Source organism: Exiguobacterium sibiricum 7-3, from assembly GCF_000620865.1.
In the GTDB taxonomy this organism is placed as follows: domain Bacteria; phylum Bacillota; class Bacilli; order Exiguobacteriales; family Exiguobacteriaceae; genus Exiguobacterium_A; species Exiguobacterium_A sibiricum_A.
Window position 1 is genome coordinate 2,699,772 of sequence record NZ_KK211190.1, and the last position, 56,516, is coordinate 2,756,287.

The following is a 56,516-nucleotide window of genomic DNA, read 5'->3' on the forward strand; positions in this document are numbered from 1 at the left end:
ATTTAAATCAATTGGCATTTCAAAATGAACAGTTCGATAAAGTATTTACGATACATACACTCTATTTTTGGGAAAACATCTCCGGTACCTTAGCAGCTCTTTATCATGCCTTAAAACCGGGTGGTCATTTCGTCATCACGTTCTGTGATGGCAAAAATGATGAAATCTGGACTGGCGTGAAGGATTTGGTACAAACCCAAGTCATTCCCGCTGCAAAAACACATGGTTTTACCGATATCATACTTGTCGAAGGTCCCGTCTCAAGGCAATTCCATACCGTTGCAGTGATGGGATATAAACCTTCCAATTAAAAAAAGAACGGTCGTCAGAAGACGATCGTTCCTTTTATCACGTGCTTCACTCCGGCTCAACATGGACATGAATATCGTAGACACCATATTCATCCGTCAGCGTATCTTCGACTTTCGTCGCGATATCATGTGCTTGATTGACGTTTAATTGCGAGTTGACGAGAATCACGACATCCACGACTTCATTATTCCCATAATTCCGTCCCTTGATCGACTTGATTCCTTTGACACCCTCTAAATCAAAAATCACATCTTCATACATCTTCAGCTTCTGTTCATCAAATCCATCCGACAATTCATGGGACGCTTCCGAGAAAATATCCCAAGCCGTTTTACAGATCAAGAATCCGACGACGATTGCCGTCGCGATATCAAGCCACGGCATCCCGAACTGGGACCCAACAATCCCGATCGTCGTTCCAATACTGACCCAGGCATCGGATAAGTTGTCTTTCGCAGCCGCCATGACGGCCTTGCTGTCAATTTTCCGTGATAGGTTCCGGTTGTAACGATAAACGAAATACATCACGATGGCGGAACCAATCCCGACGTAAGCCGCGACGATATCCGGCGACTCCTGCTTTCCTTCGAACAACGTCGAAACCGTATCGATCAAGACCTGTAGTCCAACTGCCATCATAATGAAGGAAGCGACCATCGAGGCAATCGTCTCACTTTTCCAGTGTCCGTATTTATGATTATCATCTGCCGGACGTCTTGAGATTCGTAATCCGATCAAAACCGCAATTGAGGCGATGATATCCGTCGTATTGTTTAAACCGTCTGCCCGTAACGCCGCTGAATCCGCCGTGTAGCCGACAATCAATTTGATGACCGATAAGACAATATAGGCAATGATGCTGATCATGGCACCACGCTCACCAAGCTTTAAATTATCATATTTTTGTTGATCCATTTTTGTCGCCCCCACTCGCTCTGTCGATTAGCAAACCTCATCGTAACAGGTCGAAATCAAGTGGGTCTATAGAAATCATTTTGCTTAAAACTAGTTAATTAACAAAAGACCAATAGTGTTTCCTCAAGGCAAATCATATTTTATTGTGGATTGATGCTTCTTGTGCAATTTGCGCATACTTTTGCTATTTTCTTCTACAACACTTTTGCAGAACATGGCTACCCTTCAATCATAATCCGTGCATCTTGCGCCTGGAATCAGTAGACTAAAGATATACACCAACAACAGGGGGACTAACACATGAGTAACTACATTAAGAGTGAAGATACATTCAAAGAATTAATCGCAAGCGACACACCGGTCATCATCAAGTTCGAAGCCGACTGGTGCCCAGACTGCAAACGGATGGACTATTTCATGCCGGATGTCGAATCACAATTCAGCGAACTGCCGATCTATACGATCGACAAAGATGAATTCCCGGAAATCGCATCAGACAACGTCGTCATGGGCATTCCAAGCTTACTCGTCTTCCAAAACAACGAGAAACTCGGTCACTTGCACAGTGCCAACGCAAAAACACCGGAAGAAGTAACGGACTTCCTCAAGAAAAACTTCAACTAAACGCGCGAAGACCCACTTTCCAAATTGGAAGTGGGTCTTTTTTTTAACGTTCGCAGGCGATGCCGTCTTTGTCACGGTCACTTTTTGTATTGAGGTTATACGTCGCTAAGCTGACGTGTGCAGCATACTGTGTCTTTTTATAAATGGCTTTTCCGTTTTTATCGTAACCGGTCCGGTTTTTAAGCCCCTTTTTCTTCGCGACGCCACCTTTGTATTTATCATGCATCTCTGTACAGTTTTTGAAGGCCTTCGCTTTAGTCGCGGCGTGGCTTTCTGCTGATGTCACACTGATCAACGAGAGACTCAGTACACCGGTCATGATGATTTTTACTGCCTTGTTCATGTCAATTCCTCCTCAATTTTAAAATTCCAAATTTTAGTGATAATTTGATTATAGAGGATTTTTTTAGAATGTGTTTTGACTTTTTGATTTTTACAGGGATGATTTGTCAGAAAGTTTTTATGAACTCAAAAAAAAGATCCATCGCTTCGCGACAGACCTCTCTTGAATATAAGATTGAATTATCGTGTTCCTGCCAAATACATGACGACAAACATCAAGATTAACGGGGATACCAAGAGGACCAAAAGCGTCAACCACAACCCTAATGCAAAAGCACCCGAGTCGCGTAATCGAATCGTCTTCCGGGACTTTGCTTTTCGTTCTCCGCTTTTTTCCTCACGTTCACTGACTGGACTAAACATCGCTTCTCTCCTTTTGAATCGGATGAATGAAATCATCTGCCCGGCAAAGAATTGTCACCGACCAGTTCGGGTGAATCCGAAATCCTTGGACAGGACGTGAAGAATCAAGAGAAGAAATAGATGTCGATTCAATCAAATTCAACGTAACAAACTGATCACGAATTCTCCGGATTATCTGACGCATATAGTTGTAAGAAATCCTTTGTCCCCCTAATTCAGACAAGGCATCCTGTAAAACCGGATACGGTTGAAATGATTTTTGATTCAGTAACACGAGGGTCAAGAACATATGTAGGTTTAATGATTCAGCTGGTTTTCCGAACACCTGCAATGTTTTCCCATCATCCGAACTTCGGAGTAACAGCTCTCCTTTATCCGGACGGATGTCGTAAAACTGTTCTTCATTGATAATCGTTTCATGGCCTGCCGTGATTTTCCGATAATACAAACGGTCTAACATATTTTCTTCCTGGACAAGCATTTCAGCCCGGTAGCGTTCAATGCGTTCCTGGTCTATCTCTCCTTCGATCCGAAGTTCCAAGTCCTCTAACTCACGCAAGGCCTCCCGTGTAATCGCCATTCCGCAATTAACGAGAAAGGTATTCGCTAAAATTAACTGTGTCTCACTCAAGACATCGGTCTCCGTTCCGTCAAGCGCCGTCTTAAAATGATAAACTGCCAGTTCGTACTGGTGCTCACGATAAAGAAGATATCCCAGTCGATAATTGGCGATTGGATGATTCTTTTCTATACGTAGTGCCTGTAACAACCACTTCTTTGCTTGAACAAAATCCGGTTTTTCCGACAGCTTAAAAAACTCGGCTTGCCGAATAAAATGGTTAAGTCTCATCTTACGTTGGAATTCCATCTCTTCAACTGTCCTTCTCGGAAATCTGTGTCCAGGCCGTTTTTCTTTGAGATGTTCGGATTGTTCCATGCTTTTCCTCCTATTTTTGACGTGTGACAGCCTGTCACAGCTCCCTTGCTAAACTGAAAACAACTTATCCAACAAGGAGCTGTTTTTATATGACAAACGCAACGATTCTGTTAGCACGACATGGTCTGAGCCGGGACGATCAATTCAATAAAACACACGTCGCTTGTTTGACTGACTCCATTTTACAATATCCGGTAGTAGACTGGAACGACCGTCAGCTGATCGAGTGGATTCAGCAGGTCCCTTTCGAGAACCTACCCGGTCGTGAAGCAATGATTGATCCCTCGACGAATGATTTACCGTATCAATCCTTTGATCCATACATTCGGGGAATCGTCCGTTGGCTGAACGCACTCGATATCCCGACGTTGTCTTGTTGTGACGGTCATGGCCGCGGTCGGGCATCAATCCTGTTAAAACGCGCTCCGTCGCTTGAGCAGTGGCAACTTCTTCAGCTTGCCCTTCCCTATCAGATGACGATGGGATTAACGCAACTGACGTTACATCTTGACTACCGGAAAAGCGGATTTTCTTCTTTATTATCGTTGGCCGAACGTCTTTACCGGCTGACTGAAGACCGGACTTATGTCGAAACATTACGACTTGAACAATTTAAGCACCGTTTGTTGACATGGCTCGATATCCCGGGCGTCAGCAAACGGGAGCGACTGGTCGCCATGCATCTCCGCAATCATTTAAGATCGAGCACAGATTTCCTGTATACCGATAAGCAGGGAAATGTACTGGCAACCATCCAGTATGGCGTCGGTCCGACCGTGCTGTTGTCCGCTCATATGGATACGGTCGAACTGATCGAGGAAGGTCGGGTCATTCTAGAGGACGGGACGAACCTCCGCAGTTCCAGCGGCATCCTTGGAGCTGACGATCGTGCCGGCATCACGGCAATACTTGAAGTACTCGATCGTGTCCAAAATACAAACTTTTCTGGCACCCTGAAACTCGCTTTTACCGTTCAGGAAGAAATCGGATGCCGCGGTGCGGAAGGAATTGATCCGGATTTCCTCCATGATGTGGATGCCACCATCGTTGTCGACCGCCGTGGAACACGCGATATTGTCACGGCCTGCCGAAATCAAATACCGTTTTGCACACAAGAGTTCGGTCAGCTGTTCGAGGAAGCCGGATGTCTCGCTGGAATGACCGACTGGCAAACGACAACGAACGGCGGATCAAGTGATGCCAAGGTGTTTGCCGGCTTCGGCATCCCTTCTGTTAATCTGTCTGTCGGATACATGCATGAGCATACCGAACACGAAACGGTTGATTACGCAGCAACCTTCGAGACGGTCACTTTGATTGAATCTGTCCTACACCATCAGCTCATTCCGGTTCTTTCTTAAACTTCCTGCACCTCTTCGACACGAAAAGCGCGCCAAGGCGCGCTGTCCGAGGAAAACGATGGATTAGAAAAATCAGCTTGTCAGTACCGCAATCGCTTCGCCTCTAGTCTTTTGTATCGGACACTTACGCCAATCGCCAGCACGATATAAGCAAACCCGGCAAACAGCGCAAACTGTCCATACAAGACGTCAAACCAGGCATTGAACCCAAACAGCGGGACCGCAAACAGATAATAAAACGGATATTGAATAGCTGATACGATATCAAACCAAAGTTCCCCTAACCAGTAGCGCTCAAAAAACGTGACTAAATAGACAATAATGCCGGCTAATAACCCGAGACGCAGGTAATTGAAGACAAACAAGATTGTCTTTTCTTCGCGGACCAGTATCACAGAACCGATTAAAAAGATCAGCCAAACGATGGATGCTGCGATTTGAAGCAGACCAATCGAACCGTCCGGATAAAGACTCGCCGGCCAGGCATTGATACTGATTATTGCGATCAAAAGCACGACAAACAACGCGACATACTGTTTCGTCGAACGAACCATGATGGTGTTCCTCCTCTAAAATTGCATGGTATATCCTTTCTCCGAATTGGATTTAAATTCCTTTTTTACATGAAAATAAAAACGTCTAGAAGTCTCTTCCCCTTCGACAAGCGAGGAAGTCATTCTGGACGTTTTGTATAAAACAATTTAATTCGTGTTATTTCACTTCCAGTTTCACATCATCAATCGTCACATCATGCGCGGCAAACGGAGAACCGGCTGCTTTCCCAAGCAGGAATTTCAGTCCGGCTGTATCGTCTTGACCGAGCGTAAAGTCAAACTGATACGTTTTCGCTTCCGTTCCGAGTTCAACGATTTGACTGAAGTAACGTGTGTACGCTGCATTTTCGACAGTGACTTCGAGTGGTCGTGCGACCGTCGACGATGCCTTAAACGTCAACTGATACGTCTGCCCTTTGACGAGCTGCAAGTTACCTTGCTCCAACAGAACGCTCCATGGTTCCTGTCCTTCTGATGCGATGGCGAGTTTCGCGGCGTCATTGACCGTTGAAACGACCGCTTGCGCGTCATAATGGACGTATGAACTCCAGAAGTTCAGTCCGTCCGTGAACGAACCATTTTTGAGCGGTGACCGATCGACTTCGATCGGTGTGACATCCATCAATTCGACGTCATCGAGTGTCACTTCACCTTTCGCCGTTCCGAAGTTGAACTGGAGTAAACTATTTAAATCTGTCGCTTTCGTCATCGTAAATGGTACTTCGACTGTCGTTGCGGATTTCGTCAACGGCACGTCACGCGTTGGCAGATACGAAACCGTTCCGTCCGCATTCGTCAACTTGACTTGCAGTTGTTTGATCCGTTCGGCTTTCGTTTTAAAACGTAAGATATACTGATGGTTTTCCTGCAGTTGGACACCACGTTGCGTCAGCGTCGCCGGTTGTCCCTTTTTCGTCTGTGCTTTTGTTTTGAATGTAAAGTCACGTGTCACCGGATCAACCGTTCCCGTACCTTTTGTCTGACCGGCATCAAACTGCCAGTATGTCAGGCGATCCATCGCGCCTTGATCAAACGTACCGTTATAGATGTGATTGCCGTCCGGTAAAGCTGGTTTTGTTGCGGTTTCATCAATTTCACCGCGTGGCACTTGTTCGACGCGGACGTTACCAATTTTGACCCCTGCTTTAGCCAGACCGAGGTTGAACTCAAGTCGTGCCGCAAGATCCGTTTCTGCTGCCATATCGAATGTGAACGTATGGCGTTTGACGGTTGGTGTCAAATCGATGACTTCTTCGTTCGAGTACTTCGTGTAGCCGCGTTCTGCCCCGCCACCGACTTTCGCGACGATTGTCCGTGCTTGTTCACTGCTGGCGTCAAAGCTGACTTCATACCGTCCGCCTTGGGCGAGCGAAATCTTTTGAATCAACTGGTGGGCATAGTTTTGAGCACCCGGTTGGTCGATCGTGACGCTGGCGAAGCGGGTTCCGTCCTGCTCCGTCACGTCGACCGATCCCTTGCCGCCAAAGTCCGGCAACGTCACATAGTTCCAGTACGTCGGGTCAAGGACTTGCGCGCCGTCAGTAATCGTCTTGATCACTTTTTCATACGCTTGATCATACACGAGATTGCCGTCTTCTAAAGGTTGTTTTGCCCCATCCGGTAACGTCACGTCTTCATAGACCGGCTCGACCGGTTCACGGTAATCGCGGTTCTTCAGATCATAGACCCGGACATAATCGACTTCCATCTCGGCCGGGAACCTCGTCGTTTCGTCGACTTCACCGTCAAACCAGCCGCCGACCGCGAGGTTCATCACGAGATAAAAGTTCTGGTCGAAGGGTGCCGGATAACTGTAGTTGGTGGCCGTGTTTTTGCCTTTGCTGTACCAGTCGTTTTGTGTTTGATAGAGGTTGCCGTCCACATACCAGCGGAGTTCGCCCGGCTCCCACTCGACGGCATACGTATGCCATTGGTCGATCCGTCCGCCGTCCGGGAAGTGGTAGTCCTTACCGGTGTATTTATTGTTCGGCCAGTTCTCGCCGTAGTGAATCGTCCCGGCGACCTTTTCCGGCTGACTGCCCCACGCTTCCATGACATCGATTTCACCGGACGAGGCCCATGCCCCGTATTTGTCCTGCTCCGGCAACATCCAGAACGCCGGCCATAACCCTTTGCCGGTCGGCAGTTTCGCTTTGATTTCATAACGTCCGTATGTCTTGCTGAATAAGCCTTTGGTTTTCAGTTTGGCTGATGTATAGTCGTACGAACCGAGCGAGTCGGTCGTTTTTTCTTCTTTTGCCCGGATGACGAGTTTGCCGTCGCGGATAAAGGAATTGTCTTTTTTGGTCGTATAATATTGTTTTTCATTATTGCCCCAACCCGGTGAAATCGCATTCCCTTCAGCATCGACAATCCAGTTTCCCGTATCATACGTCCACTTCGTCCGGTCGAGCTGTTGTTTCGTAAATTCATCCGACCAGACCATTTTCCATTTCGTCTTATCTTTTTTGTCCGCCTTCTCGGCATGACCAGTCCCGGCGTATGACAGAACAAGTCCCGTTCCGAGGGCGACTGCGAGCCATTTCTTCATCTGTAATTCCTCCTTTGAATGAACAACAGGCAAGGGCGATGAATTCGACCTTGCCTGTTCGACGACGTTACGCTTCTTGCGGAAGTGCTGCCTTATGCGTCCGGATGACATTCGCATACCAATGCGCGCTGTCTTTCCAGATTCGTTCCTGTGTATTGAAATCAACGTAGATGATGCCGAATCGTTTGTCATACCCGAAGCTCCACTCGAAGTTGTCGAGCAGCGACCAGAGGTAATACCCGGCAATGTTCATGCCTTCCTCATTTAGATCAGATACAGCTTGCAGATGCTGCGCGACGTAATCAATCCGGTTTTGATCGTGAATCTTGCCGTCAACGAGCCGGTCGTCAAACGCAGCCCCGTTTTCTGTGATGAAGATCGGCAGGTCCGTATACTCGGCCCGCAAGCGGCGGATCAAGTCCTTGAATTCACTTGGAGCGATATCCCAGCCCATGCCGGTCTTGTCATAATCCGAGTAGGCGTCTTTGTGTAAGAAGTCACTCGCGGCACTGAACTCAACCAGGTTCCGGCTGTAGAAGTTGATCCCGAAGAAATCACATGGTGTCGAAATCGTCGCGAGGTCTCCCGCGTGGATGAAGTCGTACGTATGGACGTATTTCGAGAACAGATTCATCATGTCGACCGGATACTGTCCTTTGAAGATCGGATCAAGGAACCAACGATTCGCATAGCCGTCGGCATTGTTCATCGCGATCTGATCGTTGACGGAATCCGTTTTCGCGTACTTCGGTGCCAAATTCAATGTGATGCCGATCGGCGTCGCTGAATTGAACTCCCCTTTCAGCATCTCGACCGCTTTTCCGTGTGACAACAGCATATGGTGAACGGCCCGGACGGCTTCATTCATGTCCGTGTGACCCGGTGCATGCTGACCGAGGTGGTAGCTCAAGAAGCCGGCACACCATGGTTCGTTGTGCGTAATCCACGAGTCGACGATATCGTCGAGTTCTTCGAAGCAGACACGGGCGAAGTCGAGGAACCAGTCGACCGACTCACGGTTGACCCAGCCGCCTTCTTCGTGCGCCCACATCGGAAGATCCCAGTGATAGAGTGTGACAGCCGGTTTGATGCCTTCTTCCTGGAGACGTGTTGCCAGTGTCTTGTAGAATGCCATCCCTTCCGGATTGAACTGCCCTTTACTCGGGAAGATCCGTGGCCAGGCAATCGAGAAGCGGTACGTGTCGACACCTAACTTTTTGATGTGTTGAATATCTTCCTCAAAACGGTGGTAATGGTCGCAGGCGACATCCCCGTTATGTTTTTCAAAAACTTTTCCGTCCGTATCGCAGAATGTATCCCAAATCGACGGGGTACGACCACCCTCGTCGTGTGCGCCTTCGATTTGGTACGAGGACGTCGCCGTCCCGAAGACGAAGTTCGGTGCAAATTTCATAGATGTAAGCTCCTTTACCAGTTTATTCTTTCACGGCACCAGCTGAGATGCTGCTGACAATGTATTTCGAGAGGAACAGGAAGGCGATCATGATCGGTACGACGGAAATCGCGATTCCGAGATAGAGCGAACCGAGGTTTTCGGCGACTTGTGATCCTTTGAGGAAGCCCATCAAGACCGGCAACGTATACTTTTCCGGTGAGAAGAGCAGGACGAGCGGCATGATGTAGTTGTTCCATGAACCGATGAACGTAAAGATCGACATCGTGGCGATTGCCGGCATCATCATCGGCAAAGCAATCGTGTGGAAAATCCGCATCTCACTCGCGCCGTCCATCCGTGCTGCCTCAATCAAACTCGGGTGCATGACCGTCTGCAGATACTGACGGACAAAGAACACGGTGAACGGACTGGCAATCGCCGGAACGATCAACGGGATGAAGCTGTCGAGTAGACCTAAGTTCTTACTGAGTTCGTAGAACCCGATCAATCCGAGTTGTCCCGGAATCATCATCATGACGAGCATGAAGACGAACAGGACGTTTTTTCCTTTGAACTGGTAGAAGGCAAATCCGAATGCAGTCATCGCCGAGAAATATCCCGATAGGACGGTGACGAGGACGGCGATGATCAGACTGTTCTTGAAGCCGGACCAGATGTTGACGTAAGAGCTTAAAGCGGCATAGTTTTCAGCGAGCGAGTTCCCGGGAATCAATGAGAAACCGGATAACACTTCTTCGTTCGAACGGGTCGCGTTGATGATCATCATCAAAAACGGAATGATACAGGCGATCGTCAAGGCAATCAGTCCGACGTAGATCAGACTTTTCCCGAACCAGGCTTTTTTCTGCTTCGGTGGTGGTGTCAATTTCAGCGGACGTTCTGAACGTTCCGGTTGATCTTCCGTTTGTGGCACGATCCGACGTGCTTCTGCATTTCGTTCCATCGGTCAGGCTCCTTTCGCTGAACGTTCTTTTCGGAACATCCCTTTGAAGACGATGATTGAAAAGACGAGCGTGATGGCAAACAATCCGTATGCGACAGCAGCGGCGTAGCCATAGTTGTTGTATTTAAAGGCTTGGTTGTAGAGATACAAGACCATCGTGTTCAGGGCACCATCCGGCGCACCGACACCGTCCGTGATCAACATCGGTAAGTCGAACAATTGCAGTCCGCCGATCAGTGACGTGATCATGATGTAGAGCAGGATTGGTTTTAAGAGCGGCAACGTGATCCGTGAGAAGATTTGCCAGCGGGTCGCACCGTCAATCAGTGCCGCTTCGAAATAATCCTTCGAGATGCCAGATACACCCGCCATGACGACGATGAACGAGTGACCAAGCCACATCCAGGTCAGGATGAGGGAGACGGAAATCTGTGCTGTGACCGGTTGTGTCAACCAGTTGATCGGCTCCGAGATCAAACCGATTTTCATCAGCATCATGTTCAGTGAACCATGCTGCCAGTCGAGCAGGATGCCGAACAATAAGGCAACAGAGCTAATCGTGATCAAGTTCGGCAGATAGAACGTCGCGCGGAAAAAGGCGAGACCTTTGAGCTTAAGCTGTAAATCCGAGAAAAGTAAGGCGAGCATCAACGCTCCCCCGATTTGCAGGATGAAGTTCAGCCCCCAAATCTTGATCGTATTGAAGAATGCTTCAATGAAGTACGTATCTCCGAGCAAACGCGTATAGTTCGCGAGTCCGACGAGTTGTTCGCCTTCTGCGCCTGTGTAGTTGGTGAAACTGTAATAGAACGTCAAGGCAACCGGGTAGATGCTGAAGATCAAGAAGACGATCCAAAACGGTGCGATGAACAGATAACCATGGCGATCAAGTTTTTTCACAGGTCAAACCCCTTTCTTAAATAAGAAAAGGTGAAGCGAGGATCGCCCCACCTAGACTCCTTATTCCGGTACTTTAACGTCCGGATACGCATTTTTGACTTTTTTGTAGAATTCAGCAAGTGCTTCGTCTTTCGACTTTTTGCCTTGGACATATTCCATGACTGATGCACCGTACAATGTGTCAAGCTGTTGGTCGTACTTCGTCACGATTCCCGGTGTGATCTTGTCTGCTTGATCGAGGAAGAACTCGTAGTTGTTCTGTCCGCCGAGGAACTCATCTTTGAAGTCGGTTTTGATTTTGTCCGTAACCGGTTTGTAAGCGAGGACGTCGCCTGTTTCTTTCGCCCAATCCGTCAGGAATTCTTCGTCTTGCGTCATCATTTTAACGAAATCATAAGCCAGTTTTTGTTTCTTCGAATCTTTGTAGACACCTAACCATGTACCGCCCCAGAAGTACGGGCTTGGTCCGCTTGTGACAGCCCAGTCACCGGCTGATTTCTTCGCGTTTTCTTTTAGGACACTATGTAAGCCCCATGTCGGAAGGACATACGAGAAGATTTCTGTTTCGGTTTCTTTACCGTTTTCTTTGACTTTGACCGGCTTATCCATACCGGCGAACCATGATGGTGACCACTCCGGCGCAAGTGCCGTGTATTGTTTTGTCCGTAACTCTTTCGCGTAATCCATGTAGTTTTTCTTGTCTTCTGTCACGACGAGTTCCTGTTTGTCGTTGACCCAAGCTTCCGGCTCATTTCCTTGTGCGAACCAACGGATCGATCCTTCATCCGGGAACATTTTGTAGCCTTTGCCTTTCATCTTCTCAGCGACTTCGAAGACGCCGTCCATCGAGTTCATCATCGCCCCGATTTCTTTTGGATCATCTGTGCCGAGAACTTTTTTCGCGATGCTGCGTTTGTAGTAGACGCCACCTGGTGTCGTTTGCCATGACAGGGCACGAACGTTACCGTCTTTGTCTTTCCCCATGTCATAGACATACGGGATATAGTCGTCTTTGACTTCGCCTGCGTTAAACGGTTTTTCTGAGAGATTCGCCCAGTAGCCGGCATCGACCCATTGCTTCAAGAAGGCGATTTCACCTGTGAAGATATCCGGTGCACCGACGCCGCTCTCAAGTGCCGGTTTTAATTTTGTCGGGTAATCCGCGATCGGAACGATTGTCAATTCGACTTTGACGCCGTTTTTCTCTTCGAATTTCTTGATTGGTTCTTTTAACTCATCCGTGAACGACCAGATTTTAAGAACTTCCTTGCCGCCGCTCGTTTTTTCCTCTTCGCCACCTGAACATCCTGCTAAAACGCTTGCTGTTAATGCGCCGATTGTTAATACGCTGACAAACTTCTTCTTCATGTCATCCCATCCTTCTCATCTGTTGGTAGTCCCCTAAGTAAGCGGTCTCATTTATTATCCAAAAATATCGAAAGCGCTTTCGTAAATAGTCTGAAAAAAGTTCCGAAAGCCCTTTCGGAAACGTACAAAAAAATATCATGTATTTCGAAACCGCTCTCGCGTTTTCTCGAAGACAACCTGCGAGAGCGATTCCGAAAAAAATTATGGTTTTACGGGTCCTGTCGACTGACGGACGATCAAGTCGACTGGAATGATATCCGTCGTCATGACACGTCGTTTGTTGACGATTTGTTCGATTAACAGTTCTGCTGCATGCTGCCCGATCCGTTCCGTGTCTTGCCGGACCGTCGTCAGCTTAGGTGTGACGTATTTCGACATTTCGATATCATCGTAACCGACGACGGAAATGTCGTGCGGTACCTGGAGGCCCGCTTCATGAATCGCTTCCATCGCCCCGATCGCCATTTGGTCACCTGCGACGAAGACCGCGGTCGGACGTTTTGGTAAAGCAAGCAACGTCTGCATCGCTTGTTTTCCTTCTTCGACCGAGAAAAATCCGCCGTTGATCAGATAGCCGTCTGGAATCGGTAAGCCAAGTCGATCCATCGCCTGTTTGTATCCTTCGATTCGTGCCAGTCCCGCATCAATCGTCATATCGCCTGCGATATGGGCAATCAAACGATGTCCCAGTTCGTAGAGATGGTTGACGGCGAGTGTCCCGCCGGATAAGTTATCCGAGAAGACGACACTGCAATCGGTGCTGTCCATGTCGACGACAACGATTGGAATCGAACTTTGAATCAGTTCCTGCACATGCTTGTCCATTTGATCGGAACAGATGACGACGATGCCGTCGACCGCCCGATGCTGGAAATGCTCGAGGTAACTCATGTCCCGATTGCGCAGATTCCGCGAGGCGAAGATCAAGTCATAGCCTTGCTGCTCCGTTGCTTTCCGGAAACTTTCAATGATTGCGTTGAAGAATGGATGCATCATCCCGACTTCGTTTGCTTCCGAGAACATGACCCCGATCGTCCAGGATCGTTTCGTCGAGAGCGACTGAGCGTGGGCGTTTGGCAAGTAGCCCATATCGGCTGCCGCCTGAACGATTTTCGCTTTTGTCTTCTCACTGACGTCGGAATAATTATTTAAGGCTTTTGAGACCGTCGTGATCGAAAAACCGGTTATTTTCGCTAAATCATAAATTGTACCCATGTAACCACTCCATTTCACCGAAAGCGCTTTCGATAAATTTAGTATAGACGGTGATTTGGAAAGATACAACCATTTTTTTAGAATTTAATCGGAATTCAAAAAATAAATGATATCGCTTTCATTTTTAATCAGAAATCCCTTTAAATAAGAACAAACGTTTGGTATACTATAAGTATCAGCCAACCGTGCCTAAAATAGAGAGGAGCATCTATATGCCGATTACTCCCTACCTTGTGTTCAACGGTAATACCCGTGAGGCGATCCATTACTATGCCAACATCTTTGGTCAAGACATTCCTGACATCATGGAATTTGGTCCCGGCAATGGTCCGGACGGTCAACCGTTTGAAAAAGACGTCCAGTCGCTTGTCCTGCATTCGCAATTAATTATTCACGGCACACGCGTCATGTTTTCCGATGCGATGCCGCATGATCCGGTGGCGATCGGACAAAATGTCACGCTGGCTCTGCATCTGCCGGACATCCAAGTCATTCACGAGACATTCGATAAGCTCGCGCAAGACGGCAATATTATCATGCCGATCCAAAAAACGTTTTGGAGTGAAGCCTACGGTATCGCTGAAGATCCGTTTGGTGTTCAATGGCAGTTGAACCATGAAGTGAGTGAAGTGATAGCGTAAAGTTCTTTATTCAGTATTTCAGTATGTATCCTGGCCACTCACTTTCCTTAGGTGACTGACTAGAACGTTTATCTGAATACAAAAAAAAGACCCTCTAAAAATTAAAAATAACTTTTAGAAGGTCTTTTTGGTACTCAATTGTATATAATTAATTAAAGATAACCCATGCAGCCAAAAGAACGATTGCAATAATCCCCCAAAAAATGGTTTGTTTATTCATTTTTCTCATAATTTCACCTCATTTAACAAGCAGAATACCAACGTGATGGCACATAAACGTAGCAATCTAAGTAAACACCGCAACCTTTATCTTGCTTAATAAAAGTCCATACTCCTATGCCAGCGACAGCTGTTACAAGACTTGTAACCCACCCTGGTGGAGATAAAAAGTACCCAATTGTTGCATTTAAAGCAGCTGTAGCAGAACCATAAAGAACTAAGTTTGATTTCAACTTATTTACAAATTTATGTGACCAATAAACTTTAAGTCCCCACCACGTAAATTCCCAATCAAAGTTCTCTTTCTTATTAATAGCATATGTTGACATTCCTTTGCTAGGAGCAGATTGATTTGAAATAAATTTATCTCCAGAAACTTTTAAATCGGAACGATATTCTTTAACCTCACCATTTGTATTCGAAATTATTTTTTTTGCTTTTTTTATTTCTTTACTAGTTAGTTTTTGAACAGCAGACTTTTTCAACTGAAATTTTTCAGTATTATGATTTAAGTAAACATATGGAGTAACTTTCTGAATAAATTCATTTTTCTTTTGTTCTTCATTCTTTGAAGTAACTGATTTTGCAGAAACCCAAGAATAGTTTGACATAGAGATACTAAATACTACAATCAAAGCAGTGATTAAAACCCATATTTTTCTTTTAAACATTTTTGTTCCCCCAATTTCTTCTATATACTAAGTTCATCTGTAGATTATCATTAAAAAAATAAAAATAATAATTACAAAAGCGTAATAAAAAATTACATTTTTGTAATTATAATGGTTCATCATCATAAGTTATAGTGACTCATATTTAATATGTGATGAAGGCACCGTACGACGGGCAGTTCAACCCAAGAGTGACAGAATAGTTAGAGCGTTATCAGCTTCATCTATGTTGGACCTTTGGTGAAATTCGCAAAAGCGATCCGGATTCGTGAGGAAGCAATACGTCGAACTATCATATCCAGTCTATCGAACAGAGAAATGGAAGGAAAAATCGATAGATTTCCAAAAATGTTTTTGATTTAGATATCGTATTATATATAACTTCTAAAGCAGAAAGGACTGACATTTGAGTTGAAGAGCCTTTATTTTGAAAAACAAAAATTCAACTACGCTGATTTAACACGTAGTCGAACGCTCTACATAGACAATTATCCAATCGTTTATCTGTTGTATAACCGGTCAAAAGCACAAGCTTACGTCGGACAAACGGTTCAAAAAAATCAACGGTTAAAAGCCCATTTAAAAGATCCTCGTCGGAAGCAGCTCGACGAATCGATTTTAATTGGGCATGAACAGTTTAACCAATCGGCTACTTACAATATCGAATTCAATTTGATTAATTTTTTAATTGCAGATGGTCGCTATACACTGCAAAATGTCATCCAAACCGTCTCCCGCCAGATACACAACTACTTCCGAAAAGATTTTTTCAATGAGACGGTTTTTGAAAACATTTGGCAACAGTTACGCGAGGAGCAGATTGCGGAAGGAACACTCGATCAGTTACGAAACAAAGACGTCTACAAACTCTCTCCGTTTCGTGAATTGTCTGAGCAACAACTAGAAGTCAAAGAGGAAATCTTAAAATTTTGTAAAACAAAAATCATCGAAATGGGTCATCATGTCTTCATTGTCGAAGGCGACGCCGGAACAGGAAAAAGTGTATTACTCAGCTCCTTGTTCAATACGATCCAGGATTTAACGAAAGAAGCAGTTTCCTCACTGTATCAGACGGATAACTATCTGCTCGTCAACCATGGTGAAATGCTCAAGACGTATAAATCGATTGCCGGCAGCCTACCGAACTTAAAGAAAAAGCAGTTTTTAAAGCCAACACCCTTCTTAAATACATTAGATAAACAAAAGCGGACTGCTGACATCGTGCTCGTGGACGAAGCCCATCTGTTACTTACAAAAGAAGATGCCTACAACAATTTCCACCAACAAAATCAACTGCATGAAATCATTACACGCAGTAAAATTACAATTCTGATTTTTGATCCAAAACAAGTCCTCAAGATTAAAAGTCACTGGGGACGTACGACCTTACAGGACATCGTCGGTCCCTTTTCGACAAAGACGCTGCAATTATCTAATCAATTCCGGATGCAAGCGAGTCCGCAGACATTGCACTGGATTAATCGGCTGGTGGAACGCGAGCTCTTACCGATTCCGAGTGATTCAAATTATGATTTACAGGTCTTCGCGGATTCGGAAACCTTCAAGCAGGCAATTTTCTCGAAAAACGAACAGCACGGACTATCCCGAATTGTCTCGACGTTTGACTACCTGCATAAAAAAGATGGGGCCGACTACTTTGTTGACGAAGGCGGAATTAACCTTCCGTGGAATCGTACTTATCCCCATACAACATGGGCAGAACAACCGGAAACGATTCGAGAAGTTGGATCGATCTATACCATTCAAAGATTTGATTTAAACTACGTCGGTGTCGTCCTCGGTCCGTCGATTCAGTATGATGAAACGACTCAACAATTGAAGCTCGATCCAACGTCATATAAAGACACCGGGGCATTTGTTTCCCGTCAAGACTTGAGTCGATCAGAAAACGAACGTGCCAAGGAAGAAATCATTTTGAACTCCCTGAACGTCCTGTTGAATCGTGGCGTCAAAGGGCTTTATCTGTACGCAACCAATCCTCAATTACGCGCCCGATTATTACAACTAAAGTAGACACAGCTATGAATGAAATCAAAGCGTTAATACAAAAAATCGATGACTTCCGTGACGAACAAAACTGGCGACCACATCATAATCCAAAAGACTTAGCGATTTCTTTGTCAATCGAAGCATCCGAGTTACTCGAAGCCTTCCAGTGGCGGACCAGCGAAGAAGCGTGGGAAGAAAATCAGGAAAATATTAAAGAGGAAATTGCCGATGTGTTGATTTATGCGCTGACGTTGTGTAGTGAGTTGAATGTAGATGTAGAAGAGATTATGGTAGATAAGATTAGGAAGAATGGAGAGAAATATACACTTTAATTTATCAAAATAAGACTTTTAGTAGTTTCTACTAAAAGTCTTATTTTGATTGATACTACTCATTGCAACTTTATTTTCTAATTATTCTTCTTATATGATTATGCCAATTCCATTGACTTAACGACTTCCCCACTCACATAAAACTTCTCATCATTCCCTCGAACCTTAATATGATCTTCCCAGATATAAAATCTCCATTTTTCATCTTTTGAATAATCGAGAATCATATCTGCTGTCATCAACCGTCTCAGGTTTTTGAATTCTACAAAATATACTTTGTTGCCTTCAATTCGCACAGCCATGATCGCCATATCTGCACCATCCAAAATTTCAACTTGCTTCGTCGACAAGTCAAACCAACCATGCTCTTGATTGTGCAATTTACTTTCTGGCGTACATAAGATTACTGATTTATCATTACGCGTTGTTCCTTCATACATGATTTTCTTTTGTTTCATGATTGTAAGTACACAATCGTATCTTTCGCTAATCATTTTAACAACAGTTTCTTTTTCTGGTATCGACATCTATAAAACTCCCCATCACGTCTCGTGAATTATTTTATTAAAAATCAAAAATACATATATTTCTATTTTATCACTCTTCATCAATTCATTAGTCTAACTTGAAAAATAATGTTCAATCCGAAACAGAACAATATCCGTTATCCACTCCGTTAATACTCTACTATTTGTCTTAAAGTCTTGTTGAATAAATAATGTTCTTTGGTCTTTAGTTGTTTCAAACGGATATCCCATTTTTGGAAAGGGCTGTTGCTTCAGTAATGCTATTACCTTTGACTCATTGTACCCATCCTCAAAGACCTTCCCTTGCGCATCCTTTACTTCCCGATACTTCTCTGCATATAGATACTCATAAAAGAAGGGAGCGACTTCTGCTGCCGTAATCGGCTCCATCCATCGCTCTTCGCCCCGCTCGAGCATTGCTAGCAACACAACCATCTTGTAACTCCGGTTCATGACCGTTTTTTCGACCTGTTCAATCAGTTCACGGTTAGCATCGTAAGTCTCGATTTCTTCATCCGTCAATTCACCTTGTTCCTTCAAGAAACCGACGTACGAGCCCCACTCTTGTTTATAGCCCGTTGGCATGGCTGTCAGTTGACCAATCTCAACGTAGGTTGGACGCCGCCCAAGATCGATCTTCAGTTGTTCATAACTCTCGATCAAACGTAGTTTACGCTGATTTGGTTGGCGCATCCGATGAATGATATTCAGTGCTTGTGTATCGAACTCGATGATGCATCCCTTTGGTGGCGTAATCGGCTCCTTATCCCCCCGCTTAATCTTGTCTTTTACTGTTCCAAGCAACATCAGCTTCGTTTCAACATTTTTGTAGTTCCCAATCAAATCGATGATGACACAATGTGATTTCTCACTCGCTAAACGTAAGCCCCGCCCAATTTGCTGGGTGTAGATTGCAATCGATTCCGTCGGTCGGCAAAACAGTAACGTATCGACTTTTGGAATGTCGACTCCTTCATTAAACAAATCGACCGTAAAGACGATTTCTAACGTTCCCTGTTCAAACTCCTGAATCCGCTCTCGTCGATTAATGGTCTGTCCGGTCAAGGCAATCGCTTGGTGCCCCATTTCCCGGAATGTCTGCGCTAAGTATTCGGCTTGGCGGATCGACGAACAAAAGGCGATCGTCTTCGTCTGCCGGTGCTTCGACCAGGCGGCATAGATGTTTTCTGAGACTGCCCGATCAATCTGCGCCTGTTCCAGTTCCATCGCATCATATTTTCGTCCCATCCGTCGCAGTTGCGAATAGTCGATGACGTCATGAATCCCGTAATAATGGAACGGAGTCAGAAATCCTTCGTTGATGCCTGACGTGAAGTGCATTTGAAAGGCAACGTTATTGTCGCACAGTGCATAGACGTCCGCTCCGTCCATCCGGTCCGGCGTCGCTGTCAGTCCCAGTAAAAATTGGGGGTCGAAATGCGCCAGAACCTTTTGATAACTTTTAGCTGCTGCGTGGTGAAACTCATCAATGATGATCAAATCAAAATAATCTTGTGCGAACCGTTCAAGATGCCTGTTTTGGGATAGCGTTTGGACTGACCCAAACAGTACGTCCGTCTGTTTATCATTCGTGCGGTCTGATCCGATGTAGAAGGCTGTCTGCCAATTAGGTTCGACCTTTTTAAACGAACGTTCCGCTTGCTCCAGTAATTCACGCTGGTGTGCAAGGAACAGAATTCGTTTAAAACCACGTGCAAAGAATGCACTGAGATACGTTTTCCCAAGCCCGGTTGCAAGTACGGTCAAAGCACGCGTCCGTCCTTCTTCCATCGTTTCCCGAAGTGCCCGTAAGGCTTCCTCCTGCACCCGGTGCGGCAGAATCTCCTCGGACATGACGAGCTGTTGCTCCGCATAGTCGACTTCCGGTTCTGCAACATATTGCCGTGCGTCATGTTCCTGCCGGTACGCTTCGAGGACAATCGGATTCAGGTCTTGAGCTGCTTCACTTAAATAAAGATCCATGAATGCCTCAATCGCATCATCCAAGATATGCGGTGCGACGGCTTGCGGTAAATGAAGATTCCACTCGACACCGGTCCGAAAAGCGCTTTTGGAGATATTCGATGAGCCGACAATCGACAGACCGGTCTCTGCGTTGCGGAACAGATAGGCTTTCGGATGAAACGCCCGTCCGCCAGAGCGATAAAACCGGATCGACAGACCGTCCAGTTTTAATAATTCTGCCAACGCCTCCGGGTCCGTGATATGTAAGTAGTCGCCAATCAAAAAATGAACATCAGCGCCCCGTTCGACGGCGCGACATAACGCCGGTAACAACAGTTCGACACCCGAGCGTTGCGCAAAGGCGGCGACGATATAGACTTCATCAGCTTGGTCAATGGCATCAACCAACGACGCATACAAATCGTGTGTCGTCAGTTTTGCTGCCGGAATCAATCTTCGACCTCAATCAGATACAGCTTGTCATCAAAGCCGCCCCGCTTATCGTGTTTCGTCAGCCGGATTGCTTCAAGCTGTTCCGGTGTCGTTCCGTGCGTCCGCGCCAGCGCGTGAATCAGTTCCAGTAAATCAGCCAGTTCTTCCACCGCTTCTTCGGTCGTTGTTGCTTCTTCATATTCCGCTACTTCTTCATGCAACTTCCGTTTCGCTTCGACGAGGAATTCTTCCTCGTCAAGTGTCCGGAACGTTGCTTTTTTTCCGTTCCGAGCAATGATAGTTGGAATCTGATCCCGGACTAATTTATGATAAAGAGGCATTGGATTCACTCCTTGTAAGTATGGTGATGGTGTTGTAAAAATTATCCTATAGTTCAAGGCAGATAGCACGTTCTACATACTATTTATTTTAGTTAGAGGAGGAGTTTTCATGAGTTCATTCCAGAAAATCGAAACAACCAACGCCCCGGCTGCCATCGGTCCTTATTCGCAAGGTTTCATTGCCAACGGTACATTATACGCATCCGGTCAAATCCCGATCAATCCTGCGACGGGTGAAATGGTCGTCGGTGGCATTACGGAGCAGACAGAGCAGGTCATGAAAAACGTCGATGCCATCTTAAAAGAAGCCGGTCTGACACCGGATCGTGTCGTCAAGACGACGTGTTACTTAACGAGCATGGATCATTTCGCTGCGTTTAATGATATCTACTCCGATTACTTTGCTCCGCATAACCACTTCCCGGCACGATCTTGTATCGCCGTCAAAGAGTTACCGAAAGATGCTTTGGTTGAAGTTGAGATTTTAGGGTTAGTCTAATTTTTTGGAGCACGTCACGTTTAGTGGCGTGTTTTTCATATATCATGAAATCCAGCAACGCTTAATAAAAACTTAAAAAACGAAAAAAAGAAAAGTCACGTTCAAGTGACCTTTCTTTTAAATTCATTTACAAATAATCCCATAAAATTATTTTTTCCCAGCTGCTGATTCTTTTTCAGATGCACGGATTTTTTTATTTTTCTCGACATAATGAATTACAAACGTCATTAAAAATGCGCCAATTAAAATTGCAAAGAACACTAAATGAGGTAGGTGGAAACCAAAGACACTAGCAAACATTTTTGCAGCAATGATTCCGATTAATACAAATGCTGTTGTTTCAAGTTCTGGGAATTTGTCTATCAAAGTCAAAAATATTCCTGCTACAGTTCTCATCATTAATATTCCAAGCATTCCACCTAATAAAAGCACCCATACTTGATCAGAGATTGCAAAAGCTGCTAATACAGAATCAATACTGAATGCAATATCCATGATTTCTACAGAAATAACGGTTGCCCAAAAAGTCCCAAAGATTCTTACCATTATACTAGTTTTATTGAACTCTTTAGCCTCATCATCGTCACCTTTATTTTTGAAATACTGAATCACAATCCATGCAAGATATGCTGCACCTAGTATTTTTACAATTGCAAATTTAACTAAATAAACACCGACTCCGATCGCAATAAATCGAAATACATAAGCACCAATAATTCCATACAATAATGCTTTTTTTTGTTTTTCTTTTGGTAAATGCTTGACTAAAACTGCTAGTACTAAAGCATTATCTGCAGACAACAATCCTTCGATTAAAACTAATGATCCGATTAATCCCCACGCTACTGGGTCTGTCAGTACCTCGCCCCACATTTTAAAATCAAAAAACATTGCGTATGTATGTAAAATTTGTTGAATTACATCATTCATAAATATATCTCCTTATTCTATTATTAATCGAAAAAGATATAGAAGGATATATACCTTCTATATCTTTTTCTTCTAATCCGTTATTATTTTTTTATAAACCGTAAGAATTGATTAGAGACTGTAGCCCACCTTGGTAGCCAGCTCCAACCGCATTAAATTTCCAGTCCGTTTGGTGTCTATATATTTCACAAAAAACAGCCGCAGTTTCAATGCTAAAATCTTCACCCAAATCGTAACGTAAAATTTCGGCTCCTGTTTCTTCATCGATCAATCTAACAAAAGCGTTTGCAATTTGTCCGAAGTTTTGACTACGAGCGACTGCATCATGAATTGTAACTGTAATAGCAATTTTATCTACATCACGAGAAACTTTTGTCAAATCAATTTTAATTTGCTCATCATCGCCGTCACCCTCACCAGTTCTATTATCACCAGTATGTGTAACCGATCCGTCTGGGCTATTTAAATTGTTATAAAAAATAAAATCAGATTCTGAACGACATTTCCCCATAGTATTAAGTACAAAAGCAGAGGCATCTAAATCATAATCTTGTCCACCATCATATTGCTTAACATCCCATCCTAAGCCAACAACAAGCTTTTTTAATGTCGGATTAGTTTTTGTTAAATCAATCCGTTGACCTTTTGATAATTGAATTGCCATTTTCATTTCCCCCTAGATAATATTATGTAATTAAAGTAAAAATGTGTTATTTGAACTACTATTTATACTTTAATTGTTAAATACAAAAATATCAATATCAATATTTTTAATTTATGTTTTTTTATACTTTAATTACAATTAAAAGTATTTTAATTATTTATTTTACTTTCATCTTTTTAAAATAGTAATTTAATGGTAAAATTTAAAAGTATTTCAAACTTAATCTTGAGGTGTTTATTATGTCAATTAACTTAACAAAAGGACAAAAAATTGATTTAACTAAAGGTAATAACAACTTACAAAATTTAACAGTAGGTCTTGGTTGGGATCCTATTCAACAACAACCTACAGGATTTTTAAGTAGACTGTTAGGTAACAGTAATAATGAAATCGATTGTGATGCTACTGTTTTTATGCTTGATAGTAATGGAAAAATACAAAGATCTGAAGATGTCATATACTTTGGTAAACTAAAAAGTGACTGTAACAGTGTTATACATACTGGAGATAATTTAACTGGCGAGGGTGACGGTGATGATGAACAGCTTTTAATTTCTCTCAATAAAATACCAACTAATATTCATCGTCTACTATTCGTAGTAAATATTTATGAGTGTACAAATCGAGGTCAACATTTTGGCATGATTAAAAATGCATATATTCGTATTGAAGATAGTACAAATAAAAAAGAGTTACTGAAATTTAATTTATCTAGCAACTTTAGTGGTCTAACTTCTTTAATTGCCGGAGAACTTTATCGGCATAATAATGACTGGAAGTTTAACGCAATCGGTGATGGAACACATGATACTTCTATTAATGAAATTTCAAAAAGATTCATCTAATAATCACATACTAAAGGAGAAAATAAATTGACTACTTTGATACGAGGACAAAAAATTGATTTAACAAAAAATAACCCTTCTTTAAGTAAGATCAGTATTGATTTTGAATGGTTTATAAACTCCACAGAAAATTTCGATACAAATATCATAGCAATTTCTTTAGATAGTAGTGGGAAAATTTCAGACAAAAATCAAATCGTTTATTATAACCAAAAAAAATCTTTAAATAACTCCATTTCAATCTCTACAGAAAAAAAAATGAAGTTTACTCTTCATGATCTCCCTATAACAACTAACAAAGTATTGATTGTTTTAGATATTTATGAAGCTATAAACAAAAAACAAAATTTCAATCAATTTAAAGAAATTATCGCGATTATCAAAAACGATCTCACAAATTCAGAACTTTATCGATATAATTTAGAAGTCGACTTCAATAAAGATTCTACGTTAGTAGTAGGAGAAATATATCGCCATAATGGGGAATGGAAGTTTAGTGCGGTCGGCAGAGGTGTTAATCGTGGTCTTGGTAACTTATTATTACAATATGGATTTGCCATGAATCAGAAAGATTTTTTAAAAACATCAAATAACGATGTTAATAATAATCAATCGACTTACAATAAAAACACAAAAATTTCATTATCAAAAATTGAATTAAAAAAATCTGGTGATTCAATCGATTTAAGCAAAGTAGATGATAAATTAGGAAAATTAAATGTAAACTTGAATTGGAATCAAAATGGTAATTCAAATGCCAATAAAGGTTTTTTTAGTTCCTTATTTTCAAGTACTTCGGTAGATTTAGATTTAGGCTGTCTTTATGAATTAAATGATGGAGAAAAAGGCGTTGTTCAAGCTTTAGGTAACATGTTTGGTAGTTTTAATAATCGACCATATATTAATTTAGATCAAGATGATCGTTCAGGTAATTCTTTGAATGGAGAAAATTTAAATATCAACGGAAAAGAATATAGTCAATTTAAAAAGATTCTTGTTTTTGCTTATATTTATGATGGTGCAGCTAACTGGTCTGAAGTAGATGGAGTAGTAAAAGTGAAGCAAATAGAAGGGCCTGACATAATTGTCAAACTCGATAACCATTCTAATAATAAAAATATGTGTGCTATTGCAATGATTGAACGCAGTAAAAATAATACTTTAAAAATCACTAAACTTTCTAAGTATTACAGTGGTCATAAAGAGTTAGATCGTGCATACGGTTGGAATATGAGATGGACGGCAGGAAGTAAATAATTTTATATTTTCTAAAAAATAAACCCGCATAATATTAGTCAATTTAAAATAAATCTGACTAACATTATGTGGGCTTTATTTTTTAAAGAAAGGATTTAAAAATGTACACACCAGCTAAATTGATTGGAATTCTATTCTTTTAAAACAAGCTATTAGAAACAAATATACGATCTAAAAATAAAATTTATTATTATTTTGTTTAAATTCACTAATTAATTTTTTTACTATATTCATTAACTTTTTTCATAATTTCTACAGAGGATTTAATTCCTCGTTCACTTGTTTTGTTTAACGTCGAATCATAACAAATTATTTCGCCGTGTAAAGGAACTATAGAAAAATCTGCGTACTTTATTAATGGATAATCTAATATTGAATCACCTGAAGCAAATATTTCCCCACAAATATTTTGTTTTTCTTTTAGGTACTGAAGAGGAGCTCTTTTATTAATATACCTTGGAATAAAATAAATTTTTCTTCCTTGTTGTGATACTATCCATTCTTTATTTTCCGCCCATTTAGATACTTTAGTTATTTTATCATCATTGATATATTCAACGTTCAAAATTAAATATAAAAAATATTCTTCTGCTTCTTTTAAATTTATAATACATTTCTTTTCAATGTTAAATAATATGAATTGAATTAGTTCTTTTTTTTTCTTTTTATAGTTATGATGCTCAGCTAAAATTATTTCATCCCATTCTTGACTTCGCTTTCCATCTATTAATAAAACTGCTCCATTTGCTACAATAGCAAATTTCGGCTTTATTTTTTCTTGAAACAAAGATATTCTTTTGTACTGATCAACTGTTCTAGTTGTAACTGGTATGAATAAATTTTTTTCAGAAAATTCCATTAAATCTTTTAACACACTATTTTCTATATAACTATTAGGTTTGTTATCATAATATTCGACAAGAGTACTATTATTCAAGTGACATTCAGCTGAAGACCTTGAATATATTAACGTTCGATCAAGATCGCTTGCAAAGATCATTTTCTAACAACACCTTTATACATTTTTTATTAGTCCACAGCATAAATAACTCATATCTTTATATTCTTCAACTACTACATTACGTTCAGCTGCAAGAAACAAAATATGATTTAAGCGCTTATCACTAATATCTTTGACCAGTATTTTCCATGTTACTCTTCTTAGAAGAACACGTGTTGTTTCACCAATCCCAGGTTTTATATAGTTTGAATTTTCTATTTTGTAACTCTTCATTATTTTCAAAACGTCCTCAACACCACTAAACGTTCTTTCTGCGACATTTAGTTCTTTAACTAACGATTCAATTTCACTTGGTATCTTTGGAAACATTTCTTGAATTTGTTCAATATAAAAACACGATAAGTCACTATCTCTTAAATTATTATAGTACTTTGTACCATGAAAATCTTTTTCTTTAATAAATTGAGAATTTAAAACTGTTCTACTAATTAAACCTGAAACCGTAGCGTTTAAACATGCACTTGGAATTAAAACATCCTCACGTGTTGAATATACTCCTGCACATTTTCCTGGATCAGCCAACACTACTAGTCGATCATCCAAATCTATGCCATCATTTAGTTTAATATCTTTACAAGATTTTATTAATTCTTTAGAAATAGCTCCTTTTCCTGTCCAACCATCTATGAATCGTAATGTAAAATCTGGGTGTTTATTTATAATATATTTGACTGCATTTAAATCTAATCCTCTGTCTCTTATAATTGAAATACTGTAATGAGGAACGTCAATCTTATACTTTTGTAAAAGATACCTTTTTATTAAGACACCGACAGGCGTACCAGCTCTTGCAAGAGATACTATTACAATGTCTTTGCCGTGTAAATAAAATAAAATTTCTGCAACTCGTGCAACATGATTAGCAATATTTACTTTTTCTTCTTGAAGTAATAAATGAAATAATTCTATATAAGATCTTGGAGGCTCATATTCTATTGGTAACATCTCTGAATAATGAGACCCCGATTTCATAGCATGTTCACGGTCTAAATTCTCTCTTTCTTCAAGTAATCCATTTAAATTCTTTAACAAAAAAATAACATCATTTTTTAAATAACTTCCTGAGAATTCAACTTCTTTTATATTATCCATTTTTATTAACCCCTTTACATAAATGATACAAAATGTATTTCAGAAAAATTTATAGTTTTTAATACTGAAGAAAGTTCTAATAAATCTATATCATTCAATTTTTTTTCTACAAATACTATTACTTGTTTCTCATCAATATTTTTTAAATTATACAAATAATTTATCTCGTTTAAGACCTCAGGATTATTAAATTCATTTCTATTTTTTATAGGATAATTTTTGTTTTCCCTAGGAATTATTGGACTTTTTGTAGTAGCTTGAAAGCGACAGTCAATTTTTAAATATTTGCTCACAAGAAGTGGTAAGTACATGAACTCTCCAGTTCCAATACATAGTGTTTTAACAGGCGAAACTTTTCCGGAAAGATATTGCGAAATTTCTTTAGCATAGTTAAAAATATCTTCGTTTTGTATGCTTTCAATACCGAATCGTCCTGTTATACTCAAGTGTTTAGAACTTTTTCCTTTGTAAATGAAATCACTTTTTTTCGTAAATTGTTCATATAGAGAATAATAAAAGAAATGACTATTCTCATTATTATCATTTTCTTTTAATTTATAAGATTTTTTTTCTTCAATTAGAACAGTATTTTCATTAACTATATTTCCTTTTATCAATGACAAAAAAACAATTTCTATGTCTAATTCTTTTTTCAAATTATCAATTTTTTCTTGATCTTTTTCGGACAACCAATTTAAAATTGATAACACTATATAACGTTTTCTAGGAAATTTTTTTTGAATTGATTCTATTATATTTAAAGCAGTTTTTCCGGTAGTGATTTCATCATCAACTAAAACAATAGTCTTTTTATTATTTACATAGATTTGATCAAAGTAGCATAATTGATCAACAGCATGAGAGTGTTCTTCCTCAAATGTAAATATTGGTTCTTTATCTTTAATAATTTCTCTTGTCGTATGTACATAGTTTGTATTATTAAAGCATTGATAAACAACCTGTCCTAGAGCAGTTGCTGTTTCCGCAAAACCTAAAAATAATAATGAATCTCCTTCATATTTATTAACTATTTCGCTTGAATTAATTTCTGAAAATGATTCTTTATTAAATAGTTCTTTTAAGCGTTTTTCTTCCTCTATATTTTTTTTTGATACTATAGCAAAATTCAAATGATATGCAAGTGCTTGACCCACTGTAAATAGTACTTGTGGTTTGATTGCAAGATGTTTTCCTAGCAAAGGGCTCACAAATAAGAATTTTCGTTTCTTATTTTGCCTTTCAGCTAAAAGAAAAACATCATTGAGAGGAATAGCAAATAAATTTTCTTTAATCTCAACTTTGATTTGTTCACTATAATTGTATTGCTTCTTCAATTTTGAATAGTGATTTGTAGTTAAATCCATCTTCAAACACCCCAAATATATTTGATTTTATAATTATTTTTTTTGCCCATTCTCTATGAGGATTAACTTCATTCATTTTGTTACCATATGTACTTTTTTTCACCCCACCACTATTAACACTATCCAAAATCGAAATAGCATCAAGATAATCTTCTTTCTCAACTATTTGCATACAATTAACAGGTAAAATGTGAGAGGGATGGATTATTGTTTTTCCACTCATTCCATTTTGCTTATCGAGAAGTAGCTCTTTAATCAAACCAGTATCATTTATTTTTAAAGAATACATATCAACTATTGTATCCTCATTTTTCTCCATACTAAAATATTCCCATACTGGAGCAGATAAAGTGTATTTAGCTTCGATACGTCCAAAAATATTTATAATATCTGAGATGCAGGCATTGATAACCGAAATGTCATAGATTGAATAATAAGGTTTTCTTCTTAATCCATAAACACCCGAAAAATCGGTAGCCCCTATTCTTATATTTAATATGATTGGAGCATATTTATCACAGACTTCTTTAATTTCTAATAAAGTTTTAATCCGACTTTCTACATAAATAATTTCTTTTGTTTCTAATATTGGCATAGCATAAAGATTTATTGAAAATTTCAAATTAACTTTTTCTATTAAATTCAAACATTTTTCCAATATGTCTTTTGAACATTTAGGAAATATAAAACCTGTAAGAACCGATAGTTCCAACTTTGTTAACTGCTTCATCATTTGATCAAATTGATTATAATTTCTTGTTCTAACGAAAATCAGAGGTAAATCATTTAAAGAGTTGTTATAAAATCGACTTAGTTTTTTCAATTGAAGAATTACATTTTTTTCAGCGAATTTCATATCATACTCTGCTACGCTATCTTCTAAGCAAATAGCAACCGATTTTAACTCTTCATATTTTTGATTTATAATGATATCTGAAATATCTTGTCGGGTTCCCGGCATATAAAGAAGTGCGCCCAAAGAGTGTTCTAGTAATTCTTTAGGCGCAAATTTATCAAACGTTATTGGTAGTTTATAAAAAAAACTATCTCTATTCATTTTTTCTAAGTAAGAGAAATATTTCATTGTACATCCTTTCTCTTGAAAAACTAAGATAATTAATAGTTATTCAAGTAGCAGTCCCTTAATATAATTAAGTTACTACATACCTTTTTAAAAAATTATTTTTTGACAACAGAAAAATAACTGCAATAATAAAGAGCGCTAGGAGCGCTCTTTATTATTGCATGCTTTTTTTAACCTACTTGTAAACCAAAGTTTTTAGCCAAAGCCCCTAATCCACCATTAAACCCACTACCAATTGCGTTAAATTTCCATTCTCCGTTGTGACGATACAACTCTGCAGCAACAATGGCAGTTTCTACTGAAAAATCTTCTCCTAAATCGTAACGAATTAATTCTTTTTCTGTAACTTCATCAACGATTCTAACAAATGCATTAGTAACTTGACCGAAATTTTGATTACGTGATTCCGCTTCATGGATTGTAATTGTAAACGATACCTTTTCGACATTTTGTGGAATCAACGACAAATCAATTTTAACTTGCTCATCGTCTCCTTCACCTTCTCCAGTTAGATTATCACCACTATGCTTAACTGATCCTTCTCCACCAACTAAATTATTAAAATATACAAAATCAAGTTCTGTATTAACTTTTTCGTCTTTATTTAAAAGGAAGACTGAAGAATCTAAATCAAAATCTTTTCCACCGTCATATTTATTCGTGTCCCATCCTAACCCTACTACTAATTTAGTTAGACCAGGATTTGATTTTGTTAAATCTACTTTTTGTCCTTTTGATAATGAAACTGACATAAAATTCTCTCCCTAAAAAAATATTTTTTAAATATACTTTGATAAAATTGAACTTAGTGATTTATCTTTTGTTCCGTCACCTATTGCATTAAATTTCCATTCATTATTATGTCGATAAATTTCTCCCGTAACGAGAGAAGTTAATCCTTGAAAGTTATCAGTTAAATTAAACTTTAATAACTCACTTCCCGTAGATACATCTTGTATTCTAATGTAGGCATTTTTAATCATTCCAAATTCTTGTTTACGATTTTCACAGTCATAAATATTTACTACGAAAAGTAGTTTTTGAACTGAAGATGGTACACGATCTAGCGAAACCAAAATTTGTTCGTCATCACCGTCACCTTCACCTGTTAAATTATCTCCTGAATGTTTTATACTTCCGCACAAACTAGACAAATTCCCAAAATATATTACGTGACTTTGACTAAGTAATTTTCCATTTTGGTCAAGCATCAACACTGAAGCATCGCAATCAATAGAATTTGAAGAACCACCAAACAAAGAACCTAAAAAACCTGAAGTTTCTTTCTGAACTGGATCCCAACCTAAACCAACCATCAAGTTAGATAAATTTTTACTGTTTTTTGTCAAATCAATTTTTTGACCTTTTACAAGATTAACTGACATTTTCCCCACCTCATGGATGCATTTTTTTACATACATATTTTATCATTAAATAGCACATATTACAAATAATTGATTATTATATTGATATATTTAAATAGTTTTTTTAAAATTAAAGTATTATTAAATTTAAAATTGAAATCAATACTTTAATAAAAAGAATCATATAACTACTTTATTTTCTTTTTAAAGTCTTCGTTTGATTTCCTACTTACGTGTTTTAAACTGACTGTACAACAATTTCCAAAGGAATTCCCAACCTTCCAGATAAGCATTACTGCCACGTGATGCTTGGTCCCCGCCTGATTCGCTCCAGCTGATTTCCCAATGTGTCTCGTCGAGAATTAACCACTCCTTCTTATAGAACGGTTCCCAGTAAATGATGTCCGCTTGACGAAAATTTTGTTCCTCCCCCTTGTCCGACTCCTGGTACATCATTTGATAGAGTTATATTATCCCCATTTCACTTAATTCCTTTTCAAAATATTCCTAGTATTTCTAGTATAATTCATTTTCCGTTTTCTACCTATCTCAAAAAATGATTAGGTTCTGCTGATGGACTTAATTCCAATCGGCAGTTGCTTTTTCATCTTTCTGATTCTATACTGTCAATAACAGTTAAGTGTTATCGACAGTTATAAAGTATAACCAATCAGGAGGGATTTACGTTGAAACATACTGGTCGCCACACAGGCGCTTTTTTACTCTTATTCCTTGCGAAAGGTCCCACTTATGGCGGGGATCTGCTTCAACGCTGCGAGCAGGAATTGCCGTTTAATCCGATTGATAGTGCGATTCTCTACCGGACACTCAAAAAACTTGAAGAAGAAGGTTTCGTCACTTCCATCCTCACCATGTCTCCCCAAAACAAGATGGTGAAAGTGTATCAGATAACATCGTCCGGTCGGGCACAGCTCGATCGCTTTCATGAGGACATCGAACAAAAACTCCAAAATCTGCTGTATTTCCAGACGCATTATGCAAAACAGGTAAAATCCGATGGTTAACAGCATCGTGCTGTATGGAATGGTGCTTCTTCTGTCCAGCGTCTCCTTCTATAAGGACAAACAAAAGACGCAGGCGGCGTTTGCGAAAGCCTGGAAAATCTTTACGAACCTGTTGCCGGATCTCCTGGCCATCCTGTTGTTCGTCGGCTTGTCGTTATCGATCCTGTCGCCTGCTCAAATCTCGGTCTTACTCGGACAGGATGCCGGGTTTCTTGGTATTATACTGTCGCTCGTCATCGGGGCGATTGCTCTGATTCCGAGCTTCGTCGTCTTTCCGCTCGGAGCGACCTTGCTTGAGAACGGTGCCGGACTGGCGCAAGTCTCGGCTTTAATGGCCTCACTGATGGCCGTCGGAATCATGACAATCCCGTTAGAGAGCCGCCTGTTCGGCAAACGGTTTGCTTATGCGCGCAATCTGTCCGCACTTATGATGTGCCTGTTCTTTTCGTTACTCGTAATGGAGGTGCTTGGATGAAACGAATCAAAACATATCGCTTCTTCCTCACAATGTCCGTCCTCTTGCTCGGACTTCTGCTCGTCGATCCTGTACGCGGTCAGCATGCCGCCCGGCTCAGTTTTAAGAGTCTGCTCGATATGCTGCTTCTGTTGCCGCCAATTTTAGTCTTGGTCGGTTTACTCGATCAATGGATCAAAAAAGACACCCTGCTGAAATATATGGGACCGGATGCAGGGTTTCAAGGATATCTATATGTCTTATTACTGGCTGCCATCGCAGCCGGTCCGCTCTATGTCGCCTTTCCCGTCGCCGTCCTCCTGCTTGAAAAAGGGGCCAGCATCCGCTATGTCGTCTTTTTCCTCGGAGCGTTCACGACGGTCAAATTACCGGTCCTGCTGTATGAAATCTCTTCGTTTGGCCTTGTCTATACCGCACTTCACATCGGATTCGGTCTGCTGTTCTTTTTCATGACGGCTCAACTTTTTGAGCGGTATCAGACCGCTTTGAAAATGAAATCATTTTAAATACAGGAGGTTTTTTCATGAGAGATCAACAGCTGTTTCTCTTCGGCGGCGGTCCGCCGTTCACTCCAATGCTTTGCCAACAATTCGTCTCTTGTCTCGGCCGGTCGGGACCGGTTGCCTTACTATATGTACCGCGTCCCGGCTCAAACTGGGACGATTATGCCCCGATCTATACGGATGCGTTAACGACAAATGGTGCGACAGATTTCTTCCACTTTCCGTTGTCTGCACGTCCGACACCTGAACAACTCGAACAGTTAGCTGGAAGTGTCGGAATCATCATCTCGGGCGGGGAAACGGAACGGTATCAACAGTTCATCGTCGGCACACCAATCGGTACCATCATTCAAGAACGGTTTCAGCACGGCGTTCCTGTCGCCGGATTTTCAGCCGGCGCCTTACTGACACCAAACGAATGCCGGATTCCTGCGATTGATCAACGGGACGGAAACGCACTTGTCTTGAACGGACTCGGACTGCTTACGGATGCTGTAGTTTCTGTCCATTACGACACATGGCAGGAAGAGACGAACTTGTACGAGGCATTCTCAAAGACGGAAAGTACCTTCGGATACGGTTTACCGGAACGAAGCGGCATTTATCTAAAGAATGGTCGGCTGATGCAACAGGAAGGACCGGAAGCTGTTCTTCTCAGACAAAAGGGGGAAAACATATGACAACGATCGTAACAGCTGTCAAAGGTATCGTGCAGTACGACAACCGGATCTTAATCGTTCAACGCGCCGCTGCCGACTCCGGTGGCGGAACGTGGGAATGTCCGGGTGGAAAAATTGATTTCGGCGAGTTGCCGGAAGACAGTCTGGCACGGGAAATCGAGGAAGAGACCGGACTGACGGTCACCGTCGACCGCATTGCTTATGCTTCGAGTCTGATGACCCATCCGGACCGCCAAGTCATTTTGCTGGTTTACTTCTGCACCGCTACGACCCGGGCCGTCGAATTGTCCGACGAGCACGACGCCTACATCTGGGCAGATGAATCGACACTCCGCCAACAGATTGCACCGAATATCCTAGCTGATTTTGAACGGTATCAGATTTTTCCGCAATTGGTTTCCTCTTAAAGACAATTCTTCCTATAGTACCGCGTGATTTTAATTCAAGTCACCAGCTCGGACACGTCACTTTTAGTGGCGTGTTTTTTGTTATGAAATGTCTGTCTGTTGAAACACTACTTTTGATAAATTACCTGCCAATATATCTCTCATTTAGTTAGATATTTAAAATCCGCTTGTATTCAGGATAAAAGATTCCTAAAATGAACAAGTATGTCATGCCATTTAAGGAGTCTACCTATGAAACTATCCTTTACTTACTTTGCGTTACCACTAGCTGCCCTTCTCTTAACGGGATGTGCCGGTGAAGAAACAGCTTCGCAAGAACCGAAGACTGACCAAGAAACTATCCAAAAGAATCCACCGAAGCAGGCAGAAACAGAAACTAAACCGGTCGAATCAGACCAAACGTCTGAGAAACCCGTTACGAAAAAACCTGCGAACACCGAAACGACCATTGCTGACGCGACAGCCAAGTCTTCGAAGAACTCCATTTTTTCGGGATATACAAAACTGAACGTCGACGGAGGCGATATGTCGGGTGACCGGGAACCAAATGTCGTCGTCAATATCGGTTTTGGCGACCGCGAGTACTGGGCCTTTACGAACGAACATGCCCAACTTGTTAAAGTCGTCGCCAAAAAAATCACCTTACAAAATGATGCCGAGGAGACGACATCATCCGGCCGTTACTATTCGGATGAAGCGAAGGTCCCAGGTGTCGAGAGTCCGCAACTCGACGAGGGACACGTCATTGCCGATTCGCTCGGCGGGGTCTCAAATGCGTACAATATCACGCCGCAGGACAGCACGCTCAATCGCCACGGCGATCAAGCTTATATGGAAAACACCATCCGCAAGGCCGGTGAGGTGACGGACTTTGAAGCGACCATTACGTATCCCGATACGACAACACAAATCCCGTCGCATTATCACTATACGTATACGCTGCGTGGAAATAAAATCGTCGATGATTTCGATAACGTCAACCCGGATGAAGTCAATGCCGAACTTGGTCTGACTGAAGACAAAGAAGAACCGGCACCAGCTCCTGCCGATCCGGAACTAGATTCCGACACAACGGGTGACGTCTCAACCGTTGATACGAACGGCAACGGACAAGTCACGATCCAAGAGGCAAAAGACGCCGGATTCAGCATGCCGATCACGGATGATCATTGGCTCTATCCCTACATGCGGGACAATGACCATGACGGGATGGTCGGCGAATAAGTTTTACGTGAAGCATGAAACAGGCGGACTCCGAGGAGCCCGCCTGTTGGTGTTGGATTATTCTTCGCTGTAGCCGACGACCTTGTTCCGTCCCGTCTGTTTCGCCTGATAAAGGGACTGATCGGCCTTTTGGACGACTTCAAACGATGTCTCGCCTTGATCCGACGAGGCCGCCCCGATCGATAACGTGACATGGAATGCCGGATACGTGCTGAAGACAAAATGTTGATCGGCGCACGCCAAGCGAATCGTCTCCCCGAGCCGGACGGCTTCTTTGAGCGGCATGTCCGGCAATAATAAGACAAACTCTTCCCCGCCGTAACGCCCAACGAGTGCTTCGTCAGGACAACAGTGTTGCAACAGATGGCTCAGCTGTCGTAACACGACGTCGCCCCCGTCATGGCCGTATGTATCATTGACCGACTTGAAGAAATCAATGTCGACGATCAAGACGGAAAAGGCAAAACCATCTTTGTCATAAGACGCAAGGGTCTCGTCCAGTTTCCGCCGGTTGGCGAGATTCGTCAGTCCGTCGGTCAATGCCAGTTCCTGTTGCATCTGAACGAACTGGAAGTGTTTGCGTAATTCCTGCAGGAAACGGTATGTGACATAACCGCCCAGTAAAATGAAAACAATATAGACCAAGGCGATTTCAAGAAATCGGTCAAACGTTGCCGTCAATAAATAGAGGGCCGGTAAACTGTATCCGATACCGATGCCAATCAAGATCAAATAATCTTTGAGCGTGTGTGAAGCAAAACGACGATAAATGCTTGCCGTTACGAGTAAAGCGATACAAATCAAGCCGGTCAGAATCAATCCTTCGTAAGCACCCGGTGGCGTAATCGCAAACCGTGCCCCAAGAATCGCGAGCGTCGTAATCCCGCCACTGACCCAGCCGCCGTAATAATATGCCGTGACAAGCGCGACGAGCCGTAAATCAATTTTTGCCCCATCATACGTAATGCTGTTGAGAACAAGCAATACACTGATAAAACCGGCAATTACCCCTACCAGGATACGAATTTTGACCGGTGAAGCCGGTGAAATTCGTTTGACGTGTCGGAGTGGTAAAAATGCAAATAAGAGTGATGTAATCAACAATGAAAAATTCAACAGGAACTGATTAAACTGACTCAACATGGCACACGGACACCCCTTCGACTGACAAACTTCATACTCTGTACAGTTCTCTATCGGATGGTCTGCTTCCTGTCTTGAGCTTCTTTGCAGGTTTCCATTTTTTTCATCAAAGAAACACTTCAAAGAGACCGTTTCCACTTAAATAAGGGGGTATTCAATCATAGATATGAAAGAGGAAAAAAAGAAAAGTAAGATGCCGTTCTTCGTCATTCTCGTCGTCATCATCTTTGTTGCCGTCGCCGCTGCCCTGATTATTTATGTCACGTCCGAACCAAAAGAAGAAACCCAACAGCTCTTACAGATGACGACTAGTTTCGTCTCGGCTTACCTACCGCATGCCAGCTGACAGCGGACATCCTCGGATGTCCTTTTTTTGTGCGCTCAACCTTTACAAGAACGCTACGATTCCTTCATAAAATTATCGTCTCTCCTTCCCGATAGGAAACATGGAGGCGATAAAACGAATGAAGCAACCTACACAGAAAAAAAGATTATTGGCCCAACAATTAAACAACTGGCTGATCCCGATCGTCGCAGCGGGACTGTTACTGATCAGTGCTTTAAGCGTCGAAGAACTCTACCGCGCGTCGACGAAGTCCGTCAGTGAACGGCTCGAACGGGAAATGACGATGCTCGATGCCAATATCCGTTCGATCTACTTAGCCTATCCGGAAGACGAACAGGAACGGACACGCGCCATCAAACGTTTAAAAAATCAGCAGCTCGCCGATATGTCACGGGACGAGTACGATGCGGCCATTCAGTCGCTCGCAACTAAAAACGTAGCCATCCAACCGTTGACGTTGACGGCACAACAGAAAAAAGATGTGATGCAACAATTGAAGCAAACACGGGTGACGACGTTTACGAGCAACAACCGGTTCGTTCTCGCGATGTCGATTCAAGAAGTAAATGATGTCCTGTTCTTATCGGTCGATCAAGCACGATTGGTCGCACCCGCTAAGGCACTCGCCTTGAAACTCGGTGTGCTCGGAATCATCGTCCTCTGTTTCGTCAGTCTGTTGATTCGGGCCCGCATCAAAAAGCAACTGGCTCCGCTGTCCGTCTTGTCCTTAAAGATTGAAGAAGCCTATGCACGGCGAACCTATCAGCCGATCAGCATCAAGACGACGACGTTTGAATTACAGCAATTGACGCACCAATACAACCAACTGATGCAGCAAGTCGGTAGTTTGACACAAGAAATTTCGATTGCGAGCGAACGACTGGAGGCGACTCAACCCGGTTTTTCGTCCCAACTCGCCTCGATTGATGAATCCGTCCTCGCCGTCCATCAAGTGGCGACGTCGTTGACAAACCAGTCGACGCAGATGGAACAGATCATCACGGAATCCGGGCAACTGTTGACGACCTCAATCGAGGCACTCGCGACGATGGACGAGTCGATCCAAACGAGCCATCAACGGGTCAGCTCCTTTAATGACGAAGCGACGACGAGTCACCGGATTCTCGACTCATTGCAACAGGATACAACGTTGTTACGGACCCTGTCTGTCAACACGTCACAGTCACTGGAAGAAGCGACAGAGCGCAATCAACAAATGCATGCCTCGATCCGCTATATCCAACAGGTGGCGGAAGCGACACGCCGCTTATCGTTGAATGCGTTGATCGAAGCGACACGGGCAGGCGAAGAAGGTCGCGGTTTTGTCATCGTCGCCAAGGAGGTCGAATTACTCGCGCTCGACATCAAACGAAGTATCGATCACATCAACCAGGCGAACCGGGATTTGACGGCCAGCATCGGACAAATCGAACAAGATGTTGTCCAGATGACGACCCAAATCGAGACGACACACGAACAGCTTGAACAGAGCACCCGCCGGATTGCTTCCGTCCTCGATCATGCCCAACAGATTGAAGCCGCACTCGTCCAGGTCGAGACGGACCGGGCGCTCGTCTATTCGGTCCAACCGCGGATTCGGGAACATTTTCAACTGATTGAAACGATTCTGTTTGAACTGACCCACTACAGTCAGTCACTTGAAGCAAACATGCAAGCCAACAGTGCCCGCCAACAGGAACTGAAACAGCACGGTTACATCATCGGCGAACAAATCGAGTCCCTCAACCGGACGATTGTCGGTCCGTCCCAGTAAAGATAAACAGACCCTCTGCCTCAAGCACAGGGTCTGTTCGTCGTTTAACTAATATACTGGGCTTCCTTTTTGTCGATGATATTGCGAATCCGGTTTTCCGTCACCTGATAGGTCAACGCCAACCGGCGAATCGAAAGCCCGGTTTGATACCGACGCCGAATGTCACGGATCTGCCGCGGCGATAATTCGATATGCCGCATCAATAACAGGTCAAACTCGTCCAGGAGCGACGCATACGCTTGACTCACGGACGGTTTGACCGTCAGATTGTCAATCTGATCGTTTACGCGATCACCGTCCGTCCGGATAATCCGGTCGTGCACGGCCTCGGAATCGAGAAATGCCTTGGCGACAAGCTCGGCGACATAAAACCGTTCCCCGCGTCCTTGTTTGTACAACGTCACTTTCCGGTAACCTTCCTGATTGATCCGTGGGCGCAACACGACACCTTGCCGCCGTTGTTTGACACCACGGCTCGTCTCGATGATCCGGTCGAGCGACCGGACGTTCCCTGATGTCGAGACTTGATATATACCTGCATAGCCCTGTACCGATTTCCAATGTTCCATATAGTCAATGACCTCCATTCGGTCCTAAAACGACAACATGTCCTACTGTCATTATACCATTTTACGAACAAACGTTCTAATGTGAACACTCTGTTTTTCTGTGCTAGTATTAACAAAAAAAGGAAGAGGTGTCAGGGATGAAGTTTGTCATGTTACTTGGTCCGCAAGCCGTCGGCAAGATGACGATTGGTCAGGAACTCGAACAAAAAACGGGCATGAAATTATTCCATAACCATCAGACGATTGACCTGTTGCATCCGTACTTTGATTTCACGAAACCGGCGCACCATAAGCTGAAGGACTTGATCCGTCGGGAAATGTTCAAAGAGATGGCCGTCAGCGATCTCGAAGGGGTGATCTTTACGTTTTTGTGCCTGTTCGGCGTCGAAGGCGGCGGGATCGAATTCATCGAAGAGACCGTTCAACTGTTTGAAGAAGCCGGTGCCGAAGTCTTCATCGTTGAACTGGAAGCCGCTCTGTCGACCCGTCTTGCCCGGAATCAGACGGAAAATCGTTTACTACATAAGTTCACGAAACGGGACATCGCCGCGTCGGAAGCCAACTTGCTTGAAACCGCTGAACAGTACCGGACGCATTCGCTTCCGGGAGAACTGCCGTATCCCAACTATCTCCGTCTTGATACCGAGGGGCGTTCGGCCGGCGAAAGTGCCGAGACGATTTGTCGACACTTTAACTGGTCAACGAATCTGGTCGAACGATGAACCAATCCAAGCAGACGTATTTTCCGGTCTTCTTGACGCTCGGTTTGCTTCTGTTCAATATGCTAACTTCCTACTTGCTGAGCGGACGGTTTTTCCCGAATCTGAGTCTGTGGGTGCCGATCGGTCTCAACATCTTGGTCGGAATCGGGTATATCGTTTCGCTGGTGCTTGGTCTCCGGTCGACGAATAACTACGTCAAATGGTTCAGTGTCTTCGCGAATATTGCCTTTTTACTGTCGTTATCCGTCATCACCTTTTTGTTGTTGCTCGCAAACGGCATCTCAGAACCGTAATCCCAACACGAAAAACCGTCTCTTCAGAAGCACGTTTTCTGAAGAGACGGTTTTATTTTTGTTTATTCAAAAGAATCGTCGACTCCACTCGACTTCTACAGGAAAAGGAAGCATGCTTCCGTCAGGAACAGGCGAGACCCGGTCGTCCTCGGACGACCGCGGCTTGCGTTCCGCCTGAGAAAAGCGAGTGGAGGAAAGACGATTCTTGGCTCACTTTGTTTCATGATTTTCCCCACTTCAATGCATCAAGTCACGCCGAAAGACCGGTCCGTCAGCATGAAAGCCATTTCGAATCCAAACCGCTGCTTCTCCGTCCCGTCCAATCACGAACGGCAATAACAACGTCCGGGCGAGATACGCAAGGATGACCGTCAGCGCTTCTTCGATATAGCCCGCCCGGTCGGTCGGATCAATTGCGTCATAGCTGAGTTGCTGACCGCTGAACTGAATCGTCGCAATCTGTTGTCTATCCCGTGTCTGTAATGTCCAGACACAACCGTTCGTCGTATCTGTTGCTTCAATGTGTAAACGGGACGTTGTAAAGTCCGGGTGGCGACCGTTCATTCTGTTTCCTCCTCTACGTCAAAAGTTGCTGTCACGTAGGCTTCACCGTTAATCAGAATCGTCAGCTGGTGTGTACCCGGATAATGGACCCGTGTCGTCAAGTTCCGGAATGACTGCCGTTTCGTAAACGTCTCCCGTCCAATCACTTGCCGTTCACTGATCCGAAAGACTTTTTGACTCGTCCCCCGCTTTTTGACATAGTCGATCGCGTATTCGATTCGCAGGACTTGCGGTTCGGTTGTCGCAAGGGCAAAGGTAAACGTCAGTTCCCCGCCAATCGGCAACGTGGGTGTGACCGTCAGTTCGTCGACCGTCACCGTTCCCCGCGTGACAAGACCAAACGCTTTCAAGACGTCCGGATGTCCCTGTTTCAGGAGTGTCCGTGAGGCATGCCGTAAAATCCAGTCCGTATGCGGATGGGTCCCGAGCTGTTCCAACCGTTCGATGACGAGTTCCGGATGAGTCTTCGCGATATCGTTTAAATGATTGGCGACACTTTTGCGGACGTAAAGCGCCTCGTCCTGCAACAAGTCATCTAAAATTGGTAGGACCGGACGCGGATCAGCAATCAATGCCGGTATCCGTTGTCCCCACGGCAGGCGCGGACGGGTTCCTTCTGACGCCAAGCGCCGGACGTGCTCGTCACTCGACTGACTCCACCGGACCGCAAGTTCTAAAAACCGTTCTTGATCTTCGAGCAGGAAGCGCCGGACCGCAAACTCCGACGTCGAGTGCCGGGTCAACCGTTCCAGGGCTACCATTGCCCGCTCCCAGGCATCACTCGGCGCATAAACTTCGATATAGTCTGGAAAAACGATGCCCGGCAGTCCCGGAAACTCCGGGGCGATCGTTTCGAGGTGCGTCGCCGCCTGCTCAAAGTCAGGCGGTAAATAACGGTTAAGCTCAGTCGCAATCCGGCGGACCCGTTGCTTAAACGCCAGCTCCTCCCAGTCGCCTTGTTGCACGACGTCTTTAAAGTCCGATGCCTGCACCGCTCCCCCTAATCGGTTCAACCAGTCTGGTGTAAACACATCTTTAATCAAACTCATACATGATTCAATCCCCTCTTCGTCCGCTCCAATTTTAATAAGGCCGCTTTTCGTGCCAAGCCGCCGGCATATCCGCCGAGATCGCCCGTCAAGCGGATGACCCGGTGACACGGAATGATCAGTGCCAGTTGATTGGCGCCGTTTGCCCGGGCGACAGCACGGACGGCTGCCGGATTCCCGACGCGGACGGCCAGTTCCTGATAGGAAATCGTCTCACCCGCAGGAATCTGTTGTAACTGTTCCCAGACTTGTCTCTGAAACGGTGTCCCGTACAGGACAAGCGGAACCTCGAACCGGTCAAGCGTTCCCGCAAAGTACGCCTCCAGTTCAGCCGTCACCTGCTCAAACACCGGTGTCTCACCGGGAATGATGACGGCGCGGGCTGCGAGCCGTAAACGTTCCACTTCCCGCTCCAGCCCCCGACGATCCACGAACTCGAGTAAGTGCAGTCCTTGTTCGTCGACAATCGCCAGCATTGGACCAAGCGGCGTATCAAGCCACTTCGCCTGAAGGTACGTTCCATCCCATCGCTTCGGCGTCTCACCCATGATGCGGGCAAACGCGTCGCGAAAGCCGCTGCTCGATTCATAACCGCTTGCCAGTTGTGCCTCGATGACCGGTTGTCCGTTGCGGATTTCCTTCATCGCAAGGCCCATCCGCCGGGACCGGGCGTATTCGACGAACGTCATGCCAAACCGTTTTTTGAACTGCCGACGGGCGGTCGAGGCATCGAGTCCCAGTTCCCGGAAGTCGGCATCTTTAAAGCGTTTTTCGGGACTCGCTTCGACGGCAGCAACCAAGCGGCTGATGACTTCACTGTCCCCGGGATAGGCGAGCGGTTTACAGCGTAAACACGGTCGGTAGGAGGCAAGCAACGCCTCTTTCGCCGTCTCAAAAAACTCGCAGTTCTCCTGCTTCGGCTTCCGCGCCGGACAGGTCGGCCGGCAAAAAATCCCCGTCGTCTTGACCCCGACAAAAAATGTCCCTTCGTACGAGCTGTCGCGGCGGACGAGTGCTGCATAATAATCCGTTTCCGGTAAGGTATTCATCACGTGTCCCCTCCCCTTCTTTTCCTCAGTATACCGAGTTTATCGTCCTGCATGTCGCCGAAAATCAGGCATGGATGTTTTCTTAAGACAAACTTAAGAAATCTCTCCTTTTTGTGAAAGATATGCCCTGTATCATCGATGGTATACTCAAGAAGAAAGTAGGTTTCGCATGTTTGATTTTTTAAAAGAAGCGATTCAATCACCGAAAACAATTGGTGCGATTGCGCCAAGCAGTCCGCGTTTAGCAAAAATGATGGCACAGCGGGCAGTTGCTGATCGACCGGCCGTCATCATCGAAGTCGGAGCCGGTGATGGGGCGATCACCCAAGCCTTATTGCGTGCGCGACACCCGGAAACGACTTTATTGATTTGCGAACAAAATCCGGTGTTTCAAGAAGCCTTGGCGAAGCTGTTAGCCGATGAGACGAACGTCGAACTGTTTATCGGCGACATTCAAAACTGTCCGGAAGACTGGCATCATCAGGCCGGTGTCCTGGTCAGCGGTTTACCGTTCGCTTCGTTCCCGCTTCTGTTACGCCATGAATTGCTCGAAACCTTCCAGACCCTGCTGCAACCAGGCGGTCATTTCATCGCCTTTCAATATACCAAACTCCATTTCAAGACATTCCGCCGGTATTTCTTTGAGCACAGTTATTCTTATACGCTGCAAAACATGCCGCCTGCCTATGTCTTCGAAGGCGTCCAAAAGGAGGAACTGCCGTGCCCACAATCTTAATCGTCGATGATGAAGCCGATATCCGGCAATTGTTGCGACTGTATCTCCAAAACGAAAATTATCTAATTCTCGAAGCCGCCAACGGCGAAGAGGCCCTTGAGCTTGTTCAGCAACAGCCGATCGATCTGATGGTCCTCGATGTCATGATGCCGGTTCGTGACGGCTTTTCGACCGTCCAGGCCCTTCGGCAAGCCAATTACATGTTTCCTGTTCTGATGCTGACGGCAAAACAGGAGGACCTCGACAAAATCCAAGGGTTGACGTTCGGTGCCGATGACTACATCGGTAAACCGTTTAACCCGCTCGAAGTCATCGCCCGGATCAAGGCGATGCTCCGCCGGGTCGCCCAGTCAAGTGCCGCTCTCGGCCAGCAGCCTGCAAGTCGGTCCGTTTACCTTACGTCAGGAGGAACGGGTCATCTTAAAAGAGACAACCCCGCTTCCTTTGACACGCCGGGAATTTGACTGTCTGGCGCTCTTACTGAATCATCCGCGCCGTGTCTTTTCCGCCGACGAATTATATGAGCGGATTTGGCAGGAGGAGGCACTCGGTTCCGCCACCAACGCCGTCATGGTCCTGATTCATAAATTACGTGACAAAATCGAGGATGCGCCAAAAGAGCCGCGTTACCTGCAAACCGTTTGGGGTGTCGGCTACAAGGTCGAGCCGTGAGGCGCTTCCGCTTTAAACTGACCTCCTGGATGACGGTCCTGTTATTAGCCGCAGCGTTTCTGAGTACCGCGTTCGCCTGGTTGATCGCGAGCCAGATTCCGCTCGGAACGAAAAACGTTCCCCGTTATTATTATCCGACGGAACAGGACATCACGCAGCGGGTCGAGCGCGATATCAAACGGTACGAATCCGGTCAGACCCCGAACGGTGACTATGCCTGGGCCGTCTATCGGTCGAACGGATCACGGGTCGACGCCTCACCCGATTTTCCGCGGACGATGACACCCAGTCGGTTATTAGCCGCGCAAACTCCGGATGAACGGGAACCGTCTGACGAATCGGACGTACGGACGTTGCATCACATGCAGGCGATTGATCTTGGCGAGAGTGCACCCGGTTATTTCCTTTCCATTGAAACGGTCACCCCCCGTCTGAATGAATATCAGGTCGGTAATTCGACGGCGTTTTTCATTTTACAGTTGGCGTTGTTCCTCTTATTTTTATTTGGTATGACCCGCTGGATTGCCGGGTTGTTCCGCCAACTTGAGACGCGGCTGGAACGGCTCGTCGAACCGGACCGAGCTGTCAGCCCGCTTGTTCCGGTCAAGGGTCCACGTGAGTTCAAAGCATTTGCCCATTCGATTGAACGGATTGGGGATGAGCTCGATGTCCTCAGACGAAACGAGCGGGAACGTTTTACGGAACAACTCCGGCTCATTACCAGTCTCTCGCATGACTTGCGGACTCCGTTGACATCGATTCAAGGATTCGTCCAGTGGCTGTCCGAACACCACACGACCTTGTCCGACCAGGAACGGACCGATGTACTGGCAATCGTCAGCCGCCAGTCGGAAACGCTCGCCTCACGAATCGAGGAGCTGTTCATGCTCGCGAAACTGTCGAATAAAGATTATCCGGTGCACATGACATCACTTGATTTCGTGACGCTGTTGCATCAGGTCGCCGAACAACACCCGGAAACGGCTTATCGGTACGCAGGACCGGCTCATTTGAGTGTTCAAGCTGACCCGAACCTGTTGCGGCGCTTGATTGAAAATCTTGTGCGCAATGCGACGCTTCACGGAACAGGTGACTTGTCGTTTGACGTGGCTCAAGAAAACGGTCGCTTGACCTTCCGTTGTTCCAATACCGTCCCGGAAACCTTGACGCCCAATCAACTGACGGAACTGGCAACCCCTTTCGTCACGTCCGATCTGTCACGGTCCAACGGCGGCTCCGGCATTGGTCTGTCGATCATTGAACAAATCGTTGCCCGGCACAACGGGACGATGCAGTTAGCGTCGGAACAGAACCGGTTTATCGTCTCGATTGTGTTACCGGATGCTTTTAAACATTGAGTACGGAACAGGATGAACTCAAAAATTTTTGAGTTCATCTTTTTTTGTTGTTACTGGTTCGACACTCCTTCTGAAATGGAATTCGATACACTAGAGAATGGCATTCTTTAGGCACAGCTGTGAAGGAGTTTTTTACTTATGAAATCATCAAACCGTTCGACCACATATATGCCCGGACTCGATGGTCTGCGCGCGTTCGCCGTCATCGCTGTCATTTTGTACCATCTGTCGGTACCCATGCTGACCGGCGGATTTCTCGGCGTCGATTTGTTTTTTGTCCTGTCGGGTTACTTGATTACCGGCTTGTTGCTCAGTGAGTGGCAACAGACCGGTCGCATCGACTTAAAACGGTTTTGGGTGCACCGGTTCCGCCGGTTATTCCCGCCGCTGTTCGTCCTGCTCGTTCTTGTCCTCAGTTATGTCACACTGTTTGAGCGGGACTTGTTACATGTGCTTCGCCAGGACATCATGGCTGCCCTCGTCTACATGACGAACTGGTGGTATATCGTCCATGACGTCTCTTATTTCGAATCGTTCGGCAAACCGTCACCGATTCAAAACCTGTGGTCGCTTGCAATCGAAGAACAGTTTTACTTGATATTTCCGATCGTGCTCAGTTTTGGGCTCGCATCGAAACGGCTGTTGCTCCGGGGAATCGGACTGCTTGCCCTGCTGTCCGCACTCCTGATGGCGATTTTGTTTACACCGGGAATGGATCCAAGCCGTGTCTATTACGGAACCGATACCCGGTTGTTTGCCTTGTTGATCGGCAGTCTGCTTGCCTTCGCTTGGCGACCCGAACGGTTTAAGAAAGAGATTCCGTCACGGGGTGTCCGGTTATTGAACGTGACCGGTGCCGTGATTGTCCCGGTGCTTGTTTTGCTGATGCTCGTGACAAGTGAGTACGGTCGTTTTCTGTATTATGGCGGATTTGTGTTCGTCGCTGTTCTTGCGGCGTTACTGATCGCCGTTGTTGCTCATCCGGCGTCTTTTTGGAGCCGGTTGTTCGCAGCACAGTGGCTGATCGCCGTCGGCAAACGGTCGTACGGTCTGTATTTGTGGCATTTTCCGCTGATTACCTTGATGACGCCCATTGAACAAACCGGAACATTTTCCTGGCTCCGAAGTCTCGGGATTCTCGGAATCCTGGTCGTCGTGACCGAACTGTCCTATCAGTTCGTCGAACGTCCGGTCCGCCGGCTTGGTGTTTTCGGATACATCCGGCAATTTCAGATTCACCCGCGGACCTTCCGGCAGTTTTCCCGGACGAAGTGGGTCTCTGTTTCCCTTGCCAGTCTGCTTCTCCTCAGCTTCATCGGAAATTTATCGATTCTTGCTGTGTCGGACGAATCGGCTCAACAATCGATTCCGAAAGTCGCGGCGCCGCATAAAAAACCGGCATCGCTTATCAAAAAACCGACGAATCCGGTGCCTGAGAAACGCACACGCTCGATGTGCCGCCCGACCCTTGCGATCGGCGATTCGGTGCTGCTCGGGGTCGAAGATTATCTCGGCAGTACACTTCAACACGTGACAGTCGATGCCAAGCTAGGACGTCAGCTCCGGGAAGCCATTCCGCTCAGCACGAAGTATGCGGCGTACAATCAAACCGACCATCAAGTCATCCTGCACCTCGGGACAAACGGCAGTTTCCGTCCCGAGCAATTAGAGGAGCTGCTCGACCGGTTCGCACATGCCGATCAGGTGTACCTCGTGACGACGCGGGTGCCGCGTCCGTGGGAACAGGAGGTCAACACGATGCTGAAGCAAGCAGCCGAACGTAAACGGGTATCACTCATTGACTGGCATGCCGTCGCCGTCAAGCATCCGTCGTACTTTGAACAGGACGGTGTCCACTTGAACATCAAAGGTGCCCGGGCCTACTCGAAGCTGCTTGCCAAAGCGACCGGGTGCGCGACCACCACAAAATGACAGAACACAGCCACCATTCTCCGATCGTTGAGAAGGTGGCTGTTTTAGAGCGTATACACGAGTCCGATGTAGAGCAGGCTGACGCCAAGGAGACAGAACAGACTGCCGAGCAAAAACGGCAGGCGTTTTTGATAGGTCAACAGCAATAATCCGATACTGCCACCACCTGTTAAGAGGAGAACGATGTTCGACCAAAGAATCGGCTTGACTGCTCCAAGAGTTTGCAAATCCGCCGGTTCCAGATTACTGAGTGCTGCTGTCGCAAGAAACACACAACAGAGGATCAGACTCTCAAAGCGCAGACCACGCCGCGGATCAAAGGCCGATTCCTTCTGTAACTGCCGTTTAACGAGTGTCCCGTTGATGAACGCATAACCAAGTACCGGAATCAGCAATAAGTGTTTCCATAATAAGGCCTGTCCGTACGGAACGTTCCAGGCATTGCGGTACTCGCTTAACGGAACACTTTGACGCATCAGGAAGAAGCCGGTCACGATGACCCCTAAAAACGTCAATTGGGCGAACGGACTGAACCAGCGTAAAAACGACAACCAGTGGTTAGAGTCCCGGGCACACCAACCGATGACGAATACGACTCCAACCCACAACGCCATCAGGCTAAAATGACTGGTCTGTAACACAAGCCCCAGCAGGCCATGCTTCGATGCGGCGTGACTGGTTCCGGAAATTCCAAGAAACAGCGGGATTGTCACACCAAGCAGCAACCACCGTTTGATGAGCAGGATTCGTTTCATGAATACGATGATGAGTGCCATCAGTGCTGAAAAATACACCATCAAAAAATACTGCCCGATTCGTACTTCAAACAGACTCACCCGTAACGCTTCACGGAAGGATAAGTCCATCTCCTGCTGAAAATAAGAATATACACGCCATAATGGAAGGCCGGCTCCTGCAACGATGCTGACGAGTGCTGCACACGCAAGACCATCCAATTTACCGACTGCCGGTTTTTTATCTTCTGAAATAAACAAAAGCAACAGCCGCCCTACCCAAAGTGCCCCACCGATATAGATGAGCAGTTCACTGACGATGCCACTCATGGTCGTTTTTGGCGACGGAGTAGGAACAGCGTGATGACAATCGCAAGTACAAGGACAGTCACAAGCCAGGGTAAGAAGGTCGGGAACAGTCCCGGTTCGACGGTTTCTGCTGATTCGGTCGGAACGATGCTCGCCTGTTGCGGTTCCGGCGCCGCCGGCTCGACGTCTTGATCGTCAGCAGGATCGGTCGAAGAAACCGTTTCTTTCAAGTCGAATCGAATCGTTCCTTCGACCGGGTGTCCGTCTTCTGAAATCAATTTCCAGCGAATGAGATAGGTTCCGCTTTCGAGTTTTTGTTGAACGGCTGCACTCCATTCATTGCCGATGATCAGGGGCTTCTCAAGCGGAACCACGTCACCTTGAGCTGTTTTCAATTCGACCGTACTGGTTTTTTCAATCGCTGTATCGAAATTCAAACGAATTTTTTCCAAGTCGCCTTGTATGACTTCACCTTCTGACGGATTTGAATTCTTTAGACTCGTGTGAGCTGAGACTGAAAACGGCTGAACGACGAACAAGACCAGAATAAACAGCACAAACCATTTGATCTTCATCGTAAACTCCTCCTTTGACCGAAAATGTGTAGAAAAAGACCCGCTGTTTCCAGCGGGTTCGGTTGTCCGATTATTGTTGTGAGCGGCGTCCGCGGAGTCCAAAGAATCCGAGGATTGAAGCTGCTGCGATTCCGAGTAATGACCAAAGGATACCGGTTGATGATTGCGATTCCGCCGTTCCACCAAGACCAGTGTTCGGCATACCGGCCGGTTCGCCTTTGAATTTATCCGGGAACTGATCGACGATTGCTGTCGCTGTTCCTTCACCGACTCCGTACATGTGACCGTAAGCTTCACGGATCGCCGGGTACGTTTTGTCGTAGTCTTTTTCATTGTAGCTGTTGAAGGCCAGTAACAATTGATCGATGTGGACCTTCAGTCCTTCTTCCAGATCTTTTGATTTCAAACGGCCTTCGGTGGCAGCATCAAGGAAAGCCGCTTGTTCGACGCGGTACTCATCGAGTTCTTTTACTGCCATATCGCGCGCTTGATCGTCTTTCGCACCTGTCGCCTTCACGTAATCCACGAAATAACCGATATGACTCGACCAGATTTTCTTGAATTGTTGCGCTGCTTCACTGCCGTAGACCGAGCCGATGGAAGCGGAAAGATCGTCTGTATTTTCGTTCAACGCACCTGCTGCCGCGTCAAAGTCCTTCGCCCCGTCGATTCCTTTTTGCATCGTCAGAATCGCAAGCGCTGCGTGTTCCGAGAAGTTCCGGTTCAGTCCGGCACGGAGATCTGCTGCCGGTGTATCGACTTTCGTATTTTTGAATTTATCCGGGTATTGATCGACGATGGCACCGGATAAGCCTTCTCCTACCATGTACATATGCTCGATGGCGATACGGAGATTGCTGTAGGCGGCGTCATAATCACCGGCAACGTAGCTGTCAAATGACGTTAACAATTGCGTGATATGAACTTTTAATCCACCTTCTAGATCTGCTGCTTTCAAGCGGCCTTCTGTCGCTTTATCGAGGAAAGCAGCCTGTTCGACACGATACTCATCCAGTTCTTTCAACGCTTTTTGTTTGGCGTCCTCATCTTTGGCTCCTGTTGCTTTGACATAATCAACGAAGTAACCGATATGACTCGACCAAATCTTCTTGAACGCTTCGCCGGCTTCATCCCCGTAGACGGATCCGACAGCGGCCGATAAGTCATCCGTGTTTTGGTTTAAGGCAGCGGCGGCTTGATCAAAATCTTTTTTGCCGTCAATCCCTTTTTGCATCGTGACGACTGCTAAATACGCATGTTCAGATAAAAGCTGATCAAGCGTCGCTCGCAAATCCGATGCGGGAGACGAGACATCTAAGGAAACTTTTCCCGAGCTGTGGGACATCTTGCTGTGATCTTCATGACCATGGGCACTGACGCCTGCTGCCGGAATCAATAATGCGGCACTGAGTGGAACGGCGAGATACGACTTTTTCATCTTCATCTTATAAACACCCCTTTGTTTTTTTGGACTACACACAGATAACGTAAACAGTTCACAAATAGTTTTCTTTTTTTACATTTTTTATTAAAAATATTTTTTACGGAAAAATATAAGGCGTTTTGAAAGCTTTTCTCTTTAACTATTTTGTTTTTTACTGACTTGTTTTTCGAAAGAGCGTCCTTATGTTAGAACAATTTGATTAAACTCTTCTTAAGATCGCTTTTTAAACTATTTTTTTCAGGAACAGGAGTGAACGTATGAAACGAATCATCATTGGAGCGTTACTCGCCTCCGTCTGTCTCTCTCAGTCGGTCGTATCTGTCGACGCCAAGACAAAACCAAAGAAAAAGGCAGTGACTCAAGTCGATCGGGATCAAAATAAGATTCCGGATTCTTGGCAGAGTAAGTATCATTTAGGGTATGGAAAAACCGTAGCAACGGCCGATCGTGACCGTGACCGTCTGACCAATCTCCAGGAGTATCAATTGCAGTTGAATCCGACCAAAAAAGACACAGACGATGACCGGCTGGCTGATGGACAAGAAGATGCGGACCGTGATCGCGTGACGAATCAACAGGAGTATCTTGCCAAGCTCAATCCCTTGAAAAAAGATACGGATCAAGACGGGATTTCAGACGCGGCGGAAGATCAAGATGCTGACAGCCTGACGACGGAAGAAGAATTCATTGTCGGCACACAACCAATCCAAGCCGATTCTGATCGGGACGGTCTAAAAGACGGTGAAGAAGATCGAGACAAAGATCAACTGAATAACGAGGACGAATTCGAACTAGGATCAGATCCGACCCATGCCGATAGCGATCATGACGGCATTCGCGATGATCAGGAAGATGCAGATCATGACGGTGTCCAAAACAGTCAAGAAATCAAACGAATTACGATCAAGTTGACTAATACGAACAAACAAAAATTCGAATGGCGTTACAGCAGTGAACATCATCGGAACGAGTTACGAGTCAAGGATGAAATCGGAATCAAAGATATTGCCACTTTACGTGAACGGTTAACTCTTACTGCCTCGATGACGAAAGAAGAACTTTTAGTACAGGTCTCTCAAGCCTTACAGCTTGCGACGCCAATCAAAAGTCTTCAGGTCGAAGTCAAGTTCGTGAATGGACACGAAATGGAATCAGAAGATGAATCCTCGGATGATGATGGACAATCCGATGATTCTGGAGATGACGACGAGTCGGATGATGATTCAGACGATCAAGGGGATGACCACGGATCTCATGGAGATGATGATTAATTTAATCCCTTGCACATGAAAACAGGACGACGGATTTTTATCCATCGTCCTGTTTTGCTGTCTTATTTTTTAATGATGATGCCCACTGCTTCCACCGGCAGGTTTGGCACCGCCCTGTAAGATTTTTAAATCGTTGGCGGACAGTTGACCGACAATGAATTGTCGCGTCGGCATAATCATCGCACCGTTACTGCTTGCGTGAACCTTGATGTAATACAAACCATTTTTCGGTAATGTCTTTTTAATCGAATACATACCCGGTTTCGTTTCATCTGCCGGTTCCATACTGTACCGAAGTGTTCCATCTGCTTTCCAGATTTCAAAATGAACATACTCTGCTTGTTTCACTGCTTTTTGATCCTGCCAGAGCGTCGCTCCGAAGCGGTACTGTTTCTTCTGGTCGGCGTTCAGTACTTTCGGAATCTCAAACTTTACAGATAAGGGCGCGGTGACCGCATAGTGCTCTGCCGCGTCCGATGTAACCGCACACCCTGCAAGACCGCTACTTGTCACAATCAGCCCACTTAGTAAAATGCCTTTGATTGATTTACGCATTTAAAAACCTCCTGACGGCCGGAATCCGTCGAATGATCAAGAAATCGGCCAACCAAACGATGATCAACGACAGACCGACGAGCGGGAACAAAATCCCTAGCAGAATCAACACGAGGATAAACCACTTAATCGATTTCGCCGGCGGTCCTTTCGGTGCGCCCATCCCTTTGCCCGGTTTTCGTTTGAACCACAGATAAAAGCCGCTGACGGCGACTAAGATGATTCCAAGACAAATCGCTAAACTGATCAATTGATTGATCAAACCAAATTCCGTTCCTTTGTGCAAGGTAATCCCGAGCGCAACGACTTTACCGACAAGACCATAGTTATCAAAACGATAATCTGCCAAGACGGCTCCGGAATATTGATCGAGATGGATTGTGGCTTCATTTTCTGCTTTCGCAGGATACGCCGACAGTGTGTAGACGCCTGCCGGATCGTTTGGAATACTGATCGCATAACTCGGATCCATCCCTTGTTGTTTCGCAATCGACACGATGTCGTCAATCGACGCCGGCACCAGCCCTTCGACGTTTGATTTCGGCACGTCGAGCGTCTCGGCCGCCCAAGGAACTTCCGCCACATCTTTTGTTTGAACAGCTGATACCGGTGCCTCGCCTCCCCAGATGGATGGCGGATAACCGAGTCCTTGGTTTGTAGCGACAGATTGAAAACTTGTTCCCCAAAAACCGGACCACGGTAAGCCCGTCAAAATCAGGAATAACATTCCGGCTGTAATCCAAAATGCCGGTACGGCATGCAAATCACGACGGAAGATCTTTTTCCCTTGACGCAGTCGTGGAATCAAGACACCGGACCAGCCGGTCGATTTTTTGCGCGGGAACCATAAAAATAACCCGGTTACGATCAAAACGATTGCCCAACAGGCAACGAGTTCGACGATCCGGTCGCCAATCGTCCCGGCCATCAGTTCGCCGTGAATCTCTTCGATTTTATTCATGATTCGATCGTCATCCGACAGTTCCCCGATGATTTTTCCGGTATACGGATTGATGAAGACAGTCGATGAGGCCTCTGCCGTCGCAATCTTCACTTCACTCGACCGCGCATCGGTTTCTCCGGGACGGTACTTCGTAATACTTGCATCCGGATAGTTTGCTTTGACAGCATTGATTTGTGCCGTTGCTGAAATCCGGTCGTCTTGCGGTGTCACTTCATAATACTTCTGATATAAAACATTCTCGATTTGTGGTTTGAATAAGTAAATTGATCCCGTCACGGCAAGCATGACGAGAAATGGTGCAAAAATCAGTCCGGCATAAAAATGCCAGCGCCAAACCGTCCGGTAAAATGATGATGCGGAACGATTCTCCGCTTTCTGTTCTGTTCCCCTCGTCTCGAGTTGATTCATGTACAATCCCCGCTTCTTCGTTAAGTAGATGTTCTCACGACAGTATGTAGGATGAGTTATGATGGCACACGTGTTGTCATGAGCCTGCTGTCTTATTCTACGTTTTCTTTTCTCTCCCCACCCCTTCAGTGATTTCAGTTTGCCGTACATCCGCAAAAAATATGTCCAGCTTGTGAACGCTCATTAAGTATAAGCGGTTACACAATTCCCGGACCGTTGACACTATGGCGATTTTTTGGCATTCCGGTGATATCTCTGCGTGTTAATTAAGTGACGATACGAGTTATTTTTCCACAGTTATTTCATAGCTTCTATATGATAGTGCTTACTTTTTCTACAAGTTCTCTAAATGATTTTGAAATCTTTTCATATTTTTTAATCTTTTTTAAATCCAATTCCAATCCGGGCACGTATGCTGTTCAGAACGACGAGGAAATGAATTACCAAATTGGTTAAAATACACACCCAAATTTGAGAGGATGAGACAAAATGAAAAACACGAAAAAATTCGCAGCAACAGCAATGGCAGCAGCACTCGTATTACCAGGAACAGCAGCATTCGCTTCTGGTGGCGGAGATGACATGAAACATGAGGACGGCGCGAAAAACGTCACGGTCAAAACAAAAGCCGCTGACCTTCGTGCAACACTTGATCAGTTACTCTCTGAGCACTTCGTGCTTGCCGTCATGGACATGAAAAAACAATATGACGGATCAAAAGATGCCCAGTATTATGAAGCAGCACTTAAACAGAACGCACTCGACATGACACCGGCGATCGCTTCTGTCTACGGCGACGAAGGCGCAAAACAATTCGAAAAAATCTTCGTTGACCACAACAAATACACAACCGATCTCGTCAAAGCCGTGAAAGCGGACGACCAAGACGGCATCAACGCGTCAAAAGCGGAAACAGAAGAGTTCGTCCAGGACCTCTCGAGCTTCCTTGATACAGCAACAGAAGGTAAACTGCCGAAGGCAGCAGCGGAAGAAGTTCTCCGTGCCCACGAAGCAGACGTCTATAAAACATTCCAACAATATGCAGCTGGTGACTACGAAGGATCGTACAACACGTTCCGCGAAGGATACAGCCGCATGTATGATATCTCGAAAGCACTCTCAGTCGCGATCACAACACAGATGCCTGAGAAGTTCGACAACACGAAAGCCGATACAAAAGCAGCTGACCTCCGGTCAACACTCAACAGCCTCGCAGCTGAGCACGTCGCACTGGCCAACATCAGCATGACGGCAGGCGTCGATCAAGCGAAAGACTACGATGCAGCGAACTGGGCAGAAGACATGCACACAGCTGACTTCAAAGCGGCAATGAAATCCGTTTACGGTCAAGCGGGCGCGGATCAGTTCGAGCAAGTCTGGACAAAAAACCACATCGAAGCGCAAGCAAACCTCGTCACAGCAGCGATCAACGACGACAAGAAATTGATGGGCGACGCACAAGACATGCTCAAAATGTTCTCTAATGACTTCGGTGCGTTCCTTGGCGCAGCAACAGAAGAAAACCTTCCGACAAAAGCGGCACAAGAAGCGGTCTCTGGTCACGAGACATACGTCCAAGATACGTTCATGCAGTACGTCGAAGGCGACTACAAAGGATCAGCTGATACATTCCGTGAGTCGTATGCTTACATGTACGGCGTCGGTGAAAACCTCGGTGAAGCGATCGTCAAACAATCACCTGAGAAATTCATGGATGGTACACCAGGTTCAATGCCGAATACAGGTAACGGCGGCATGAGCGACAGCAATACAGCTGGAACGACTGGTGCGATCGCACTCTTCGGTCTCGCACTCGGTGCAGCTGGAATCGTCCTCGCACGCAAACGTCAAAACGCATAAGAGTTTCCACCTAAACCACAAACATCCCCTTCAGGAATCATTTCTGAAGGGGATGTTTTTATTCCGTGACGAATTCTTCTTCTTTTTTTAGACGATTTCGCCGTTTTGCGTGCACGACACCTGAAATAATAATTGTCAATAACGCTGCCATAATTACAAGTACCATACCTGGATGTCCACTTAACCATACTCCGAGTTCGGACCATGTGACGACTTCACCGATTCGGACAATCAAGAACGTCCATAATCCGGTGTACAGCCCTGCCGCAACGAATGTCATTACTAAATACCGCGGTAACGGATAATCAAGTAACCCGGCTACGTAATGAATCGGGTGCCGGACACCCGGTAAGAAAAACGACAACCCGATGGCCCATAAACCACGGCGCTCTAAAATCGATTCGGCCTGCTCCATGAATTTTGATTTCATCAACCGTTTGACGAATGGAATTTCACGGAAAAAGCGTGCCAACAGATAGAACCAGGCAAAGGCAATAAAAAAGACAGGCCATGCGGCTAACCAAATCAAAACCGGATGAATTCCTTCCCGGACTCGTAACGCAGCATATCCCATCATCAGGACGTCATCTGACAGCGGCGTAAACATAATCCCGCCGGCTAATCGGACCAATGCCATAACATCTACCATTCTCTCACGTCCTTTTTTTCTCTCTATAAGTAAAGTATGCCCGAATTTTCTTGAGTTGAGCCCTCTTCTTTTCTTTCTTTTTTCTTTTTCTGCTTCTTGCTACAAAAATATTCTTTTACATGCGCAAAGATTACTACGCCTGCAAAGTCGCTTTTTTCACATCGAA

The 56,516-nt window shown here is 44.6% G+C and carries 61 protein-coding genes (1 of these 61 only partly in view); 26 read left to right on the forward strand and 35 right to left on the reverse strand.

The genetic code is table 11. The features are described 5' to 3' along the window. Positions 1-311, forward strand: partial view of a class I SAM-dependent methyltransferase gene (locus tag P402_RS0114915; protein WP_152538838.1) — the 3' end only. 352 nt of this gene lie to the left of the window's left edge; only the last 311 of its 663 coding nucleotides appear in the window; the start codon falls outside the window, past its left edge; the stop codon is at positions 309-311. A 46-nt stretch (positions 312-357) separates the two neighbouring features. Here the strand turns inward: P402_RS0114915 and P402_RS0114920 are convergent, their stop codons facing one another. Then, positions 358-1,227, reverse strand: a complete 870-nt coding sequence (locus P402_RS0114920) for a cation diffusion facilitator family transporter (RefSeq protein WP_026829417.1) — start codon at positions 1,225-1,227, stop codon at positions 358-360. A gap of 300 nt (positions 1,228-1,527) precedes the next feature. Here P402_RS0114920 and P402_RS0114925 point away from each other — a divergent pair, with 300 nt between their 5' ends. Continuing rightward, a complete protein-coding gene (locus P402_RS0114925) occupies positions 1,528-1,851 on the forward strand; it encodes a thioredoxin family protein (RefSeq protein ID WP_026829418.1) in 324 nt (107 codons plus the stop codon). Positions 1,852-1,894: 43 nt separating this feature from the next. Here P402_RS0114925 and P402_RS0114930 read toward each other — a convergent pair whose 3' ends face one another. From P402_RS0114930 to P402_RS0114940, 3 genes are all read right to left on the reverse strand, one after another. Beyond that, complete coding sequence (locus P402_RS0114930) at positions 1,895-2,194, reverse strand: excalibur calcium-binding domain-containing protein (RefSeq protein WP_026829419.1); 300 nt, start codon at positions 2,192-2,194, stop codon at positions 1,895-1,897. A gap of 179 nt (positions 2,195-2,373) precedes the next feature. Beyond that, entirely contained in the window at positions 2,374-2,556 is a 183-nt protein-coding gene (locus tag P402_RS0114935) for a hypothetical protein (protein WP_026829420.1), read from the reverse strand. After that, entirely contained in the window at positions 2,549-3,406 is an 858-nt protein-coding gene (locus tag P402_RS0114940) for a tetratricopeptide repeat protein (protein WP_235188891.1), read from the reverse strand. Before P402_RS0114940 ends, P402_RS0114935 begins: the two co-directional genes overlap by 8 nt. A 176-nt stretch (positions 3,407-3,582) precedes the next feature. Here P402_RS0114940 and P402_RS0114945 point away from each other — a divergent pair, with 176 nt between their 5' ends. Beyond that, on the forward strand, positions 3,583-4,854 hold the full coding sequence (locus P402_RS0114945; protein WP_026829422.1) for a M20/M25/M40 family metallo-hydrolase: 1,272 nt from the start codon (positions 3,583-3,585) through the stop codon (positions 4,852-4,854). A gap of 80 nt (positions 4,855-4,934) precedes the next feature. On the opposite strand, the gene P402_RS0114950 is transcribed toward P402_RS0114945, so the two are convergent. The 7 genes from P402_RS0114950 to P402_RS0114980 all read right to left on the reverse strand — a co-directional run bounded on the left by P402_RS0114950 (position 4,935) and on the right by P402_RS0114980 (position 13,802). Beyond that, positions 4,935-5,408, reverse strand: a complete 474-nt coding sequence (locus P402_RS0114950) for a hypothetical protein (protein ID WP_026829423.1) — start codon at positions 5,406-5,408, stop codon at positions 4,935-4,937. A 157-nt stretch (positions 5,409-5,565) separates the two neighbouring features. Next, entirely contained in the window at positions 5,566-7,959 is a 2,394-nt protein-coding gene (locus P402_RS0114955; protein WP_034770078.1) for a carbohydrate binding domain-containing protein, read from the reverse strand. Between the two features lie 67 nt (positions 7,960-8,026). After that, positions 8,027-9,373 (reverse strand): GH1 family beta-glucosidase, encoded by a 1,347-nt coding sequence (locus P402_RS0114960; RefSeq protein WP_026829425.1) that lies wholly within the window; start codon positions 9,371-9,373, stop codon positions 8,027-8,029. A 22-nt stretch (positions 9,374-9,395) separates the two neighbouring features. Next, positions 9,396-10,319 (reverse strand): carbohydrate ABC transporter permease, encoded by a 924-nt coding sequence (locus P402_RS0114965; protein WP_081776662.1) that lies wholly within the window; start codon positions 10,317-10,319, stop codon positions 9,396-9,398. 3 nt (positions 10,320-10,322) lie between these two features. Continuing rightward, positions 10,323-11,219 carry a carbohydrate ABC transporter permease gene (locus tag P402_RS0114970; RefSeq protein WP_026829427.1) on the reverse strand — a complete coding sequence of 299 codons (897 nt, stop codon included), beginning with the start codon at positions 11,217-11,219 and terminating at the stop codon, positions 10,323-10,325. Positions 11,220-11,279: 60 nt separating this feature from the next. Continuing rightward, complete coding sequence (locus P402_RS0114975; RefSeq protein WP_026829428.1) at positions 11,280-12,587, reverse strand: ABC transporter substrate-binding protein; 1,308 nt, start codon at positions 12,585-12,587, stop codon at positions 11,280-11,282. Between the two features lie 201 nt (positions 12,588-12,788). After that, positions 12,789-13,802, reverse strand: a complete 1,014-nt coding sequence (locus tag P402_RS0114980; protein WP_026829429.1) for a LacI family DNA-binding transcriptional regulator — start codon at positions 13,800-13,802, stop codon at positions 12,789-12,791. A 212-nt stretch (positions 13,803-14,014) separates the two neighbouring features. On the opposite strand from P402_RS0114980, the gene P402_RS0114985 reads away from it, so the two are divergent. After that, the gene (locus tag P402_RS0114985; RefSeq protein ID WP_026829430.1) at positions 14,015-14,443 is read left to right on the forward strand and encodes a VOC family protein; all 429 of its coding nucleotides are present in this window, start codon (positions 14,015-14,017) and stop codon (positions 14,441-14,443) included. 242 nt (positions 14,444-14,685) lie between these two features. On the opposite strand, the gene P402_RS0114995 is transcribed toward P402_RS0114985, so the two are convergent. Continuing rightward, positions 14,686-15,333: a hypothetical protein gene (locus tag P402_RS0114995; protein ID WP_026829431.1), complete on the reverse strand. Its 648-nt coding sequence runs from the start codon at positions 15,331-15,333 to the stop codon at positions 14,686-14,688. 411 nt (positions 15,334-15,744) lie between these two features. Between P402_RS0114995 and P402_RS0115000 the strand changes: the two genes are divergently transcribed. Both P402_RS0115000 and P402_RS0115005 read left to right on the forward strand, forming a co-directional pair. Next, the gene (locus P402_RS0115000; protein WP_034770079.1) at positions 15,745-17,367 is read left to right on the forward strand and encodes a DUF2075 domain-containing protein; all 1,623 of its coding nucleotides are present in this window, start codon (positions 15,745-15,747) and stop codon (positions 17,365-17,367) included. Between the two features lie 8 nt (positions 17,368-17,375). After that, positions 17,376-17,675 (forward strand): nucleotide pyrophosphohydrolase, encoded by a 300-nt coding sequence (locus tag P402_RS0115005; protein WP_026829433.1) that lies wholly within the window; start codon positions 17,376-17,378, stop codon positions 17,673-17,675. Positions 17,676-17,773: 98 nt separating this feature from the next. Here P402_RS0115005 and P402_RS0115010 read toward each other — a convergent pair whose 3' ends face one another. The 3 genes from P402_RS0115010 to P402_RS0115020 form a co-directional block, all read right to left on the reverse strand. Continuing rightward, a complete protein-coding gene (locus tag P402_RS0115010) occupies positions 17,774-18,202 on the reverse strand; it encodes a hypothetical protein (protein ID WP_026829434.1) in 429 nt (142 codons plus the stop codon). 93 nt (positions 18,203-18,295) lie between these two features. Continuing rightward, positions 18,296-20,620 carry a DEAD/DEAH box helicase family protein gene (locus P402_RS0115015; protein ID WP_026829435.1) on the reverse strand — a complete coding sequence of 775 codons (2,325 nt, stop codon included), beginning with the start codon at positions 20,618-20,620 and terminating at the stop codon, positions 18,296-18,298. Continuing rightward, positions 20,617-20,940, reverse strand: a complete 324-nt coding sequence (locus P402_RS0115020) for a nucleoside triphosphate pyrophosphohydrolase (protein WP_026829436.1) — start codon at positions 20,938-20,940, stop codon at positions 20,617-20,619. Before P402_RS0115020 ends, P402_RS0115015 begins: the two co-directional genes overlap by 4 nt. A gap of 109 nt (positions 20,941-21,049) precedes the next feature. Here P402_RS0115020 and P402_RS0115025 point away from each other — a divergent pair, with 109 nt between their 5' ends. Beyond that, positions 21,050-21,439, forward strand: a complete 390-nt coding sequence (locus P402_RS0115025) for a RidA family protein (RefSeq protein WP_026829437.1) — start codon at positions 21,050-21,052, stop codon at positions 21,437-21,439. Positions 21,440-21,586: 147 nt separating this feature from the next. Here the strand turns inward: P402_RS0115025 and P402_RS0115030 are convergent, their stop codons facing one another. Together P402_RS0115030 and P402_RS0115035 are read right to left on the reverse strand one after the other, a co-directional pair. After that, positions 21,587-22,369, reverse strand: a complete 783-nt coding sequence (locus P402_RS0115030) for a DUF475 domain-containing protein (protein ID WP_026829438.1) — start codon at positions 22,367-22,369, stop codon at positions 21,587-21,589. Between the two features lie 91 nt (positions 22,370-22,460). Continuing rightward, positions 22,461-23,033 (reverse strand): TerD family protein, encoded by a 573-nt coding sequence (locus tag P402_RS0115035; RefSeq protein ID WP_026829439.1) that lies wholly within the window; start codon positions 23,031-23,033, stop codon positions 22,461-22,463. 239 nt (positions 23,034-23,272) lie between these two features. Between P402_RS0115035 and P402_RS0115040 the strand changes: the two genes are divergently transcribed. Continuing rightward, complete coding sequence (locus P402_RS0115040) at positions 23,273-23,878, forward strand: TerD family protein (RefSeq protein WP_026829440.1); 606 nt, start codon at positions 23,273-23,275, stop codon at positions 23,876-23,878. Positions 23,879-23,905: 27 nt separating this feature from the next. Next, on the forward strand, positions 23,906-25,135 hold the full coding sequence (locus P402_RS0115045) for a TerD family protein (protein ID WP_026829441.1): 1,230 nt from the start codon (positions 23,906-23,908) through the stop codon (positions 25,133-25,135). A gap of 208 nt (positions 25,136-25,343) precedes the next feature. Here P402_RS0115045 and P402_RS16595 read toward each other — a convergent pair whose 3' ends face one another. The 7 genes from P402_RS16595 to P402_RS17205 all read right to left on the reverse strand — a co-directional run bounded on the left by P402_RS16595 (position 25,344) and on the right by P402_RS17205 (position 31,516). After that, positions 25,344-26,135 carry a hypothetical protein gene (locus tag P402_RS16595; RefSeq protein WP_051525176.1) on the reverse strand — a complete coding sequence of 264 codons (792 nt, stop codon included), beginning with the start codon at positions 26,133-26,135 and terminating at the stop codon, positions 25,344-25,346. 15 nt (positions 26,136-26,150) lie between these two features. Then, on the reverse strand, positions 26,151-27,248 hold the full coding sequence (locus P402_RS0115055; protein ID WP_026829442.1) for a cysteine protease StiP family protein: 1,098 nt from the start codon (positions 27,246-27,248) through the stop codon (positions 26,151-26,153). A 14-nt stretch (positions 27,249-27,262) separates the two neighbouring features. Further along, positions 27,263-28,612: a phosphoribosyltransferase family protein gene (locus tag P402_RS0115060; protein WP_051525177.1), complete on the reverse strand. Its 1,350-nt coding sequence runs from the start codon at positions 28,610-28,612 to the stop codon at positions 27,263-27,265. Further along, positions 28,560-29,669 carry an HpcH/HpaI aldolase/citrate lyase family protein gene (locus P402_RS16600; protein ID WP_235188892.1) on the reverse strand — a complete coding sequence of 370 codons (1,110 nt, stop codon included), beginning with the start codon at positions 29,667-29,669 and terminating at the stop codon, positions 28,560-28,562. Before P402_RS16600 ends, P402_RS0115060 begins: the two co-directional genes overlap by 53 nt. A gap of 197 nt (positions 29,670-29,866) precedes the next feature. Continuing rightward, positions 29,867-30,448, reverse strand: coding sequence for a TerD family protein (locus P402_RS0115070; protein ID WP_026829444.1), 582 nt, complete (start codon positions 30,446-30,448; stop codon positions 29,867-29,869). A 27-nt stretch (positions 30,449-30,475) separates the two neighbouring features. Then, a complete protein-coding gene (locus tag P402_RS0115075) occupies positions 30,476-31,081 on the reverse strand; it encodes a TerD family protein (RefSeq protein WP_026829445.1) in 606 nt (201 codons plus the stop codon). A gap of 204 nt (positions 31,082-31,285) precedes the next feature. Next, positions 31,286-31,516, reverse strand: coding sequence for a hypothetical protein (locus tag P402_RS17205; protein ID WP_051525178.1), 231 nt, complete (start codon positions 31,514-31,516; stop codon positions 31,286-31,288). A 230-nt stretch (positions 31,517-31,746) separates the two neighbouring features. Here P402_RS17205 and P402_RS0115085 point away from each other — a divergent pair, with 230 nt between their 5' ends. The 6 genes from P402_RS0115085 (at position 31,747) to P402_RS0115110 (ending at position 35,374) form a co-directional block, all read left to right on the forward strand. After that, positions 31,747-32,085, forward strand: a complete 339-nt coding sequence (locus P402_RS0115085) for a PadR family transcriptional regulator (protein WP_026829446.1) — start codon at positions 31,747-31,749, stop codon at positions 32,083-32,085. Next, positions 32,078-32,560 (forward strand): hypothetical protein, encoded by a 483-nt coding sequence (locus tag P402_RS0115090; RefSeq protein WP_026829447.1) that lies wholly within the window; start codon positions 32,078-32,080, stop codon positions 32,558-32,560. Before P402_RS0115085 ends, P402_RS0115090 begins: the two co-directional genes overlap by 8 nt. Continuing rightward, positions 32,557-33,066 carry a permease gene (locus tag P402_RS0115095; RefSeq protein ID WP_026829448.1) on the forward strand — a complete coding sequence of 170 codons (510 nt, stop codon included), beginning with the start codon at positions 32,557-32,559 and terminating at the stop codon, positions 33,064-33,066. Before P402_RS0115090 ends, P402_RS0115095 begins: the two co-directional genes overlap by 4 nt. A 17-nt stretch (positions 33,067-33,083) precedes the next feature. Continuing rightward, a complete protein-coding gene (locus P402_RS0115100) occupies positions 33,084-33,743 on the forward strand; it encodes a Type 1 glutamine amidotransferase-like domain-containing protein (protein WP_026829449.1) in 660 nt (219 codons plus the stop codon). Further along, positions 33,740-34,150, forward strand: a complete 411-nt coding sequence (locus P402_RS0115105; protein WP_026829450.1) for an NUDIX hydrolase — start codon at positions 33,740-33,742, stop codon at positions 34,148-34,150. Before P402_RS0115100 ends, P402_RS0115105 begins: the two co-directional genes overlap by 4 nt. A gap of 231 nt (positions 34,151-34,381) precedes the next feature. Then, entirely contained in the window at positions 34,382-35,374 is a 993-nt protein-coding gene (locus tag P402_RS0115110) for a DNA/RNA non-specific endonuclease (RefSeq protein WP_026829451.1), read from the forward strand. A 57-nt stretch (positions 35,375-35,431) separates the two neighbouring features. On the opposite strand, the gene P402_RS0115115 is transcribed toward P402_RS0115110, so the two are convergent. Beyond that, positions 35,432-36,517 (reverse strand): GGDEF domain-containing protein, encoded by a 1,086-nt coding sequence (locus tag P402_RS0115115; protein WP_026829452.1) that lies wholly within the window; start codon positions 36,515-36,517, stop codon positions 35,432-35,434. 166 nt (positions 36,518-36,683) lie between these two features. Here P402_RS0115115 and P402_RS0115120 point away from each other — a divergent pair, with 166 nt between their 5' ends. Both P402_RS0115120 and P402_RS0115125 read left to right on the forward strand, forming a co-directional pair. Beyond that, positions 36,684-36,863: a hypothetical protein gene (locus P402_RS0115120; protein ID WP_235188893.1), complete on the forward strand. Its 180-nt coding sequence runs from the start codon at positions 36,684-36,686 to the stop codon at positions 36,861-36,863. Between the two features lie 118 nt (positions 36,864-36,981). Further along, positions 36,982-38,637, forward strand: coding sequence for a methyl-accepting chemotaxis protein (locus P402_RS0115125; RefSeq protein WP_026829454.1), 1,656 nt, complete (start codon positions 36,982-36,984; stop codon positions 38,635-38,637). A gap of 44 nt (positions 38,638-38,681) precedes the next feature. Here the strand turns inward: P402_RS0115125 and P402_RS16610 are convergent, their stop codons facing one another. Further along, positions 38,682-39,206 (reverse strand): NUMOD4 domain-containing protein, encoded by a 525-nt coding sequence (locus tag P402_RS16610; RefSeq protein WP_034770083.1) that lies wholly within the window; start codon positions 39,204-39,206, stop codon positions 38,682-38,684. Between the two features lie 137 nt (positions 39,207-39,343). Between P402_RS16610 and P402_RS0115135 the strand changes: the two genes are divergently transcribed. Both P402_RS0115135 and P402_RS0115140 read left to right on the forward strand, forming a co-directional pair. Next, entirely contained in the window at positions 39,344-39,928 is a 585-nt protein-coding gene (locus tag P402_RS0115135; RefSeq protein WP_026829455.1) for an AAA family ATPase, read from the forward strand. Further along, positions 39,925-40,221 carry a hypothetical protein gene (locus tag P402_RS0115140; RefSeq protein WP_026829456.1) on the forward strand — a complete coding sequence of 99 codons (297 nt, stop codon included), beginning with the start codon at positions 39,925-39,927 and terminating at the stop codon, positions 40,219-40,221. The genes P402_RS0115135 and P402_RS0115140 overlap by 4 nt, the downstream gene beginning before the upstream one ends. A gap of 237 nt (positions 40,222-40,458) precedes the next feature. On the opposite strand, the gene P402_RS0115145 is transcribed toward P402_RS0115140, so the two are convergent. From P402_RS0115145 to P402_RS0115155, 3 genes are read right to left on the reverse strand one after another with little or no spacing between them, the layout of a single operon-like run. Then, entirely contained in the window at positions 40,459-40,785 is a 327-nt protein-coding gene (locus tag P402_RS0115145) for a hypothetical protein (protein ID WP_026829457.1), read from the reverse strand. Beyond that, a complete protein-coding gene (locus tag P402_RS0115150; protein ID WP_026829458.1) occupies positions 40,782-41,834 on the reverse strand; it encodes a DNA alkylation repair protein in 1,053 nt (350 codons plus the stop codon). Before P402_RS0115150 ends, P402_RS0115145 begins: the two co-directional genes overlap by 4 nt. Further along, positions 41,831-42,886 carry a methylated-DNA--[protein]-cysteine S-methyltransferase gene (locus P402_RS0115155; RefSeq protein WP_026829459.1) on the reverse strand — a complete coding sequence of 352 codons (1,056 nt, stop codon included), beginning with the start codon at positions 42,884-42,886 and terminating at the stop codon, positions 41,831-41,833. Before P402_RS0115155 ends, P402_RS0115150 begins: the two co-directional genes overlap by 4 nt. Positions 42,887-43,052: 166 nt before the next feature. Between P402_RS0115155 and P402_RS0115160 the strand changes: the two genes are divergently transcribed. From P402_RS0115160 to P402_RS16620, 5 genes are all read left to right on the forward strand, one after another. Further along, positions 43,053-43,619: a class I SAM-dependent methyltransferase gene (locus P402_RS0115160; protein WP_026829460.1), complete on the forward strand. Its 567-nt coding sequence runs from the start codon at positions 43,053-43,055 to the stop codon at positions 43,617-43,619. Continuing rightward, positions 43,604-44,083 carry a response regulator transcription factor gene (locus P402_RS16615; RefSeq protein ID WP_051525179.1) on the forward strand — a complete coding sequence of 160 codons (480 nt, stop codon included), beginning with the start codon at positions 43,604-43,606 and terminating at the stop codon, positions 44,081-44,083. Before P402_RS0115160 ends, P402_RS16615 begins: the two co-directional genes overlap by 16 nt. Next, the gene (locus P402_RS16770) at positions 44,064-44,291 is read left to right on the forward strand and encodes a winged helix-turn-helix domain-containing protein (protein ID WP_051525180.1); all 228 of its coding nucleotides are present in this window, start codon (positions 44,064-44,066) and stop codon (positions 44,289-44,291) included. The genes P402_RS16615 and P402_RS16770 overlap by 20 nt, the downstream gene beginning before the upstream one ends. Next, on the forward strand, positions 44,288-45,649 hold the full coding sequence (locus P402_RS0115170; RefSeq protein ID WP_152538839.1) for a sensor histidine kinase: 1,362 nt from the start codon (positions 44,288-44,290) through the stop codon (positions 45,647-45,649). Before P402_RS16770 ends, P402_RS0115170 begins: the two co-directional genes overlap by 4 nt. A gap of 138 nt (positions 45,650-45,787) precedes the next feature. Continuing rightward, positions 45,788-47,581, forward strand: coding sequence for an acyltransferase family protein (locus tag P402_RS16620; protein WP_034770094.1), 1,794 nt, complete (start codon positions 45,788-45,790; stop codon positions 47,579-47,581). A 44-nt stretch (positions 47,582-47,625) separates the two neighbouring features. On the opposite strand, the gene P402_RS0115180 is transcribed toward P402_RS16620, so the two are convergent. The 3 genes from P402_RS0115180 to P402_RS0115190 form a co-directional block, all read right to left on the reverse strand. After that, positions 47,626-48,645, reverse strand: coding sequence for a copper resistance D family protein (locus tag P402_RS0115180; RefSeq protein WP_026829462.1), 1,020 nt, complete (start codon positions 48,643-48,645; stop codon positions 47,626-47,628). Then, the gene (locus tag P402_RS0115185) at positions 48,642-49,199 is read right to left on the reverse strand and encodes a copper resistance CopC family protein (RefSeq protein WP_026829463.1); all 558 of its coding nucleotides are present in this window, start codon (positions 49,197-49,199) and stop codon (positions 48,642-48,644) included. The genes P402_RS0115180 and P402_RS0115185 overlap by 4 nt, the downstream gene beginning before the upstream one ends. 70 nt (positions 49,200-49,269) lie before the next feature. After that, the gene (locus tag P402_RS0115190) at positions 49,270-50,643 is read right to left on the reverse strand and encodes a hypothetical protein (RefSeq protein WP_026829464.1); all 1,374 of its coding nucleotides are present in this window, start codon (positions 50,641-50,643) and stop codon (positions 49,270-49,272) included. 257 nt (positions 50,644-50,900) lie between these two features. Between P402_RS0115190 and P402_RS16775 the strand changes: the two genes are divergently transcribed. Next, positions 50,901-51,914 carry a hypothetical protein gene (locus tag P402_RS16775; RefSeq protein WP_051525181.1) on the forward strand — a complete coding sequence of 338 codons (1,014 nt, stop codon included), beginning with the start codon at positions 50,901-50,903 and terminating at the stop codon, positions 51,912-51,914. A 69-nt stretch (positions 51,915-51,983) separates the two neighbouring features. On the opposite strand, the gene P402_RS0115200 is transcribed toward P402_RS16775, so the two are convergent. Together P402_RS0115200 and P402_RS0115205 are read right to left on the reverse strand one after the other, a co-directional pair. Then, the gene (locus tag P402_RS0115200; RefSeq protein WP_026829465.1) at positions 51,984-52,469 is read right to left on the reverse strand and encodes a FixH family protein; all 486 of its coding nucleotides are present in this window, start codon (positions 52,467-52,469) and stop codon (positions 51,984-51,986) included. Continuing rightward, positions 52,462-53,841, reverse strand: a complete 1,380-nt coding sequence (locus P402_RS0115205; protein WP_026829466.1) for a PepSY-associated TM helix domain-containing protein — start codon at positions 53,839-53,841, stop codon at positions 52,462-52,464. The genes P402_RS0115200 and P402_RS0115205 overlap by 8 nt, the downstream gene beginning before the upstream one ends. A 489-nt stretch (positions 53,842-54,330) precedes the next feature. Here P402_RS0115205 and P402_RS0115210 point away from each other — a divergent pair, with 489 nt between their 5' ends. After that, positions 54,331-55,701, forward strand: a complete 1,371-nt coding sequence (locus tag P402_RS0115210) for a copper amine oxidase (RefSeq protein WP_026829467.1) — start codon at positions 54,331-54,333, stop codon at positions 55,699-55,701. Positions 55,702-55,759: 58 nt separating this feature from the next. Here the strand turns inward: P402_RS0115210 and P402_RS0115215 are convergent, their stop codons facing one another. Beyond that, positions 55,760-56,350 carry a DedA family protein gene (locus tag P402_RS0115215; protein ID WP_026829468.1) on the reverse strand — a complete coding sequence of 197 codons (591 nt, stop codon included), beginning with the start codon at positions 56,348-56,350 and terminating at the stop codon, positions 55,760-55,762. Positions 56,351-56,516 lie beyond the last annotated feature (166 nt).

What these genes read in the sequence shown, in the direction of transcription:
- P402_RS0114920 (WP_026829417.1), bottom strand. Translation starts at nt 1,227, where the DNA reads ATGGATCAACAAAAATATGATAATTTAAAGCTTGGTGAGCGTGGTGCC.
- P402_RS0114925 (WP_026829418.1), top strand. Translation starts at nt 1,528, where the DNA reads ATGAGTAACTACATTAAGAGTGAAGATACATTCAAAGAATTAATCGCA.
- P402_RS0114930 (WP_026829419.1), bottom strand. Translation starts at nt 2,194, where the DNA reads ATGAACAAGGCAGTAAAAATCATCATGACCGGTGTACTGAGTCTCTCG.
- P402_RS0114935 (WP_026829420.1), bottom strand. Translation starts at nt 2,556, where the DNA reads ATGTTTAGTCCAGTCAGTGAACGTGAGGAAAAAAGCGGAGAACGAAAA.
- P402_RS0114940 (WP_235188891.1), bottom strand. Translation starts at nt 3,406, where the DNA reads ATGAGACTTAACCATTTTATTCGGCAAGCCGAGTTTTTTAAGCTGTCG.
- P402_RS0114945 (WP_026829422.1), top strand. Translation starts at nt 3,583, where the DNA reads ATGACAAACGCAACGATTCTGTTAGCACGACATGGTCTGAGCCGGGAC.
- P402_RS0114950 (WP_026829423.1), bottom strand. Translation starts at nt 5,408, where the DNA reads ATGGTTCGTTCGACGAAACAGTATGTCGCGTTGTTTGTCGTGCTTTTG.
- P402_RS0114955 (WP_034770078.1), bottom strand. Translation starts at nt 7,959, where the DNA reads ATGAAGAAATGGCTCGCAGTCGCCCTCGGAACGGGACTTGTTCTGTCA.
- P402_RS0114960 (WP_026829425.1), bottom strand. Translation starts at nt 9,373, where the DNA reads ATGAAATTTGCACCGAACTTCGTCTTCGGGACGGCGACGTCCTCGTAC.
- P402_RS0114965 (WP_081776662.1), bottom strand. Translation starts at nt 10,319, where the DNA reads ATGGAACGAAATGCAGAAGCACGTCGGATCGTGCCACAAACGGAAGAT.
- P402_RS0114975 (WP_026829428.1), bottom strand. Translation starts at nt 12,587, where the DNA reads ATGAAGAAGAAGTTTGTCAGCGTATTAACAATCGGCGCATTAACAGCA.
- P402_RS0114980 (WP_026829429.1), bottom strand. Translation starts at nt 13,802, where the DNA reads ATGGGTACAATTTATGATTTAGCGAAAATAACCGGTTTTTCGATCACG.
- P402_RS0114985 (WP_026829430.1), top strand. Translation starts at nt 14,015, where the DNA reads ATGCCGATTACTCCCTACCTTGTGTTCAACGGTAATACCCGTGAGGCG.
- P402_RS0114995 (WP_026829431.1), bottom strand. Translation starts at nt 15,333, where the DNA reads ATGTTTAAAAGAAAAATATGGGTTTTAATCACTGCTTTGATTGTAGTA.
- P402_RS0115005 (WP_026829433.1), top strand. Translation starts at nt 17,376, where the DNA reads ATGAATGAAATCAAAGCGTTAATACAAAAAATCGATGACTTCCGTGAC.
- P402_RS0115010 (WP_026829434.1), bottom strand. Translation starts at nt 18,202, where the DNA reads ATGTCGATACCAGAAAAAGAAACTGTTGTTAAAATGATTAGCGAAAGA.
- P402_RS0115020 (WP_026829436.1), bottom strand. Translation starts at nt 20,940, where the DNA reads ATGCCTCTTTATCATAAATTAGTCCGGGATCAGATTCCAACTATCATT.
- P402_RS0115025 (WP_026829437.1), top strand. Translation starts at nt 21,050, where the DNA reads ATGAGTTCATTCCAGAAAATCGAAACAACCAACGCCCCGGCTGCCATC.
- P402_RS0115030 (WP_026829438.1), bottom strand. Translation starts at nt 22,369, where the DNA reads ATGAATGATGTAATTCAACAAATTTTACATACATACGCAATGTTTTTT.
- P402_RS0115035 (WP_026829439.1), bottom strand. Translation starts at nt 23,033, where the DNA reads ATGGCAATTCAATTATCAAAAGGTCAACGGATTGATTTAACAAAAACT.
- P402_RS0115040 (WP_026829440.1), top strand. Translation starts at nt 23,273, where the DNA reads ATGTCAATTAACTTAACAAAAGGACAAAAAATTGATTTAACTAAAGGT.
- P402_RS16595 (WP_051525176.1), bottom strand. Translation starts at nt 26,135, where the DNA reads ATGATCTTTGCAAGCGATCTTGATCGAACGTTAATATATTCAAGGTCT.
- P402_RS0115055 (WP_026829442.1), bottom strand. Translation starts at nt 27,248, where the DNA reads ATGGATAATATAAAAGAAGTTGAATTCTCAGGAAGTTATTTAAAAAAT.
- P402_RS0115060 (WP_051525177.1), bottom strand. Translation starts at nt 28,612, where the DNA reads ATGGATTTAACTACAAATCACTATTCAAAATTGAAGAAGCAATACAAT.
- P402_RS16600 (WP_235188892.1), bottom strand. Translation starts at nt 29,669, where the DNA reads ATGAATAGAGATAGTTTTTTTTATAAACTACCAATAACGTTTGATAAA.
- P402_RS0115070 (WP_026829444.1), bottom strand. Translation starts at nt 30,448, where the DNA reads ATGTCAGTTTCATTATCAAAAGGACAAAAAGTAGATTTAACAAAATCA.
- P402_RS0115075 (WP_026829445.1), bottom strand. Translation starts at nt 31,081, where the DNA reads ATGTCAGTTAATCTTGTAAAAGGTCAAAAAATTGATTTGACAAAAAAC.
- P402_RS17205 (WP_051525178.1), bottom strand. Translation starts at nt 31,516, where the DNA reads ATGATGTACCAGGAGTCGGACAAGGGGGAGGAACAAAATTTTCGTCAA.
- P402_RS0115090 (WP_026829447.1), top strand. Translation starts at nt 32,078, where the DNA reads ATGGTTAACAGCATCGTGCTGTATGGAATGGTGCTTCTTCTGTCCAGC.
- P402_RS0115095 (WP_026829448.1), top strand. Translation starts at nt 32,557, where the DNA reads ATGAAACGAATCAAAACATATCGCTTCTTCCTCACAATGTCCGTCCTC.
- P402_RS0115100 (WP_026829449.1), top strand. Translation starts at nt 33,084, where the DNA reads ATGAGAGATCAACAGCTGTTTCTCTTCGGCGGCGGTCCGCCGTTCACT.
- P402_RS0115105 (WP_026829450.1), top strand. Translation starts at nt 33,740, where the DNA reads ATGACAACGATCGTAACAGCTGTCAAAGGTATCGTGCAGTACGACAAC.
- P402_RS0115110 (WP_026829451.1), top strand. Translation starts at nt 34,382, where the DNA reads ATGAAACTATCCTTTACTTACTTTGCGTTACCACTAGCTGCCCTTCTC.
- P402_RS0115115 (WP_026829452.1), bottom strand. Translation starts at nt 36,517, where the DNA reads ATGTTGAGTCAGTTTAATCAGTTCCTGTTGAATTTTTCATTGTTGATT.
- P402_RS0115120 (WP_235188893.1), top strand. Translation starts at nt 36,684, where the DNA reads ATGAAAGAGGAAAAAAAGAAAAGTAAGATGCCGTTCTTCGTCATTCTC.
- P402_RS0115125 (WP_026829454.1), top strand. Translation starts at nt 36,982, where the DNA reads ATGAAGCAACCTACACAGAAAAAAAGATTATTGGCCCAACAATTAAAC.
- P402_RS16610 (WP_034770083.1), bottom strand. Translation starts at nt 39,206, where the DNA reads ATGGAACATTGGAAATCGGTACAGGGCTATGCAGGTATATATCAAGTC.
- P402_RS0115135 (WP_026829455.1), top strand. Translation starts at nt 39,344, where the DNA reads ATGAAGTTTGTCATGTTACTTGGTCCGCAAGCCGTCGGCAAGATGACG.
- P402_RS0115140 (WP_026829456.1), top strand. Translation starts at nt 39,925, where the DNA reads ATGAACCAATCCAAGCAGACGTATTTTCCGGTCTTCTTGACGCTCGGT.
- P402_RS0115145 (WP_026829457.1), bottom strand. Translation starts at nt 40,785, where the DNA reads ATGAACGGTCGCCACCCGGACTTTACAACGTCCCGTTTACACATTGAA.
- P402_RS0115150 (WP_026829458.1), bottom strand. Translation starts at nt 41,834, where the DNA reads ATGAGTTTGATTAAAGATGTGTTTACACCAGACTGGTTGAACCGATTA.
- P402_RS0115160 (WP_026829460.1), top strand. Translation starts at nt 43,053, where the DNA reads ATGTTTGATTTTTTAAAAGAAGCGATTCAATCACCGAAAACAATTGGT.
- P402_RS16620 (WP_034770094.1), top strand. Translation starts at nt 45,788, where the DNA reads ATGAAATCATCAAACCGTTCGACCACATATATGCCCGGACTCGATGGT.
- P402_RS0115180 (WP_026829462.1), bottom strand. Translation starts at nt 48,645, where the DNA reads ATGAGTGGCATCGTCAGTGAACTGCTCATCTATATCGGTGGGGCACTT.
- P402_RS0115185 (WP_026829463.1), bottom strand. Translation starts at nt 49,199, where the DNA reads ATGAAGATCAAATGGTTTGTGCTGTTTATTCTGGTCTTGTTCGTCGTT.
- P402_RS0115190 (WP_026829464.1), bottom strand. Translation starts at nt 50,643, where the DNA reads ATGAAGATGAAAAAGTCGTATCTCGCCGTTCCACTCAGTGCCGCATTA.
- P402_RS16775 (WP_051525181.1), top strand. Translation starts at nt 50,901, where the DNA reads ATGAAACGAATCATCATTGGAGCGTTACTCGCCTCCGTCTGTCTCTCT.
- P402_RS0115200 (WP_026829465.1), bottom strand. Translation starts at nt 52,469, where the DNA reads ATGCGTAAATCAATCAAAGGCATTTTACTAAGTGGGCTGATTGTGACA.
- P402_RS0115205 (WP_026829466.1), bottom strand. Translation starts at nt 53,841, where the DNA reads ATGAATCAACTCGAGACGAGGGGAACAGAACAGAAAGCGGAGAATCGT.
- P402_RS0115210 (WP_026829467.1), top strand. Translation starts at nt 54,331, where the DNA reads ATGAAAAACACGAAAAAATTCGCAGCAACAGCAATGGCAGCAGCACTC.
- P402_RS0115215 (WP_026829468.1), bottom strand. Translation starts at nt 56,350, where the DNA reads ATGGTAGATGTTATGGCATTGGTCCGATTAGCCGGCGGGATTATGTTT.